Below are 56,627 nucleotides of genomic sequence, written 5' to 3'. Positions count from 1 at the left end.
ATGCCCGCTTTGGCCAGTTTCACCGTGGTGGTGAAGTCGTGACCCAGCGCCACTTTCAACAGTGCACCGGCTTCCGGGCTGTTGATGCGGGCCTGTACGGTCAGCTGATCCGGATTGGCCGCCTGCTTGGGCAGCACAAAATAGAGGCCGCCCTGACCGCTGAGCAGGGTACCTTCGTCGCTCGGCTTCTTGGCCCAGCCTTCGCTGGAGAGGAAGCGGCTCGGCTTGGTCAGATTGAGTTCGTTACCAGGCTGATAGGTCATGCTGGAGTTGTGTTCCCAGAAGCGGGTTTTGCCTTCCAGATAATAGAGTTTGTAGGCCAGGCTCACGTTGGGGTGAGCAGCCAGATAGAGGGTGTAAAGATAAAAACCGCTTAACGCCAGAATGGCAGTCAAAAAACCGAACTTTTTGTACGTCATATCACTCTCTATGCCTGACAGAATGGGTAGGCCGATGTCGCGCATATGCTAATCCAATTGCAAAAAAAGCATAGTGGATCACAAAAAAATATTTGGTCACATATTAACCCCTTTTTACCCCTGTTCCAAACGTTGCTGTTTCCCGGTTAAACAGGTCTGGCGGGGCGCAGGTTGCCAGTAGTGCTCCGGCAGGGCAATTGGCAAATAGAAGCGCTTTGCTGCGTCATTTTCTAGCGGATGCGATAGTCATCTGGCTTCTATCGCCATTTTGCAGGGGGCGATTTATGATGACTCACTTATTCGTCAAGGATGACATATGAAGTGGATCTCTTGCTGTCTGTTGCTTGGATTATGGGCGCCAATGGCATTGGCCAGGGCCCTGTGTCCCGAGCCTATTCAGGTCGGTTACGATAACTGGCCACCCTACCATTATTACGAAGCCGACTCACCGCAAGAGGTGCGCGGTTATGCCGCCGAGGTGCTGACGGCTGTGCTCACTTCCATGCACTGCAAGGTCAACTATGTGGAGCTGCCCTGGAAGCGGGTACTGCACGAGATGGAGCATGGCGAGATAGACATGGCGATGGAGGCGAATATCAATGATGAGCGCGCCCGTTATGCCTGGTTTTCCGACTCCTACAACCCGGGGCGCACCTTGCTGTGGATCCGCAAGGGCAGCCACTATCCCGAACAGGATCTGACGAGCTGGCTGGCCAGTGGTTACTCCCTCGGTGTCACCAAAGAGTACTTCTATGGTGATGAAGTGATGTCGCTGCTCGCTCGCTATGCCAAACAGGTGAGTGCGGTGAGCGACCAGCAAAATTTTGAGAAGCTGGCCCGCGGGCGGATCGACGGTTTCCTTGGTGACATGCTGGCTACCCCCAGCGCCCTTAACAAGGAGGGGATGAGCGGTCTGTTCACCAGCCATCCCATGGTGGTATCTGAATCGCCGAGCTTCTTTATGTTGGGCAAACGCAGTTTTTCGCCGCAGTTCTTGCAACAATTTAATCAGGCGTTGGCGCGGTTCAAGGAGACAGATGCGTATGACATTATCTGGCAGCGTTATGCCCCCGGGCGCTAGCAAAGTATTGGCCGTTCACGCATCATGAGCGGCCTGAGCATCGGGTCTGCTTGTCAGGCCTGACAGAGTGAACAAACCGTTTTGAGGTACCCATGGGGATGAAGTATTGGCTGGCCCTTGCCAATCTGGTGTGGCTGGGATGTTTGCCCGCTGGCGCGGTACATGCGACCGAAGCACAAGTTGTGGTGGCGGCCAGTGAAACCGGACACGACTGGTATCAGGGCAGTCAGGCCGAACAGGCCCGTGTCGAGCTGGAGCAGCAGTTGCAAGAGGCTGTGCTTGCCCAGCTGCATCCCGATTTTTTCACGTTGTGGAAGCGTTTGCAGGCCACCCCTGCAGACAAGCGTGGTGCCATCTATGACGACATTTTTACCAAGCTGAGCCGTTTCCAGCACGCCTGGCGGGGGATGGATCTGGTCTCGCGCGAGCAGATGAAGACCCTCAAGCTCGATTTGAACCGCCCTGTGGTGACCCAACCCAGCGATGATGACCTGCTCACCCAGGTGAAATCCCTGCGACCTCAGGTGGCGGAATACGAGGCGGTGCGGGCCAAAGTGCACAAACTGCTGGCGATGCCGATGGCCAGCAAGTGGCCAACCCTCGATATGCCGACCCTGCGTGCCGGAGAGAGCTCCGCCGAACTCGGCCAAATCCGCGCCATGCTCAACGAGCTGGGCGACAGCGCCCCGAGCCATGGTGATCAGATTTACGATGGTGATACCGAGCAGGCCATCAAGCAGTTCCAGCGTCGTCACGGTCTCACCGCGGACGGCATCATCGGCCGTCAAACCCGCTCCTGGCTCAATACCGGCCCGCAAGTGCGCGCCAGCCTGCTGCTGCGCAACCTGTGGCGTCGAGATCTGGTGGATCAACTCGCCGGGGGCCGCTACGTGTTGGTCAATATTCCCGACTACCGCCTGAGCGTGGTGGAGTCCGGCAACGAGGTATTCACCAGCCGGGTCATCGTCGGCAAGGAGCAGCGCGCCACTCCCATTCTGGCCAGCGAAATTCGCTCCATCGTGCTCAATCCCTCCTGGCATGTGCCGCGCTCCATCCTGAGCAAGGACATCCTGCCCAAGCTGGGTCGGGATCCCGCGTACCTGAGTCGCGAGCAGTTCGAGGTGATCGACAGTGAGGGCAATCCGGTGCAGTTCACCGAAGAGGGGTGGCATCAGGCGCTGGCCGCCGGTTTCCCCTATCGCCTGCGGCAAAAGCCGGGGGATCACAATGCCCTGGGGCGCTACAAGTTCTACCTGCCCAACAATGACGCCATCTATCTGCACTCCACCCCGCGCAAGGCGCTGTTCGAGCAGGGGGCGCGCGCCTTCAGTTCGGGCTGCATCCGGGTGGAACATGCGGACGATCTGGCCGAACTGTTGCTGGCAGATTCCCGCTATCAGCCGGACAAGGTGGCCAATATCCTCAAGGAGAGCCAGACCAAATGGTTGCCGCTCACCACGCCGATCCCGGTCTTTACCGTCTACTGGAGCAGCTGGATCGACGAAAATGGTCGCCAGCAACTGCGCAACGACATCTACGGATTTGATCGGGTCAGCTTCCAGAGCCGCCTGCTGTGATCCTTGCCACAGAGTGAAAAGCCCGGCCTGTGCCGGGCTTTTCTATGGGCGATTGAGGTTTGACAGGGCCCCCCGCCGGAGGGTAGTTTCAAGCGCCTGTATCACATTCAATCAGTGATCTTATTCAACTATTTTCGCTTGAATCTGCGATGGACGAACCCCTTATGCTGGAACAAGAGATAAGTCGACGTCGCCTGTTGTTGGGAGCCGGTTGCCTGCTGGGCAGCTCGCTGATCTCCTTCCCTGCACTGGCCAGCCGCAGTACCACCGGGCGTGAACTCAGTTTCTTCAATCTCAATACCGGCGAGCGGGTGCGCGCCAGCTATTGGGAGAACGGCCACTATCTGAGCGACGGGTTGGCCGAGCTCAACCACATCTTCCGCGATTACCGGCGCAACGAAGTGTTCAACATCGACAAGAAGTTGTTTGATCAGCTGTTTCTGTTGCAGCACAAGCTGGGTCGGCGCAGTGAAATCCAGCTGATCTCCGGCTATCGCGCCCCGGCCACCAATCGCCAAAAGCGCCACAAGAGCCGTGGCGTGGCCAAGCACAGCTACCACACCCTGGGACAGGCGGTGGATGTGCGGATCCCCGGCGTACAGCTGGCCCATCTGCGCAAGGCGGCGCTCCAGCTCAAGGTGGGTGGGGTTGGTTACTATCCTCGTGATAACTTCGTTCACCTCGATACCGGCCCGGTGCGCAGCTGGTAAAGGGGATGGCAAGCTGCCAAGCTCTTCCCACCAGAGAGGAGATAGCGATGAAAAAGATAGTGATTGGCGGCCTGATCGCCCTGTTGTTGACCGGTTGCAGCAAGCTCAACCGTGAAAATTACGACCAGTTGAAGATGGGGATGAGTTACGCCGAGGCCAGCACCATTCTGGGCAAGGCGGAGCGTTGTGATGATGCCTTGGGCACTACCAGCTGCCTCTGGGGCGGGGAAGGGAAGAACATCAAGATCCGCTTTATCGCCGACAAGGCAACCTTCTTCAGCTCGGAAGGGATTAACTGAGTCGTAGAACGTCCATGAAAAAAGCGCCGCTCGGACGCTTTTTTGTTGCTCGCAATCCAACCCGCCTCGCCAGAAGCTGGCGTACTCAGTGGGTCGCGTACTGGTAGTTGAAGGTGGGCAGACCCCACTTGAAGCGTACCGCCAGCAGCCGCAGTACAAAGCCGATCCCGATGGAACCGAACGCGGCCCAGTTGGTCGGCAAGCCCTGATCCAGCGCCAGACAGTAGAGGGCTGCGGTGATCAGCGAAATGGCTGCATAGAGCTCGCGACGAAATACCAGTGGAATGCGCTGGCAGAGCAGATCCCGCAGCACCCCGCCAAAGACCCCGGTCACTACCGCCATGATGCACGCAATACCGGCGCCGTGGCCCATATCCAGCGCTCGGGCCGCACCGAAGATGGAGAAGACCACCAGTCCCAGGGCATCAAGGGCCATGAACAGCTTGCCGAGATAGCGCATCATGGGGGCGGAGACCACACCCGCCATCGCGGCTGCGGCAACCAGCAGCACGTATTCCGGATGCTCAATCCAGAGCAGCGGATAGTGGCCCAGCAGCACATCGCGGATGGTGCCACCACCGATGGCCGTCGCCGAGGCGATGATCACCACACCAAACAGATCCATCCGTCGCCGACCCGCGGCCAGCGCGCCGGTCATCCCTTCGGCCACCAGGCCCACCAAGAAGAGTGCATGTAACATGAGATATCCCAGGGAACGAGAAAGGCCAGAATCCTACCAACTCGTGTCATATGGGACAAGCTATCGAATGTATGCATTAATTTAATTCATGCTAAATGCGAAAAAGGCACCGTTTCGGGTGCCTTTTTCTAATCAATGTTCAAGGGTTAGCGCCCCAGCTGCTCCTGCCGGTAGTGATCGACCCACATGGCGGTGGCACCACAGATGGCAACTGGCATCACGAAGAGGTTCACCACCGGAATGGCGGAGAAGAGGGTCACCAAAGCGCCGAAGCTCAGACACTTGCCACGGCGTTGCTTCAAGGCGTCACGCATGGTGATAAAGTCGATCTTGTGGTTGTCGAACGGATAATCCACATACTGGATCGCCATCATCCAGGCGCTGAACAGGAACCAGAGCACAGGCGCCAGGGTCTGGCCCACCACAGGGATCAGAAACAGGATGAGGCAGCCGATGGCCTTGGGCAGGTAATACTTCAGCTTGGTCCATTCGCGGCCGAAGGTACGTGGCACATCCTTGACGATATCCAGCATGCCGCTGTCATTGGCGGGCTGACCGGTGAGGATCTGCTCCACCTTCTCCGCCAGCAGGCCGTTGAAGGGGGCGGCTACCCAGTTGGCGACCGAGCTGAAGATAAAGGAGAAGACCACCAGGATAGTGATGAGGGCGATGGGCCACAGCAGGTAGTCCAGCCAGTCGAGCCAGGCGGGGATCTGCTGATGGAGCCAGGCGAACAGGCCGTCCAGTTGCAGCAACAGGGCATAGAAGGCCCCGGCAAACAGCACGAAGTTGACCAGCAGGGGGATCAGCACAAAAGTGCGGATGCCCGGTTGGCGAATAAGGGAAAAACCGCGCAGAAAGTAGTCTGCACCGCTGATTGAATCTTTGACCATATGGGGTGATTGGCTCATGTGAGCTCCATCTATGCATGGGAGAACTGCCAGCATATTACAAACAAGCCTTTGATTTGGTAAAGTCGCCGACTATTCCTTATTTCGTGCCGTGGCGACTGAAAATCGGGCATTGAATGGGGATGATGCCTGCATATTACAAACAAAGCCGGGTCTGGATTTGGTAAAGTCACCTGCCCGCATCCTCTTTATTTAGCCACTGATACAGGTCGCCATGCGTCTGAAACTGATCAAACTCGCCGGCTTCAAGTCGTTCGTCGAGCCGACCCGCATCGAACTGTCGGCAGACATGACCGCCGTGGTGGGCCCCAATGGCTGTGGCAAATCCAACGTCATCGACGCGGTGCGCTGGGTGCTGGGGGAGAGTTCCGCTCGCCATCTGCGCGGTGAGAACATGACCGATGTCATCTTCAACGGCTCTATCAATCGCAGTGCGCACGGGCGCGCCTCGGTCGAGCTGGTGTTCGACAATCCCCACAACCGGGTGCCCGGCGAGTTCGGTCGCTTTACCGAGATCTCGGTGCGCCGTGAAGTGCTGCGCGATGGCTCCAATCACTATCAGATCAACGGTCAGAAGTGCCGCCGCAAGGATGTGACCGACCTTTTCCTCGGCACCGGTCTTGGCCCCCGCAGCTACGCCATCATCGAGCAGGGCACCGTCAGCCGACTGGTGGAGTCACGTCCGGCCGATCTCAAGCTCTTTATGGAAGAGGCCGCCGGGGTCTCCCGCTACAAGGAGCGGCGCCGCGAGACCGAGCAGCGCATTCGCCATACTCAGGAGAATCTGGAGCGCCTCGGCGATATTCGCGGCGAGCTGGGTTCGCGCCTTGACCACCTCAAAGCCCAGGCCGAAACGGCCGAGCGCTACAAACAGCTCAAGAGTCGTTCGCGCGCAGCTCGCGCCGAGCTGATTGGCTCCGAGTTGTGGGCGCTGGAGACGCGCCTTGGCGAGGCTAAAACCGAACTGGCGCAGGCCGAGCAGGCGCTGGCGGCACTCGATGCCAAGCGCACCGCCGATGAGGGGCGCCACGTCACCCTGTCGGTCGCCAGACAAGAGGCGCAAGCCGAGCAGGCGAGCCGTCAGCAACAGATTTTTCTTGGTGGGCAAGCTATCGCCCGCCTCGAACAACAGCAACTGCACCAGAGTGAACTGGGGCGCGACTGGCAGGCCCGTGCAGAGGCGCTCGGTGAGCGGATCGCCACTCGCAAGGCGCAGCTGGCCAGCCAGCAGGATCAACTGACCGAAGGGGGATTGCGCGTCGAGCAGGAGAGCGCCCGGCTGGAGCAGTGTGAGCAGTTGCTCACCGAGCAGCAGGAGGCCCGCCAGCACGCCAGCGAGCAGCTGGAACAGGCCCGTCTGCGCCAGCAGCAGTGGCAGCAACAGTTGGCCGGGTTGCAGGGCCAGCTCAACCAGACCCGTACCCGGTTGGGTGGTTTGCAGGAGTTGCAAGCCAAGACCCGGCTGGCCCGCCTCAAGCTGGAAGATGAACGTGCTGGCCCCCTCGGTACAGAGGCCGATGACCTGCAACCGGCCCTCGATGCCCTGAGTGGTGAGCTGGAGCTGACGCGGGCGGCCAATGGTGAGCTGACCGAGCAGCTGGCGCAGGAGGTCGACGCCCATGAACAACTCAAGCAGCAGCATAGCCAGCAGTTGAGCCTGCAGCGGGAGTTGGAGGCGCGGCTGGCGACGCTGGATCAGATCCTCGGGGAGCAGATGGAAGGGGCGACCCTGGCGGATCGACTGCAGGTTGCCCCCGAGTGGGCACAGGCACTCGACAAGGTGCTGGGTCGCTGGCTCACCGCAACGCCGGCGGACGAGTGCAATCTGGCGCAAGAGGGGCTCTGGATTGGCCCGGCGCAACCGGCGGTTGCCGGTACCCTGGCGGCGCAACTGGGCGGCGAGCACATTCCCGCCTTCCTCAATGCCATCTGGCTGGTGGAGAGCCGGGAAGCCGCATTGGCCCGCCAACCAAGCCTTGCGGCCGGTGAGTCGGTACTGACTCCTGCTGGCGACTGGCTGGGGCCAAACTGGGCTGATTTGGGACAGGGTGCGGCGCTCGGCACCATGGCGCTGCTCGGTGAGCGTGAGCGGTTGCATACCGAGCAGGATAAGGTTGCCGCGGGGCAGGCACAGCTGAGTGAGCAACTTGTCTCAGCCGATGCCCGGCGCGCCCAGCTTGCCAGTGCGCAGGAGTTGTCGCAGCGAACCTTGCGCGAGCAAGAGCAGAAATGGCAACAACTGCGCGAAGCCTGGAGCCTGCAACAGGGTCAGCGGCAGGAGCGGTTGCTGCGGCTCGGTCAGCTTGGCGAAGAGCTGAGTCGGCTCGATCAGGTGCAGGCCGAAGAGGCAGAGCGACTGGCCAGCGCCCGTGAACAACTGGAACTCGATGAGGCACGCCTTGCCGAGTTGCAAGAGCAGGGGGAGCCGCTGACGCAAGGGGTGCAGGTCGCTCAGGATCAGCTGACCCGCTGCGAGCGGGCGGTTGACGAGGCCCGTGTGCGCCGCGAGCAGCAGCAAGTGGCCTGCCAGCGTTTGCAACTGGAGCTGGGCAATCTGCGCCAACTCATTACCCTGGGTGAAGAGGAGCTGGCGAGGCTCGGGCTGGAGCTGGCCGGGCTGAAAGGGCCGGATAGCGAGGCAGTGCCGGATCTGGCGCCCCTGCTGGCCGAGCAGCGCAATCTGGAGGCGCAGCAGCTCGCCTGCCATCAACGGCTTGCGGAGCTGGAGCGCCAGCTCGGTGAGCTGGAGCAGGCCAGAAGTGCCGATCACAAGCAGCTAGTGACGTTGCAGGAGAAGCTGGCAACCCTGCGCCTTGAGCGCGAACGTAACCTCACCCGTCGACAGGGGCTGCACGAGCAGTTCGAAGAGTTGGGGGTTCGACTGGTAGATCTCGATCTGGCGGTGTTGATCGCTGCTGATCGCAGCAAGCTGCGGCAGGAGATCCAGACGCTGGAGGCGCAAGTGGAGGCGCTCGGCGCCATCAACCTGGCGGCACTGGAGGAGTACGAAGAGGCGAAAACCCGGGCAACCTACCTCGAAAATCAGTGTCAGGATCTCGAGCAAGCGCTGGAAACCTTGAGCCAAGCCATTAAAAGAATTGATAAAGAGACACAAATACGGTTCCGGGACACTTTCGATAAGGTCAACGAAGATTTAAAATCCCTGTTTCCGAAAGTGTTCGGTGGGGGCAGTGCCTGGCTTGAGCTTACCTCCGATGATCTTTTGGAGGCCGGAGTGAGCATCATGGCGAGACCTCCGGGTAAGAAGAATGCTACCATTGCCCTGCTTTCCGGGGGGGAGAAGGCGTTAACCGCGCTTGCGCTGGTTTTTGCCATCTTCAGACTCAACCCAGCACCTTTTTGTCTGCTGGATGAGGTGGATGCACCGCTCGATGAAGTGAACGTCGGTCGCTTCTGTTCTCTTGTCAAAGAGATGTCGAGCACAGTACAGTTCGTTTACATCAGTCATAATAAGGTCTCCATGGAGATGGCTGAGCAGCTGGTTGGCGTCACGATGCAAGAGCCCGGGGTTTCTCGCATTGTGTCGGTCGATATCGGTGAAGCCGTCGCTTTGGCTGAGCAAAACTAGAAAGAGAAGCAGCTAATGCAGGAATTGCGTTACATCTTGGTTGCCCTGGGCGGTATTGCTATTGCGGCATTGCTCATTCACGGGTTGTGGAGCAACAAAAAGAATCGTCAGGCACCGATCAAAGAGAAACCGATTGGACGGATGGACTCCAAGTCGCGGGATCGTGATAACGACGCCTTCGACAGCGATGGCATCGGCCAGGTACGCGTGGTCAGTGGTGGTCGTCGTGCCGAGCCCAAGCTGCGCAGTGAAGAGAGCCGCCAGCCGGAACTCGGTCGTCGCCCTGCCGTCCCCGCCTTTGATGATGAAGATGACGAGGACGATCTGCCGCCGCCCGTAGTGCGCAAGCCTGCTGCCCGCCCGGTTCCGCCGCCTCCTGTCTATGAAGAGGAAACATTCGACGAACCGCTGCCCGAGGAGATCGACGAGGTGCCCGCCGCGCCGGTGCGCAAACCTGCTCAGGTCAATCGTCGTACCCCGGTCTACCGTTCCCGTCCCCAGCGCGAGCCCATGATGCAGTCGCTGGACGACGAGCCGCTGGTCGAGCCCGCTTACGCGACCGCCCCGACTTTTGGTGCCCGTGCAGAGACAGTCCGTACCGCCGACACCGTGCGTGCCGAACCGGTGCGTGCACCCGAGCCGGAATATCAGCCGCAGCCCCGTCATGTGGTTCCCGAGCCTGTTTATGAAGAGCCGGCCTATGTGGCACCTGCTCCTGTGGTGGAAGAGCCGCGCATGGCCCCCCAGCCGGTCGAGAAGATCTGGCAGGATGTCTATGTCATCAACCTGATGGGCCGTCCGGGTCACGACTTGCAAGGTGCAACCCTGCTCTCATCCCTGATGGCGCTGGGCTTCAAGTTTGGCGAGATGGATATTTTCCACCGTCACGAAGATCCTAACGGTAAGGGTGAGGTGCTCTTCTCCATGATCAACATGGTCAAGCCAGGCACCTTCAATCCGTACCGGATGGAACAGTTCACCACGCCGGGTGTCTCCTTGTTCATGCAACTGCCGCTGCGCAGCAATGCCGCGTTTGCCTTCGAGGACATGCTGCAGGCTGCCGATCAGCTGGCCAGCGATCTCGATGCCATGCTGACCGATATGGATCGCAGCCCGCTGAGCGACGAGACCATTGCCCGTTACCGTCACGAGCTGGCTGCCTACGAGGCCAGTCGCGACTAATACGCCATGCGGGTCGAGTGAAGAAAAAGTGCGGTACCCTGGTACCGCATTTTTGTTTCTACCCCGGCCGTATGTTCAATCACACTTCGAGACTTTTTCATGAGCGACACCCTCTCCCGCCACCGTCAATTGTGTGAACTGCTTACCGAATATGGTCACCAGTACTATGTGCTGGATAACCCTACAGTGCCGGATGCCGAATACGATCGCCTGATGCGCGAGTTGATTGCGCTGGAGGCCGAGCATCCCGAGCTGAAAACACCGGCGTCACCCAGCGTGCGGGTCGGCGGCCAGCCGCTGACCGCCTTCAAACAGGTGCGCCACGAGATCCCCATGCTCAGTCTGGACAACGTCTTTAGCAGCGAAGAGTTGCAGGCGTTCGAACAACGGATGAGCGATCGCCTCAAGCGTGACGTGCGTTTCACCTTCTGCTGCGAGCCCAAGCTCGACGGTCTGGCGGTGAGCCTGCTCTATGTAAATGGTCAGCTGGTGCAGGCGGCCACCCGGGGCGATGGCGCCACCGGTGAGGAGATCACCGAGAACGTGCGCACCATCAAGGCCATTCCGCTCGCGCTGCGTGGCACTGGCTGGCCAGAGCGGCTGGAGGTGCGTGGCGAAGTCTTTATGCCCAAGGCCGGTTTCGAGGCGATGAACGCCAAGGCGCTGGCAGCGGGCGAGAAGGTGTTCGTCAACCCGCGCAACGCCGCCGCCGGCAGCCTGCGTCAACTCGATTCACGCATCACCGCCAGCCGCCCCCTGAGCTTTTACGCTTACGGTGTCGGTGTTGGCGGCGAGCTGCTCGGTGACTCTCACTTTGGTCGCCTCAATCAGCTCAAGGAGTGGGGGCTGCCGCTTAGTCCCGAGGTGAAGCTCAAAGAGGGGGCCGCCGGTTGTCAGGCGTTCCACGACGACATTCTGGCCCGCCGTGGCGAGCTCCCTTACGAGATCGACGGCGTGGTCTACAAGGTGGATGCTATCGCTCTGCAAGAGGAGCTCGGCTTTGTGGCCCGCGCCCCGCGCTGGGCGACCGCCCACAAGTTCCCGGCACAGGAGGAGATGACCCTGCTTGAGAACGTCGAGTTTCAGGTCGGCCGCACCGGCGCCGTGACCCCGGTCGCCAAGCTTAAACCTGTGTTTGTCGGCGGCGTGACCGTCTCCAACGCCACCTTGCACAATGCTGACGAGATTGAGCGCCTCGGCGTGATGATTGGCGATACCGTGATCGTGCGCCGGGCAGGGGATGTGATCCCGCAGATCGTCGCCGTGGTGGAGGCGCAGCGCCCAAGCGATGCCCGCGCGATCCTCTTCCCGACCGAGTGTCCTGTCTGTGGTTCTGCGGTGGAGCGGCTGGAAGGGGAAGCGGTTGCCCGCTGCTCCGGCGGCCTGTTCTGCGAGGCGCAGCGCAAGGAGGCGATCAAGCACTTCGCCGCCCGTCGCGCCATGGATGTGGACGGCCTTGGCGACAAGATTGTCGAGCAGCTGGTAGACAAGGAGCTAGTGAAGACTCCCGCTGATCTCTTCAGCCTCAATGCCATCCAGCTGGCCGGTCTTGAGCGGATGGGGCAAAAATCGGCCCTCAATCTGGTAGCCGCCATCGATGCTGCGCGCAGTACCACCTTGCCGCGCTTCCTGTTTGCTCTGGGGATCCGCGAAGTAGGGGAGGCGACTGCGCTCAACCTTGCCAACCACTTCCTCACCCTGGATGCCCTGCGCGCAGCTTCGGTGGAGCAACTGCTCGAAGTGGCCGACGTGGGCGATGTTGTGGCCAAGCATGTCTACTACTTCTTGCGTCAGCCGCACAACGTGGAGGTGCTGGAAGCCTTGCTGGCTGCCGGCATCCACTGGCCGGCCATCGAGAAGAAAGAGGCCGCGGAGCAACCCTTTGCCGGCAAGACCTTCGTGCTGACCGGCACCCTGACCACCTTGTCGCGCAACGACGCCAAGGCGGCATTGCAGGCGCTGGGGGCCAAGGTGGCGGGTTCGGTATCTGCCAAGACCGATGTGCTGGTCGCGGGGGAAGCGGCCGGCTCCAAGCTGACCAAGGCGCAGGAGCTCGGCATTACCATCTGGACCGAAGAGGAGCTGCAACAGGCGTTGCAGGGCTGATAGCTCTCACCAAGCCTGCTAACCGCAGCACCTGATAAAAGAGAACCCGGCATGGCCGGGTTCTCTTTTTTTGTTTCGGCGGTCACTCACGCCAGAGGATCTTGTGGCGCCATTTGTCGGGTACTGTGAGTTGCCAGCGGGCCAGCTCGCTCTTGCTGAAGACATATTCGCCGCGCAGGGCCGCGCGCGGGGAGATGGTACGGGGCAGGGTGCCCGCCAGTATGGTGTTGATGAGGCTGGCTGCCTGTATCCCCTGATCGTGGCCGTCCAGCACCAGCCCGCCGATGGCCATCCCCTTGCCGACGGTAAACTCCCAGAAACAGAAGAGCGGCACCGGCGTGTTGGCGCTGGTCCACTCCAGAACCGTCTTTTCGCTCACATGCTTGCCATTGTCATCGACCAGCGTGTGGTAGAGGCCGAGGAAGATTGCCTGATAGCCGTTCTTCTTGGCGTTGAGCACTGCCTCCTGCCAGAGGCTGTAATCCCCCATCAGCTGGCTGTTGATCCTGGTCTGGCCGACCCGCAGCTCGGTCTGGGTCTTGAATTCATCCTCGATGGCAGTGAGGGCCACATTGCTGGAATCAAACAGCACCAGCGCCTTGTCGAGCCCCCCCATCATCTGACTTATTTCGCTGATGTTGCGTTTGAGCAGGGGGCGCTCCAGCACGCCGGTGATCTTGGGGTGGCCGACAAAGCCTTTGAGGCGCGGGTTCTCGTTCATGCCAAGAAATACCACTGGAGTGCCCAGCGAGGCGATCTCGTTGGCCAGATAGTTGATGGCGTTGTCATCCCCCAGTACCACCAGATCCGGTTTGCTCTTCAGATAAAAGGCGATGGCTTGCTGGGCTATTTCGTCGAACTTCTCCCGTGGATGGCGTTTGGTGTCCATATAGAAGTGAGTGATCTTGTGTTCCCCCTGCAAGCCATCGAGCAGCCCTTTGTTGTAGCTTTGGTCCCACAGGTATTCGGGATGGTAGCTGCTGATCACCAGAATGTTGGCGGCCCAGAGCGGCAGAGAGAGGGTGGATAGCAGTAGCAATAGCAGGGAGGTGCGCATGGGTTGTCCCTTGTCGAGGGGGAGAGAGTTCTTGTTCAGTATGGGCGGTTTTGGTTGGCGCTGTCATCTCGAAACCGGTGCGGCGGGGGGCGATTTTTTTCGGATGGGCGGATCGGACGCCAGCCCGCACCCTGCTTGAGGTTGGATTTGAATGGAGCTCTTTTCGGTTGGTCGTGAACTGTCCCGCTCGCTGAAAAACCTGTTCTGGATCAAGAAATGAGGCTTCGCTTTGGTGCCTAATAGACACCACATATAGGGACGCATTCGTTTTTAATCCCTATATGTTGTGTTATTAAGCTGTGTATAAGCTGTTCCCCTCCTATCTTCAGCCCAGGCTTGTCAAGCCTCGGCTGAATTTATTTGCGTCCAGGACGAGATGCCGGGAGGGGGGCCCAACAAGGGTGAGCCAGAGGCAAATGCCTGGCCTTTTAACGGGGAAAATTCATGAAACCGGTTGTGATCAAACGTGACGGATGTCGCGCACCATTCAATGCCCAGCTGATTGCAGAGGCGGTCAGCCGAGCGGCGGAAGCGGTCAATCAGGCCAATCCGGCACTCGCCTCCCGCATTGCCAATGCGGTGAGTCAGGAGCTGGAAGGGCGTGGTGAAGTTGATATCCACGAGATCCAGAACCGGGTCGAAAACCACCTGATGGCTTCCGACGACAAGGCCATCGCCCGTGCCTATATCGAATATCGCCACGACAGGGATCAGGCCCGCGAGGCGCGCGGCCGTCTGGCGCAGGAGATCCGCGGTCTGGTCGAGCAGACCAACGCCGCCCTGCTCAACGAGAATGCCAACAAAGACTCCAAAGTGATCCCGACCCAGCGCGACCTGCTGGCCGGTATCGTCGCCAAGCACTATGCCACCAGCCACATGCTGCCCCGTGATGTGGTTCAGGCTCATGAGAGCGGTGATCTGCACTTCCACGATCTCGACTACTCGCCTTTCTTCCCGATGTTCAACTGCATGTTGATCGATCTGAAAGGGATGCTGACCCACGGCTTCAAGATGGGCAATGCGGAGATCGATACCCCGAAATCCATCAGCACCGCCACTGCCGTGACCGCCCAGATCATCGCTCAGGTGGCGAGCCACATCTATGGCGGCACCACCATCAACCGCATCGACGAAGTGCTGGCACCCTATGTGACCATCAGCTGGCAGAAACACCGTGAAGTGGCCGAAGAGTGGGGCATTGCCGACGTAGAAGCCTACGCCATGGCTCGCACCGAGAAAGAGTGTTACGACGCCTTCCAGTCGCTGGAGTACGAAGTCAACACCCTGCACACCGCCAACGGTCAGACGCCGTTCGTCACCTTCGGCTTTGGCTTGGGGGACAGCTGGGAGTCGCGGATGATCCAGCGCGCCATCCTCAGCAACCGCATAGCCGGTCTTGGCAAGAACAAGAAGACCGCCGTGTTCCCGAAACTGGTGTTCGCCATCAAGGATGGCCTCAACCACAAGCAGGGCGATCCCAACTACGACATCAAGCAACTGGCGCTGGAGTGTGCCTCCAAGCGGATGTATCCGGACATCCTCAACTACGACCAGGTCGTGAAAGTGACCGGCTCCTTCAAGACCCCCATGGGTTGCCGCTCCTTCCTCGGTGCCTACGAGGAGAATGGCGAGCTGATCCACGAAGGTCGCAACAACCTGGGGGTGGTGAGCCTCAACCTGCCGCGCATTGCCCTGAAATCCCGTGACGAAGCGGATTTCTGGGATCGTCTCGATGCCTCCCTGCGGGTCGCCAAGAAGGCGCTGATGTACCGCATCACCCGTCTGGACGGGGTGAAAGCGCGGGTTGCTCCGATCCTCTATATGGAAGGGGCTTGCGGCGTACGCCTCAAGGCGGACGACAACGTCAGCGAGATCTTCAAGAACGGTCGTGCCTCCATTTCCCTCGGTTATATCGGGGTTCACGAGACCATCAACGCCCTGTTTGGTGACAACGTGCACCTGTTTGACAGCGCCGAGCTGCAACAGAAGGCCATCGCCATCATCGCCCGTCTCAGGGCGGCCATTGACGAGTGGAAAGAGGAGACTGGCTACGGCTTCAGCCTCTACTCCACCCCGAGCGAGAACCTCTGCACCCGTTTCTGCCGCATCGATGCCAAAGAGTTTGGCGTGGTATCCGGCGTGACCGACAAGGGTTACTACACCAACAGCTTCCACCTCGATGTGGAGAAGCAGGTCAACCCGTACGACAAGCTGGACTTCGAGGCTCCCTATCCGCCCATCGCCAGCGGCGGTTTCATCTGCTACGGCGAGTACCCCAACATCCAGCACAACCTGGAAGCGCTCGAAAACGTCTGGGATTACAGCTATGACAAGGTGCCCTACTACGGTACCAACACCCCCATCGACGAGTGCTACGACTGCGGTTTTACCGGCGAGTTCGAGTGTACCTCCAAGGGCTTCACCTGCCCGCGCTGCGGTAACCATGACCCCGCCAAGGTGTCGGTGACCCGCCGTGTCTGCGGCTACCTCGGCAGCCCGGATGCGCGCCCCTTCAATGCGGGCAAGCAGGAAGAGGTGAAGCGCCGCGTCAAACATATGTAAGCGCACAAGCGATGAAGAGCTGGCCCCTGACTCAAGGGGCCATTTTCATTGGAGGGCGGCAACCATGCCGCCTTCCCGTGAACGAGGCAGGAAACAAGCGATGCACTACCACCAATACTACCCGGTCGATGTGATTAACGGCCCCGGCACCCGTGCCACCCTGTTTGTCTCGGGCTGCGAGCACCAGTGCCCAGGTTGCTACAACCAGAGCACCTGGCGGCTCGATGGCGGCAAGCCGTTCGATGAGGCGATGAGCGATCGCGTCATTGCGGATCTCAACGACAGCCGCATCAAACGGCGAGGTCTGTCGCTCTCCGGCGGCGATCCGCTCCACCCGGCCAACGTGCCCCACGTGCTGGCGCTGGTGAAACGGGTACGCGCCGAGTGTCCGGGCAAGGATATCTGGTGCTGGACCGGTTATCTGCTCGGCGAACTGTCAGAGGCCCAGCGTGAGCTGGTGGCCTTGCTGGATGTGCTGGTGGATGGCAAGTTTGAAAAGGCGTTAGCAGACCCGGGCCTGCTCTGGCGTGGCAGCAGCAATCAGCAGATCCACGACCTCAACGCCTGGCGTGATGCGGGTGAGCGAATTCCCTGTCTGGTTTGCAGTTGAAGTCCGGGATGTTTATGGTTAGCCCATTCCAATCCTGACGACATTTTTGAAAAGGAGAGCCGAGATGAACAATCTGCTCAAGATCCTGCTGGCCATTTTCCTGCCCCCTGTGTGTGCGTTTATCCAGGTGGGCTTTAGCCTGCACTTTTTAATCAACATAGTGCTGACCCTGCTGGGCGGTCTGCCTGGCATGGTGCATGCGCTCTGGCTGGTGGTGAGCGACAAGCGCGGCTGATGCCAGCGGATGGTTAGTGAGCTTATTGATGATAAAAGGGCCAACCTCTCGGGGTTGGCCCTTTTGTTCATGTTCATACGAATACTTTTTCGTTAGGATGGGTGACTGACCAAAAGGGCGCGTGTTGAGCGGCCCGCAGTCCGGCAACAAGCACCGGCAAAGAACAAGGAGCGTTACATGAAGTGGAAAGTCGCAGTATGGTCAGGTCTGGCAGTGACACTGTTGCTGGGGTGCTCATCCCGTCAGGAGGTAGCGCAAGAGCGCGCTCCGATCGCTATCCCTCTCGAGCAGTTGTCCAGCTACTGGGTTCAGGAGAAGCAGTGGTCATGGCTTGGCAATGACGAGCCCGCCCTGCCGGCCAAACCGGTCAAGGGGTATGTGGAAGTTCGCTATCAAATTGACGCCAGCGGCACGCCGGTCAAGCCGGAAGTGGTGGCGGCCGAGCCCCCCGGCGAGCTGGAGCAGAGCGCGCTGGCGGCCCTCTCGCGGATCCGCTATAGCCCGGCAGAGGGCAACCCGGATGCCATTCCGGTCGAGGTGACCAACCGCTTCGAAATCGAGATCAACTGATCCCCCACCACTCTGATGCCAGAGAAAGAGAGACCCCGGCCAGGCCGGGGTCACGTTTATTGTTGTTTGCAGTCGTTGTAGGCGGTCTGCCACTCGCCATCCTGATCCCGCAGCTCGACAAAGCCCTCATCCCCCTTGTTCCACCAGACGGCCTCATGTTCGTCCGTATAGCGGGCGCCGGAGGCCGAAATGGCCTGGGGCAGGGTGTAATCCTTGCCGTCCGGCAGTGACAGCTTGATAAAGTTGAGGCTCTCGTCGGAGAGGGAGAAGTAGCGCACCTGCACCTTCTTGCCCTGCTCGCACTGGTAACTGACCGGTTCGCCACCGGTGACTGAGAGGGTATTGCCCTGATTGCAGCCAGCGAGCAGGCCGAGGGCCAGCGCACCAGCGGCCATCATATGTACCTTATTCATGATTACAGCTCCATTGGTGTCATACGGGCGTGAGCCTAACAGGTTGCCGTTATTGTGCAATCCGCACGGCCATTCGGTGCGTCGCTGGCTGTCCGGCATACCACGCGAGTATGAGAGGGTGCAATCAGGAAGGCATCGCCATCAGTAGAGGCCAAGTCTGGTTTCAAACTGGCGGATCAGCGTCTCATAGATGCCGTTGTTTTTGATCTTCTGCAGCCCCTGCTCGAACTGTTTGGCCAGCGCTTCCCCTTGCGGGTGGTGGCGGGAGAAGGCGAGCCAGAAGCCATCAGTGGAGAGCTTGCCAACCTTGACCACCTTGCCGGTCAGCTGCTTCTGCTGGATCTTGAGGTAGCCCGGCATGCCGTTCATCAGGATGTAGTCGACCCTGCCACGTACCAGCATCTCGAGGATCTGGGCATCGGATTTGGCCTGAAAGCGGGTGATCCTGGGGTTTTCCATAAAATCGGTAGGGTAGGTGTAGCCGAGGGTGATGCCCACCCGCTTGCCCTCCAGCGAGGTGAGCTTGAGATCCCGTTGCGGCTCGCTGGCGAGGGCGAAGATGGCAAGATCCTCCTCGAACATGGGGGTATCGTGCCAGTGGTACTGGTAGCGGTTCTCTTCGGTGATAGTGGCGTTGAAGCACCCCGCAAGTTTGCCGCTTTTCGCATCGTGCATGCAGCGGGCGAAGGGGAGGGTGCGAAAGACAATCTCGATCCCTTCGGCGGCGAACACCGCCTTGACCAGCTCAGGCGCCAGTCCGTGGGGCTGGTCATCCTCATTGTCCTTGTCGCGCTCGCAGTAGGGGGCCCAGTCATCTTCGGCGCCAATGACAAGCGGGGTGGCCCCGAGCGGGCTGGTAGCCAACAGTACCAGACAAACCAGCCATTTTTTTAACAACGCGACCATAGGTACACCTCATCGACAGCAGCCTTACAAGCATAGCCGTACTTCTGCGCTGAGCTGTGGTGGTGGGGGGATGACAAGGGAGGAACACGAGGGAGAAAAAAAACACCCCGGCAGGCGACGGGGCGAAAGAGAGCTCATCCATGGGCTGACAACAGTGCTTACAACAGGAAATCAATAACCGAAGCGGGTCGCCTCGAAGCGGTTGAGCAACCGGTGGACGAGGTAGCAGGCCAGCAGGGTGACCACGATGGCAAACAGTATGCTGCTCACCCGGTAGAGGGCGCTGAACACCAGATCGTTGCCCGGAGTGAGGTACTGGCCAAACAGGATGCCGAGGGTGGTGAGGGCGCCAAAGCCGACCCCGGAGCCGCCTGCCTCCTTGACGTGGGCATGGCTGAACAGCATGGCGCCGAGCCACAGTAACGGGGCGACCAGCAGCAGTTGCCCTGACCAGTCATAGAGCAGCAACTGGCCGAGCAAGCCGAAGGTGACACCCAGCAAGGTGCCCATCGCCCGTTTGCGGGCATAACTCAGCGCACCGTTCCAATGCATGGGGAACAGCACCAGCAGGGTTGTGGCCTGGGCAGACATGGAGTCGCGCAGGTCAAACACCTGAAATACCAGAAACGACAGGGTGGCCACCGTGGCACCCAGCAGGGCTTCATGGCGCATCCGGTGCGGCGCCTTGGGGGCCGAGGCGGGCTTGGGTCTGGCCTCCACATCCGGGATCAGCATGGTCATCAGGTAAGCGATCAGCACCGACAGCACGCTCGCCCAGATATTGTTGAGGATCAGGTCGTTGAGGTCGGTCTGCGGATAGCTGGCAAAGTGCAGCATGATGCTGAGGCTCAGCACCCCGTTGGCCCCGAACAGAAACAGGCTGCCCCGCGACATGGCGGCGAAACGGTAGAGAAACAGCAGAAAGGCGATGGGGGTCATCAGCGCCGGATGGCTGCCAAACAGCCCCCCCAGAAGCCCGACCTCCACCCCACAGACCACCGCCGCCGCGATCAGCTGGCGCGCGGCATGGCCATTCATCACCGGCACCATCCCCAGCAGCAGCACCGGCGTGACCGTATAGAAGACCCCGTAATTCCAGCCAAACAGCTTGCAGAGCAAAAAGCCCGTGGTGCAGCCAAAGGCGATGCGCAGGCACTGGCGCAGCTCGTTGCCGGTGAGGGGCCGATACCAGAGGTGAGCGGCAGCACCACCGGCGGGGTGTGCTGGGGCGGTATTGGCCGACGGGTGAGTGGCGTGGTTAGTAGACATAATGGAGCAGGCTGAGCAGGTGGATCTGGCCCCGTGCCAGCATGGCGGTCAGGGCATTGTCCGGCAGCAGTTGCACTGTGGCCCGGGCCCCGGCTGGCAGATGATCGGGGAGCTGCTCCAGCTCGAGGTGCAGCCGCATCCGCTGGGCATCCCGTACCCAGCGATCAGACTCCACCGGCGCGGCCAGTCGACCATTGGCATCAAATTGACCGGCACTCACTCCGGCATCCAGACTGCTTACCCGGGCAGGATAGAGCTGACCCGGCTCGCCATCGAAGGCGACCAGTGCGCGGGTTTGCTCGCCGACATGGCGCAGGCTCTTCTCCCGAAAATCGGCTATGACATCGACCTGTTCCGACACCAGCGCCAGCAGCGGGCTGCCCGCGCTGGCGATACTGCCCGGCTTGAGCTGCAGGTTGGTGATGGTGCCATCCTGATCCGCGTGGACCCGGCTGTAAGAGAGGGCCAGCTGCGCTTGCGCCAGCTTGTTGCGGGCCTGGCGCAGCAACAGATTGTCCTCACCGGTCACGCCACGACTGGCCTTGATCTGGGCCAGTTTGGCCTGACTGGCGCGCAGGTTGGCCTGGGCGCTGCGCAGGGCGCTGTCAGCCTCATCTTTTTGTTGCAGCGAAACCATGTGACGTTGGTAGAGCGCATCGATCCGCTCAGCCTCGCGCCACTTCTGGCTGGCCAGGGTCTCCTTGGCGTTGATCTCGGCAACGGCGGCGGTCAGGGCGGCATCCAGTTCACTGTTCTGCTGCTCTGCCTGCGCCAGCGCAAGGCGGGCTTGCTCCACTGCCAGTTCAAAAGGGGCCGGATCCAGCCTGAACAGCAGATCCCCCTTCTTGACCTGCTGGTTGTTGTGAACGGCGACCTCGATCACCTTGCCGCTCACCTGGGGGGCCAGCTTGGTGACCACCCGGGTCGCCATCGCCTGAGGGGTGAGGGGCATCAGCAGGTCGGCTATCAGAAAATAGGCAAACAAGGTGGCAAAGCCAGCCATGGACCATTTGATCCAGCGGGTAAATTGTTGATCCGGAGTCATCTTATTCTCTCTCTGTGTCGGTCTCGGGAGGGCTTGTATCGCCTCCGGCTTGTCGGTCGTGGTGTTGTTCAATTTTGCTGAGGGCGTTGGCCGAGATCCGCTGCACCGTGGCTTCAAACAGCTGAAGGGTCTGCTCGTCAATGCCCCCCAGAAGCTCCCGGCGGATATTCATGATGCGGTCGGCGATCTGATCGAGCAGGGTCTGGCCGGCCGGGGTCACACAGACGATGCGGGCCCGCTTGTCCTGACTGCAGCAGTGGCGCTCAATCAGACCCTGCTCTTCCAGCTGGCCCAGGGTGCGCATCAGGGAGGGGAGCTCTATCTCGAGGGCTTCGGCCAGGGTCTTCTGGCTGACATGGCTCCCCATGCGGGAGAGTTTCCACAGCGCGGTCCAGCGGGGATGGGTGAGGCCAAGGGGGGCCAGCTCCAGATCGGCGGCAGTACGCCATAGCCGGTGCATCCGCGCTATCTGCTCGGCGAGCGACAGCTCGCGCAACCTTTCCAGATCCGTCATCTTCTCATCCTCAATGTACTTAGCCTGCTAAGCATCATACTTGTTTAGCAGGCTAAGTAAATAGTGTGATGCGGATCATGTTTCTGGTCGGATCTTTCGCTGGTGCGAGTTAGCAGCATTCGAGCCCCTGATATTATTTTCGGGGCTGATCCACTCGAGGCTCTCTTGCCGATTCGGATATTACGCCGTGAATGGAGGATATCCGGTGGTTATTTTCATGAAATTTTCAGCTTCAGCGAGCAGCTCTTTTTTTATCCGCTAATATTGATGGGGTTATAAAACAAGGGGGAAACGGGTTGTGGATGGATATGACAGTGGATGTGTGTATCTGGCAATTGAAGCGCTGTTGAGTGATGGGGAATATGGTGCAGAGTCACACCATGGCGTGAATCGGGAAGGCGCTATCAGAAGTACCGATATCAGTCATGATTTTGACCCCGCCAATATTCCATTGCTGTTGGCAGAATAGACCTGACCGTGTGTGATCCTTGTGAGTTCAAGCCAGTGCTCTGGTATTCGCTGGCTTGACTCATCACTATTTCAATCTCCCCTTTTTGCATCTTTCTCCTCACCATTTTTCATCGTGCGTGCTTCCTGCACGCCGACTCAAACCCTGATGTGGCAAGTCGTGGCACTCGCGTCATGGTGATGACATGGCCCGCTGATTATCACTCAGAGGAGCTGTGACGATAAATGGTCGCAGAGCTTGTTATCTGGCTCTGTTATTTTCACGAAGAGGGGAGATCATCGCATCGTTATTACTGCTGATCATCCAAATATCCGCCATTATGGTCGCTAGTTTTATCACCCTGTTTCCTGACTTGGTCGGGTATCGGATGTCTGGTGTTCTATTGTGCTGCGCACGTTAGCGGCAACATGATGTTTAAGTTTTTAATGTTTTTATATGGCTTTGCAGTCTGGCTAACCGACAGGAGTGAGGGGGATCAATAAAGTAGCGGTCACAATCACACGCAGAGTACATAACAATGAAAAACCTCTCTCCCCTACAAACCACACAAGAAAAGGCCGCCTTTATGGGCGGCCAACAAATTGCCGGTATGCCGCTCTTTATATTTCTGGGGTTGGCAACCTGTGTTCTCTTTTCCGGCTGGAATGGCTCGCTGCCGCTGGGCATGGTCGGTGCGCTGGCGCTGATGTTCGTGCTGGGCACCCTACTGACCGAGCTGGGGGAGCGGCTCATGCCGATCCGTGAATATCTGGGGGGCGGCACCATCCTCGCCATCTTTGGCGGCGCCGCCCTGTTCGAATACCAGCTGCTGCCGGTGCAGGCGGGGCAGGTCATCACCAACTTCATGAAGGAGGGAGGCTTTCTCAACTTCTTTATCGCCAGTCTGGTGACCGGTTCTGTGTTCGGTATGAGCGGCGCTTTGCTGAAAAATGCCGCCATGCGCTACCTGCCGGTCATTCTTGGCGGCGTGACGCTGGCACTGCTGAGCGTGGGGCTGGTCGGTTCCCTGATGGGGTATGGCTTCAAGAATGCGGTGCTGCTGATCGGCCTGCCCATCATGGGCGGTGGCATGGGCGCCGGTGCGGTGCCGTTGGTGGAGATCCTCTCCGGCCCGATGCAGATGTCCAGTGCGGACCTATTGTCACGCATGGTACCGGCGGTGGTGATCGCCAATACCCTGGCCATTCTGGTGGGCTCCCTGCTGGCGCGGCTCGGTCGCCGTTATCCCTCCCTGACCGGCAACGGCAAGCTGATGGTTAAAGAGAGTAGCCAGAGCATTGCCGATGAGCAGGCCGAAGCGCCGACCCTGCAGAGTCTGGGTATGGGGCTTTTTATCAGCTCCAGCATGTTTGTGCTGGGTTCCCTGCTTGGCAACTTTATCCCCATGCACCCCTTCGCCCTGATGATTTTGGCCGTCGCCTTTATCAAGGTGAGCGGCCTGCTGCCGCGCCGTTATGAGCAGGCGGCGGCCGACTGGTATCAGTTTGTGGTGGGCAACCTCACTCCCTCCCTGCTGGTGGGGATCGGCGTCGCCTATACCAGTATTCCGGAGCTTATCAGCGCCTTCTCCATCAGCTACTTCGTGCTGGTCATGGTCACCGTGATCGGTGGCGCCCTCGGCGCGGCGCTGGTGGGCCGGATGATCGGTTTCTATCCCATCGAGGCGGCCATCACCGGCGGACTTTGTATGGCCAACATGGGCGGCACCGGCGACGTAGCCGTGCTCTCGGCGGCCCAGCGGATGAAGTTGATGCCCTTTGCCCAGATCTCCTCTCGCCTTGGCGGCGCCGTGATGCTGATCTTGGCCACCGCCCTTATCTCCCTGCTCGCCTGATACCGGATTGAGGAACAAACAAAATGAACGACATCATGATGGGCACCAGCCTGCCCTATGCCGAGCGCAAGCGTCAGGGCGTGCGGGGCCGCATGCCGCATAAGGAGGAGTCCCTCTCCCAGCAGCGGCGCCGGATCTACCGATTGGTCAGCGCCATGCAGAGTCCGTTTGACCAGCATCTGCTGCTGCGCCAGCTGCAGGAGGACAACCCTGTGCTGTTCTACGATCTGGTGCGCCACCACCTGCCGGAGCTGCTGCCAATCATCTACACCCCGGTGGTGGGGGAGGCGTGCCAGCGCCACAGCGATCTCTATCTGCGCAGCCACGGCCTCTACCTCTCCTGGCATGACAGGGACGATCTCGACGACATCCTCGAGTCGGTAGAGCAGGAGGTGGATGTGATCGTCATCTCCGACGGCGAGCGGGTGCTGGGGCTCGGTGATCTCGGTATCGGTGGTATGGGGATCTGTATCGGCAAGCTGGCGCTCTACTCCGCCGCTGGCGGCATCAACCCGGCGCGCACCCTGCCGCTCTGTGTCGATGTGGGCACCAACAACCCCGAGCTGCTGGAGGATGACTCCTACCTCGGCTGGCAATCCCCGCGTATCGACGGCGAGAGCTACTACCACTTCATGGACAAGGTGGTGGCCGCCATTCGCAAGCGCTGGCCGCAGGTGGTGCTGCAGTTTGAAGACTTTGCCGGCAAGCATGCCGCCAACCTGCTGACCCGTTATCGGGACGAGCTCTGCATGTTCAACGACGATATTCAGGGCACGGCGGCGGTCGCCTCCGCTTGCGTGCTGGCCGGGTTGCAGCAGGCGGGTACCGCCCTGTGCGATGCCCCGGTGCTGATCGTCGGCGCGGGTTCTGCCGGTTGCGGCATCGCCGCCATGCTGGCCCAGCTGGCGGGGAGTCACGACGGCGTCTGGCTGTTTGATCAGGACGGAGTGGTCTGCAGCGATCGTCCCAATTTGACCCACGCCCAACAGCCATTTGCCCGTGCCGTGGAGGAGGGGAGCAGTTCGCTGCTGGAGACCATCCGCCAGGTGCGCCCGGCGGTCTTGATTGGCGTGAGCGGTCAGGGTGGCCTCTTTACCTGCGAGATATTGCAGGCGATGGGGGAGGTGTGCGAGCAGCCGGTGATCCTGCCACTCTCCAACCCGACCCGCAGCGCCGAGGCTACCCCCGAGCAGGTGTGGGCCGCCACAGATGGCCGCGCCCTGCTGGCGACCGGTAGCCCGTTTGCGCCGGTGACGGTGGCGGGCGAGCGGCGGGTAGTCTCCCAGTGCAACAATGTCTATGTCTTCCCGGGGATTGGTCTCGGTGCCTGCGCCGTCAAGGCGCGCCGCATCAGCGATGGCATGTTGCTGGCCGCGGTGCGGGCTGTCGGCGCCTATCCGCTGGTGGCGGGTAGGCTGCTACCCCCCATCGAGCAGGTGGGAGAGGTGGCCCGCGCCGTCGCCAGAGCGGTGGCACTCTGTGCCCGCGAGGAAGGATTGGCCGATTTTGTCGGCGATCCGGCACCTTTGATTGACCAGACCTGGTGGCATCCGCACTATTGGGCAGCGTCCTGACGTTTTAAGGTATGTGCATGAAACTTCGCCACCAGTTGGTCACCCTCTCTCTTGGGCTTTCCCTGCTGCTGATCCTCATTCTGGGCAGCCTGCTGGCCCTCTTTATCCGTCATCTGCTGGAGAGCAATCTGCAGGATAAGGGGAGCGATCTGGCACGGGTCATGGCGGCGGACACCCGGGTGGTCGAGGCTCTGCGTCAGGGCAGTGATCCTACCCTGCGCGACTATGTGGAGGCGGTCTGCAACCGCACCGACGCCACCTATATGGTGGTGACCGATGAGCATGGTCGCCGCCTCAGCCACCCCAACCCCGAGCTGGTGGGGCAGAAGTTTCGCGGCGAGGATATCTGGCCCGCGCTGCAGGAGCGGCGCAGCTACTGCTCCAAGGATCGGGGCACCATGGGGCCAGCGATCCGCTGCTTCTCCCCGGTGGTTGGCGGGGATGGGCGCGTCATGGGGGCCGTGGTGGTGGGCTACCTGATGCAGCAGGTGGAGGGCATCTATATGGAGCGGGTGGCCCTGCTCATCTGCGCCATTGTGGCGGTGCTGGGGTGCGGCCTGCTGCTGGCGCTCTGGGTGCAATACCTGCTGCGCAAGACCCTGCTCGATCTGGAGCCGGAGGCGATCGTGCGCCGTTTCACCCTGCAGGATCTGGTGCTGGAGCACATCACCGAAGGGGTGATTGCCCTCGATGGCCGCGGCAATATCAACATGATCAACAGCACCGCCAGCTATCAGCTGCGGCTGCCGGTCACCGGGCGCCATGCCCTGCAGGGGCAGTCGCTGGCGGAGCTGGTGCCGCCCCTCGCCCCCTGTCTGGAGCAGGAGGGGGGCGAGGTGAGCTTTACCATTCAGGGAGAGTCCTTCGTCGGCCGCTGGCAGGCGGTGCAGGGCAAGGCGCCGGGGCGGTTGCTGATCTTCAGCCGTCCGGAGGTGGCCGCCAGTCTGGGGGTGCAGGTGACCCACCTGCGCCAGTATGCCGAGATGCTGCGGATGCAGAGCCACGAGTTCGCCAACAAGCTCAGCAGCCTCTCCGGCCTGTTGCAGCTGGGCCATGTGGATCAGGCGGTGGAGCTTATCCAGCAGGAGAACGAAGCGTGCCAGACCATGCTGCAGGAGCTGCTGCGGCTGATCGACAACAAGCCGGTGGCGGGGCTTATTCTCGGCAAGTTCAGCCGGGCCCGCGAGCTGGGGGTGACCCTGGAGCTCGATCCCGATTCGGCGCTGGCGGAGTATCCGGCCTCGGTCTCGGCCGATCTCATTACCCTCATTGGCAACCTGCTGGATAACGGTCTGCAGGCGGCCTGGCGCAACCGCCAGCAGCGGCCGCCCCGGGTGCTGCTCTCTCTGTGTGATGTGGGGCGGCGACTGGTGATCGAGGTGGAAGATAGCGGCGAGGGGGTCGACGAGGCGCTGGCCGATCACCTGTTCGATTACGGGGTGAGTCGCCAGAGCGGCGATCACGGAGTGGGTCTGTTCCTGGTCAAGGAGACAGTGGGTCGGCACGAGGGTGTGATAGAATGGCGGCGAACCGCCGAGCAGACCACCCTGTTTGGTATCTACTTGAATAAAAACCAATTAATGTGAGCCATGGACCCAATAATCACGCTTGTTATTGAAGATGACGATCGGATCGGTGCCATCTTGTCAGAGCTGGTGGCGGCGACACCCGGTTTCTCCCTGCTGGGGCGGGCCGGCACCCTGGCCCAGGCCGATGCCATGATGGCCGGTGTGGTGCCCCAACTGCTGCTGGTGGATGTCTCCCTGCCCGATGGCTCCGGCCTTGAGTGGGTGAGCCGCCTGCGTAGCCACAACCGCGAAGCCTACGTCATCATGGTGACTGCCTCGCGGGATGTGGAGACCATCCAGCAGGCCCTCAATCTGGGGGTTCATGACTACGTCATCAAACCATTGCGGCTGTTTCGCATTCAGCAGAGTCTGGACGAGATCCTACAACTGCACAGCCGTCTGTGCGAGCGGGGTCGGCTGGAGCAGGAAGATCTCGACAAGCTGCTGGGCAAGGGGGGGCGCTCCCAGATCAAGGAGATGCGTGTCACTCCCAAGGGGATCGACAGCATCACCCTGCGTCAGGTGCTGGATCTGCTGGCGGGCGAGCCGGAGAACGTCTTCTCCACCGACACGGTGGCGCTGCGACTCTCCCTCAGCCGCACCACGGCGCGCCGCTATCTGGAGTATCTGGAGTCGGAAGACCGGGTGGATGTGGATCTCAACTATGGTCAGCGGGGGCGGCCGGAGCGGCGCTACCGCTGGCGCCGGGCCGGTTGAGATGCTCACTGGCGTGCATTGTAGAAACAACAAGGGAGCCATGGGCTCCCTTGTTGTTTCCGGACAATGTTGGTTCTCAGGCGGCTTCCCGTTCTGCTACCGGCGCACGCCCCTTCAGCTGGGAGGCCATCACCCCGCCCAGGATCAGCCCGCCACCCAGCAGGTGGTAGCCATGGATCGGCTCGCCCAGACCGACGACTGCGATCAGCGCTGTACAGAGCGGCATCAGGTTCATAAAGACCGAGGTGCGCTCGGCGCCCATGCAGGCGAGGCCGCGCATCCAGCAGTAAGCCGCCAACAGGGAGGAGGCGAGCCCGGCGAAGAGCACCAGTCCCCACCCTTCGGCTGGCACCACCATCGAGTCGGCGCTGAGAGCGAGCGGCACCAGCAGCAGTACGGCCAGCAGGATTTGCATGTAGAGGTTGAGCCAGGGGCCAAACGGCAGGTGCCAGCGGCGGATCAGCAGGCCGTAGAGGGCATAGCTGGCGGAGCCCAGCAACATCATGCCATCCCCCGGGTTGATGCCGTTATGGAGCAGGGCCAGTGGTTCGCCCTTGCCAAGCAGCCAGAACACCCCGAACAGGGAGAGACTCATGCCGAGCAGTGCCTGTTTGCCGGGACGCTGGCCGAAGAAGAGCGCCCCTTGCAGCAGGGTGAGCAGTGGAATGAGGGAGCCGATCACCCCCATATTGGTGGCCGAAGTGCTGTGGGCGGCGTAATAGGCCAGACACTGGTAGAGCACCATACCGAGGGCCGCCAGCACCAGCAGCTTGCCGAGCCAGGGTCGAACCTCGCTACGGCGGCGCCAGAGGGTGGGCAGGCAGAAGGGGGTCAGCGCCAGGGCGGCAATCACCCAGCGATAGAAGGAGATAGCCGCGGGGTCGAGCACGCTGGCGGCCGCCTTGGACACCACGGTATTGGTAGCCCAGATCAGCACAGCCATCAGCGGAAAGAGAAGAGGGGAAAAGATTCGCATCAGAGGCTCCTTATTAACAGGGGGCCAAGTCTAACCTTGTCTTTATATTATCAAGTAGCGTAAAACAGACAGATGACCCAGCAGAAAAGACAACTCTTTCTGATGCACCTTATTCCGGCCCACACGGGCTGCGTCTGCCCGCAACTGATGGCTGCTTTTGACCTGTGCCGGAGACCGAGCCAACAGGGCGCTGTATCACGCCTGCTCCTCTCTCTCGCTGACAAGGGGCGCTAATGGCCACTCACCACTTTCAGCCGGTAGATGTCGTTCTGCCCGCTCCCAATCCGCTCTATTTCAGTTACCAGCAGATGCTGGCCGACAGCGCGACCGTGCTGCACTCCCACCCCTGGGGCCAGCTCAACATGATCAGCCTGGGGATCATGGAGATAGAGCTGGGGGATCAGCGACTGGTGGCCCCTGCCGACTACCTTATCTGGGTGCCGGCGGATCTCGACCACACCTCCTACAACGAGCAGACCCTCGACTATACCTCCATCTACGTCAGCCACGAGCTGGCGGCCAAGCTGCCGCCAGAGCCCAGATTGCTGCTGCTTACCCCACTTATTCGCGCCCTGCTGAGCGATTTTTGCGAACGACGGGTAAGCCATATGGCGGATGAGTGGGATCAGCGCCAGGCCGAGTTACTGGTGGAGCGACTGGCGCGCACCCGTTGTCAGGAGAGCTACCTGCCGATGAGTCAGGACAAGCTGCTGGCTCCCATGCTGGCGGCGTTGCACAGCGATCCTGCCGATCCCCGAACTCTGGCCCAGTGGGCCGGACAACTGCATACCACAGAGCGCACCCTGGCGCGGCGCTGCCTGCGGGAGTTGGGGATGAGTTTCGGTCAGTGGCGGGCCCGGCTGCGGCTTCTCAAAGCGCTGGCCTGGCTCAAGGGGGACATGCCCATTCAGGAGATCAGCTGGCGGCTCGGTTACGGCTCCACCTCGGCCTTTATCGCCATGTTCAACCGGGAGCTGGGCTGCTCCCCCCAGCGTTATCGCCTACAGTCAGCCCGATAACAAATTGCCGGACATGTCATCTGATGAAGCAAAACAAGGAGGGCGCCCGCAGGCGCCCTTTCTGATGACATCTGCTTGCGCTAGAAGAAGCCGAGCGGGTTGATGTCGTGACTTACCAGCAGGTTCTTGGTGTTCTGGTAGTGGTCCAGCATCATCTTGTGGGTCTCGCGGCCGATCCCCGACTTTTTGTAACCGCCAAAGGCGGCGTGTGCCGGGTAGGCGTGGTAGCAGTTGACCCAGACCCGGCCAGCCTGAATGCCACGCCCCATGCGCCAGGCCAGATTGCTGTCGCGGGTCCACAGGCCCGCACCCAACCCGTACTGGGTGTCGTTGGCAATGGCCAAAGCATCCGCCTCGTCCTTGAAGGTAGTGACCCCGAGTGCCGGCCCGAAGATCTCCTCCTGGAACACCCGCATCTTGTTCTGACCGGAGAAGATGGTGGGCTGGATGTAGAACCCCCCCTCCAGTCCACTCACCTTGGCCGGGCCGCCGCCGATCAGCATCTTGGCCCCTTCGCCGCGGCCGATCTCCATGTAGCCCAGGATCTTGTCGAACTGCTCGCGAGACGCCTGTGCCCCCACCTGAGTGGCGGTATCGAGGGGGTTGCCCTGCACTATGGTGCGGGCACGGGCCAGCACCCTGTCCATGAAGTCGTCATAGATGCTGGCCTGCACCAGCGCGCGGGAGGGACAGGTACACACTTCCCCCTGGTTGAAGAAGGTCATCAGCATCCCTTCTACCGCCTTGTCGATGTAGCTGCTCTCGTGCTGCATCACGTCGGCGAAGTAGATATTGGGGGACTTTCCCCCCAGCTCCACGGTGGAGGGGATCAGCTTGTCGGCTGCGCAGCGCAGGATATGGGCGCCCACTTCGGTCGAACCGGTAAAGGCGAGTTTCTGGATCCGGTTGCTGGTGGCCAGAGCCTGACCTGCCTCGGCGCCGAAGCCGTTGACCACGTTGACTACGCCGGCAGGCAGGATGTCCTTGATGAGATCCATCATCAGCATGATGGTGACCGGGGTCTGCTCGGCGGGCTTGAGCACGCTGCAGCAACCGGCCGCCAGCACAGGGGCAAGCTTCCAGGCGGCCATCAGCAGCGGGAAGTTCCACGGGATGATCTGGCCGACCACGCCGATGGGCTCCTTGAAGTGGTAGCTGACGGTGTTCTGATCCAGCTCGGCGGCCGAGCCCTCCTGAGCACGAATGCAGCCAGCGAAGTAGCGGAAGTGATCCACCACCAGCGGCAGGTCGGCGGCCAGGGTTTCACGCACCGCCTTGCCGTTCTCCCAGGTTTCGGCGATGGCGAGCCGTTCGATGTTCTGCTCGATGCGATCGGCGATGCGCAGCAGCAGGTTGCTGCGCTCGGTGACGCTGGTTTTGCTCCAGCTGGTGAACGCCTTGTGGGCGGCATCCAGCGCCAGCTCGATATCGGCGGCGTCGGAGCGAGCGACCTCGCAGAATACTTTGCCATCCACCGGCGAGATGTTTTCAAAGTAGCGGCCGGCGCGAGGAGCCACCCACTCACCACCGATGAAGTTGTCGTAACGGGACTTGAAGCTGACCAGGGCACCTGCCTGACCGGGAGCGGTATAAATCATCTCATCATCCTTTATGTGTGTGATCCTGACCGGACTGGCTGACAGACCGGTTGGCAGCTGATATCGCAAGGGGCGTGCCAAAGGGTCTGACCAGCAGGCAAAAGGTTACAAAAACGTTATCAAATGGGGTGTAGCGGCGTATCTTGGTTAACCAATGACCACGGCTATTGCGATAAAACTGTACCGTTTCTGGACAGTGGCCGAGACAGTCGTGCTGTTTGTGAACAGGAGGCGTGATGAGTGAGTCACTTCAACCCGGTCCCGGTCCGATCCAGCGTTCCTGGCTGCGCTGCCTGTATCAGGGGCTGAGCCGCCAGCAGAGCGCCGATCTGGACTTGCTGCCCCAGGGGGAGCTGTCGGCCCGTCAGGAGCAGCACAGGGGGCTGATCGCCTGCTTCCAGCGCTTTGTGCTGCCGCTGTTTGCCCAGTTGCTGGCGGGTCGCCCCTGTCGCCTGTTGTTGTGTGACGGTGAGGGGGCCATTCTGGCCGCCAGTGGTGATGAGGGGTTCGCCCGCCATGCCGAGCGTATCTTTTTGCGCAGTGGCGCCCGCTGGGGTGAGGCGAGCAAGGGCACCAACGCCATCGGTACTGCGCTGGCCGAGCAGAGTGAAGTGCAGGTGCTCGGCAATCAGCACTTCTTCGCCCAGCACAGCTTCCTCAGTTGCAGCGCTTGCCCGTTGCTCGGGCCGGATGGGCAATTGCTCGGGGGGCTCGATATCTCCACCGATGCGGCCCATCACGATGGCGACATGCTGGGCACGGTGCGGCTGCTGGCCATGACCCTCGAAAACGCGCTGTTGGCACGTCAGCCGGGATGGCTGGTGGATCTCGATCCCCAGAGCCTCTGGTCCGCTCGCCTGTTGCTGGGAGAGGAGGGGGAACTGCTCGGCGCCAACCGGGCAGGCCGGCTCTGGCTCGGCCAGCACCCTTTCGATGGCAGGCAACTGCTGCGCGAGGGGCGTGGCTTGCGGCTGTTGCCAGAAGCGGACGCGACACCTTCCCGCGCCGTCCTGCCGGGTCACTCAAGCTCGGTGCTACCTCCGCAGCAGGTGCCGCTCAAGATGCTGGAGCGCGGCATTTCGCTGCTTATCGAGGGGGAGACCGGCAGCGGCAAGGAGCATCTGGTGCGGGCCCTGCACCGAGCGTCGAGTCGGCGGGAGCAGCCACTGGTGTGCGTCAACTGCGGCGCGTTACCAGCAGATCTGGTGGAAGCCGAGCTGTTTGGCTATGTGGGCGGGGCCTTCAGCGGTGCCCGCAGCCAGGGCAGTCAGGGTTATCTGCGCGCAGCCCACGGCGGCATGCTGATGCTCGATGAAATTGGCGAACTGCCGCTGCAGGCTCAAACCCGACTGCTGCGGGTATTGCAGGAGCGCTGCGTGACGCCGGTTGGCAGTCACAAGCCGGAGGCGGTGGATTTCTGGCTGGTCAGTGCCAGCCACCGGGATCTGGCGGCCATGGTGCAGAGTGGCGCATTTCGCGAAGACCTCTATTACCGAATCTGCGGCTGGCGCCAGCAGCTGATGCCGCTGCGCCGTTGGCCTGCCGCTGAGCGTCTGGAGCTGATCCTGCGACTGTTGGCGGAGATGGACCCGACCCTGCGCCTGACCCGCGATGCGGAGCAACAGCTGCTGGCCCATCCGCTGCCCGGCAACGTGCGCCAGCTCAAGCAGGCACTGGAAGTGGCCTGTGTGCTGGCAGAGGGGTTGGGTTGGATAGAACCCGCCCACCTGCATCTGCCCAGTGTGGCCACAGAGCCCGGCGTCTTGCCGATGGGGGAGGCGACCAGCTTGCGTGAACAAACCCGGCGGCAGGTGCAGCAAACGCTAGCGGCATGCGGCGGCAACGTCAGCGAGGCCGCGCGCCAGCTGGGGATCAGCCGCACCACCCTCTACCGGACGCTGCGCGAAGCGCCTTGAGTGCTCACTCCCCCTCATCGGTCGTTTTCAAGACGCACATGACAACTGGAGCCCTGCCCATCCAGCCGATATGATGCGCCCTTGCCGGGGGCATTGCGCCCGTTGACTCATCCGTTGGGGATTTTCTGCCATGTTACAACACATAGGGGCGCTGACCCTGCTGGTGGCTGATTACGATCAGGCCATTCGCTTTTTTACCGAGGGACTTGGCTTTGTGCTCCTGGAAGACACCCGGCTCGACGAGCCGGGCAAACCGGGCAAGCGCTGGGTGCGGGTTGCCCCCAAAGGTGCCTCCGGTTCTGCACTGCTGCTGGCACAAGTGGCCAATGCGCAGCAGCAGGCCGCCATCGGCCAGCAGGGCGGTGGCCGGGTATTTCTGTTCCTCGAGACCACTGATTTCTGGGGGGATTACCAGCGTATGCAGGCGTACGGTGTTCATTTTTGTGAACAGCCCCGCGATGAACCATATGGCACCGTGGTGGTGTTTGAGGATATCAGCGGCAACCGGTGGGACTTGTTGCAACGTACTGCTGCCAACTGAATCTGAAAACGTTTATCATCCCGCCTGTCATAAAGTCATAAAAGTGTCACAGAAAATTCTAATAATTGGCGCACCCATCTTCACAGAGGAGAGAGAAGGGAATGGCTAAGCGAATTCTGGTGGTCGAGGACGAAGCACCGATCCGCGAAATGCTCTGCTTCGTGTTGGAGCAGAAGGGATATGAGACGATTGAAGCGGAAGATTACGCCGATGGACTGGCGAAGGTGCGCGAACCCTACCCCGAACTCATCGTGCTCGACTGGATGATGCCGGGCGGCAGTGGCATCCAGTTTATCAAGCAGCTCAAGCAGGATGAGGTGACGCGCCAGATCCCGGTGGTGATGCTCACCGCTCGCGGTGAAGAGGAGGACAAGGTGCGTGGTCTGGAGGCCGGTGCCGACGACTACATTACCAAGCCGTTCTCGCCCAAGGAGTTGACCGCTCGCCTCCATGCGGTGATGCGCCGCGTGTCGCCCACCTCGGTGGACGAGGTGATCGAGGTGCAGGGGCTGAAACTCGATCCTGTCTCCCACCGGGTCAGTGCCGAAGAGAAGGCGCTCGACATGGGGCCGACCGAATTCAAGCTGCTTCACTTCTTCATGACTCACCCCGAGCGGGTCTACAGCCGTGAACAGCTGCTCAATAATGTCTGGGGTACCAATGTGTACGTCGAGGACAGAACCGTGGATGTGCATATTCGTCGCCTGCGCAAGGCGATTGAAGATACAGGGCACGACAGATTGATCCAGACGGTGCGTGGAGCCGGATACCGCTTCTCAACCCGTCTCTAGAGGCAGTTATGTTGCAACCTTACGCCTGGCGGCGACAGTTGTGGCGAATGGCGTTTTTTTACGCCCCCTTCGCATTGGTTGGCTGGTTGATTGATCATCTTGCCCTCTGCCTGTTGGTGGCGGCCGTGTTGCATCTGGGCTGGCACTATCGCTTCCAGAAGCGGCTCTCTGACTGGTTGTGGCACGACCGTAGCCTGGTGCCCCCCAGCGGCAATGGCAGCTGGGAGTACATCTTCAACGGTATCTACAAGCTGCAGCAGCGTCACCGCGCCCGTCGCCGCGAGCTGGCGGGGCTGATCCGCCGCTTCCGGGAGGGGGCCGAGGCGCTGCCCGATGCCGCCGTGGTGTTTCGCACCGATGGCAGCATCCTCTGGTGCAACCGGCTGGCGGAGCAACTGCTCGGTTTTCGCTGGCCGGAGGATGCCGGCCAGCATATCGGCAACCTCATTCGCAATCCGGCCTTTAACGCCTATCTGGGCAAGGGAGCGTATGACGAGCCCCTCGAGATGCACTCCCCGGTCAACGAGGAGAAGTTTCTCGAGTTTCGGATCATGCCCTACGCCTCGGATCAGGCGATGCTGGTGGTGCGGGATGTCACCCGCTTGCGCAGTCTCGAGAAGACCCGCAAGCACTTTGTCTCCAACGTCTCCCACGAGCTCCGCACCCCGCTGACCGTGCTCAAGGGCTATCTGGAGATGACCGAGGAGCCGCCCCCGCCCGCCATGTGGGCCAAGGCGCATCGGGTGATGATGGAGCAGACCATCCGGATGGATAATCTGGTCAATCAGCTGCTCACCCTCTCCCGTATCGAGGCGGCTCCGACCGTGGATCTCTCCCATCTGGTGGACATGCCTGCCATGCTGGGGCTGCTGGAGCAGGAGGCGCGAGCTCTCTCGGGCGAACGGGCCCACCAGCTCGAATTTGTGGTGCAGCCCAATCTTCTGGTGCGCGGGGATCAGGAGCAGCTGCGCAGTGCTGTCTCCAACCTGGTCTACAACGCCATTCACTACACCCCGGCGGGGCGAAAAATTACCGTGGAGTGGCGCAAGCAGGGGGCGATGGCGCTGTTTGCCGTGAGCGATGAAGGGGAGGGGATTGCCCCCGAGCATCTGGCACGGCTGACCGAGCGGTTCTATCGGGTCGACAAGGCACGCTCGCGCCATACCGGCGGCTCAGGCTTGGGCCTTGCCATCGTCAAGCATGCCCTCAGTCATCACGACTGCCAGCTCGATATCGAGAGCCGGGTCGGCCTTGGCAGCCGCTTCAGCTTTCTCATCCCGAGCCGGATGGTGGTGATTAAATAGTCTTTTATGGCAATGAGTTAGCTGCAAAAAGAGGGCCTTTGAACGGGCCCTCTTTTCATTTGTTCAAATCTGTCGCCATGTCATTAAAGTGTCACATTAAATCCATAAATTTGTCACTGCCAGGTCAGATACTGGCGCCGTCTTAAGAACGGACCTTCTGTAACTTTGGAGAGATTGGATGAAACTCAACAAACTGGCTGGTGTAATCGGATTCACCGCAGCAACCCTGTTTTCTGTCAGCGCCCTGGCTGCCGGTGTGGATAAAGACCTGCCGGATTACACACCGACCAGCGGCATTTCGGGCAACCTGTCCTCTGTCGGCTCTGACACCCTGGCCAACATGATGACCCTGTGGGCCGAAGAATTTAAGCGCTTGTACCCCAACGTCAACGTGCAGATCCAGGCCGCCGGTTCTTCTACCGCCCCGACTGCCCTGACCGAAGGTGTTGCCCAGTTCGGCCCGATGAGCCGTGCCATGAAGGCCGGTGAAGAGGAAGCATTCGAGAAGCGTTACGGCTACAAGCCGACTGCCATCCGCGTTGCAGTCGATGCCCTGGCGGTGTTCGTCAACAAGGACAACCCCATCAAGGGGCTGACCATGCCGCAGATCGACGCCATCTTCTCCAGCACCCTCAAGTGCGGCGAAGCCAAGGCTGCCACCAAGTGGTCTGATCTGGGTCTGGACGGCAACTGGTCCTCTAAGGATCTGCAACTGTTCGGTCGCAACTCCGTATCCGGTACCTACGGTTACTTCAAGGAGCACGCCCTGTGTAACGGCGACTTCAAGAGCGGCGTGAACGAGCAGCCGGGTTCTGCCTCCGTGGTGCAGTCTGTCTCTGCCTCCCTGAACGGCATCGGCTACTCCGGTATCGGTTATGTCACCTCCGGCGTGCGTGCAGTACCGCTCTCCAAGGATGGCAAGACCTTCATCGAAGCGACCTCCGATAACGCCATCACCGGCAAGTATCCGCTGTCACGCTTCCTGTACGTTTACGTGAACAAGCATCCGAACAAGCCGCTCTCCCCGATGGAGCAAGAGTTCGTCAAGATGATGCTCTCCAAAGCAGGCCAGAACATCGTTGCCAAAGATGGCTACGTGCCGGTGCCGGCCAAGGTGGTACAGGCTGACCTGAAAAAGCTGGGTATCATGTAACTGGCTGCAGTCAGCATGCCCTGATAAAACGAGCCCCAAGCGGGCTCGTTTTGTTTTTGGCGACTGTCAGTTTTGTTAATAGCGCTGGATGGATATTTTTCCGCCAGCCGGGGGCTGGCTCCCTTGCTTAGCCGGGCGGCATTTCCGAGAATAGGGCAACGTTATGGCAAAGGATCCCTTCATGATTGCGTCCCTCACCAAGTTTGGCCTGGTAGCCCTCTGTAGTTCCCTGCTGGTCGCCTGCGCCCAGTCGCCGACCGGCCGCAGCCAGATGCTGCTCTACTCTCCCCAGCAGATGAACCAGCTGGGCGCCGACTCCTTCGAACAGATGAAAAAGCAGGAGAAGGTGAGCAAGGATGCCAAACTCAACGCCTATGTCTCCTGTGTCGCCAAGGCGGTGACCGCCCAGGTGCCGGCCAGCTATGGCATCACCAATTGGGAAGTGGTGGTGTTTGACTCCAAACAGGTCAACGCCTTCGCCCTGCCCGGCGGCAAGATTGGTGTCTACAGCGGTCTGCTCAAGGTGGCCAAGAATCAGGATCAGCTGGCGACCGTCATCGGTCACGAGCTGACTCACGTACTGGCCCAGCACTCCAACGAACGACTCTCGCGCAGCCAGCTGGCGGGGATTGGTCTGGCGGCTGCGGACATTGCCATGGGCACCAGCGAGTATCGCGGCGCCACCATGGCCGCCCTTGGCCTCGGGGTCGAGGTGGGGGTGATGTTGCCCTATGGCCGAACTCAGGAGAGCGAAGCGGATCGGCTCGGACTTGAGCTGATGGCGCGTGCCGGGTTCAATCCGGCCGAGGCAATCCCCCTGTGGCAAAACATGAGTGCCGCCGCCGGTGGCAACACGCCGCCGCAACTGCTCTCCACCCACCCGAGCAACGAGAACCGGATCGCCGAGTTGCAGGCGCAACAGGCGCAAGTGCTGCCGCTCTATGAGCAGGCCCGCGCCAACGGTCTGGTGCCCCAATGCAAGGCATAAGCCTGCGCATGGCGCGCAGCGACGATGCCGCCGCCATGACGGTGATGCAGCGAGCCAGTTGGCTCGCTGCCTATGGCCAGGTGCTTGGTGCCGACCTGCTGGAGCAGCTGGACGTTACCGCCCATCTGCAGATCTGGCAGAGCCGTCTGGCCGAGCCGGGCCCAAGGCCCATGCTGCTTTGTCTCGATGAGGTAGTGATAGGCCTGCTCTACTGGCAACCACAGCAGGAAGCGGAGCAGAGCAGCGCCCTGATCCGCGCTTTTTACCTCCATCCCGACCACTGGCGACAAGGCTATGGCAAACGGCTGTGGCAGGCGGTGGCGATGCAGATGCGCCGCGCCGGTTGCCATAGCGTCAAATTGTGGCTGCTCGATGGCAACCACATTGGCGAGGGGTTCTACCTGCGCCGCGGCTTTGTCTTTGATGGCGAAGAGCGCACCCTGATAAGCCTCGGGCAGCCCTGCCTGCAGCGACAAATGAGCCGTTTGCTCTGATCACTCTCCCGTTTTTCGCCTTTGGTCACTTTATTTTTTTTGCGAATTAATACAATGTCCCCCTTGAAACAGAGTTGGATAAACACGGGCTGACAAGGGAGTGCTGGCATGTATTACGGCTTTGATATCGGTGGCACCAAGATCGCCTTCGCGGTCTATGACGGTGCATTGAACCTCTGCCACGAGGAGCGCATGAGTACCCCGGGCAACGATTACGAGGGGCTGCAGCAGCTGATCCGCTCCCGGGTCGAGCAGGCGGATGCCCGCTTCGGCGCACGGGGCTCGGTCGGCATTGGTTTCCCCGGTGTCATCAACAGCCAGGATCACAGCATAGTGGCGGCCAATCTGCCCTCCATCAATGGTCGCCATCTGGGCGCAGATCTGGCCGAACTGCTGGAGCGGCCGGTCAAGGTAGATAACGACGCCAACTGCTTCCTCTGGTCCGAAGTGCATCAAGGGGCAGCCGACGGCGCAGGCAGTGCGCTCGGCGTCACCATCGGCACCGGTATCGGCGGCGCCGTCTATCTGGCGGGCAAGCTTATTCAGGGGCGCAACTGGCTGGCTGGTGAGATTGGTCACTACCCCTTGCCCGCGACCATGCTGATGAAGTACCCCGAGTTGCCCCGTCCCCGTTGCGGCTGCGGCCGTCTGGTCTGTTTTGAAACCTATGCCTCCGGCACCGGTCTGGAGCGTCTCTATCACCATTTCCATGGCCAGCGCGCCACGGGTCACCAGATTGTGGGGCGCTTCGAGGCCCATGAACCCCATGCGGTCGAGACGGTCGACTGCTGGCTGGAGATCATGGCCGCCGGGCTTGCCACCGCCATTTCGGTGATTGATCCCGAGGCGGTGGTGTTGGGGGGCGGCCTGAGCGGCCTGCCCGCCCTCTATGAACAGCTGCCGCTGCGTCTGCCCGGTCACTTGCTGCCTGGGGTCGCCCTGCCCGAGATCCGCCAGGCCCGCTTCGGTGGTGCCGGTGGTGTGCGCGGCGCAGCCTTGCTCAATCTATGAGATCAGATGTGGGGTCTGATCTCCCCGAAAAAGGAGTCCTCATGACCCGTCTTGAAATCTGTATCGACAACCTGGAATCCCTCTTCACCGCCCAGCAATCCGGGGCGGATCGCATCGAGCTCTGCTCTGCGCTGGGTCTCGGTGGTCTGACCCCCTCCTACGGTTTTATGCAGCAGGCGGCCCGCCATGCCACCGTGCCGGTTTATGCCATGATCCGCCCGCGCGCCGGGGATTTTTGCTTTAACGACGGCGAGTTCGAGATGATGCTGCAAGATATCGCGGCGGCAAGCGCTGCGGGGCTGCAAGGGGTGGTGGTCGGTCTGCTGGATGAGGAGGGGCGGGTGCCTGCCGCCAAGCTCAAACAGCTGGTGGATGCAGCAGGATCGTTGGGGGTCACCTTCCATCGCGCCATCGACCTCTCCTCCGACTGGCGTCTGGATCTGGAGACCATAGTCGCGGCCGGCTGCGAGCGTATTCTGAGCTCGGGCCACGCCGCAACCGCGCTGGCTGGGCTCGAGACCCTGCAGGAGATGCAGCAGGCGCTGGCGGGACGTGCCAGCCTGATGCCGGGCGCCGGGGTCAATGCCGACAACGCGCGTACCATCATCGAGTTCACTGGGGTGAGCGAAGTGCATATGTCCGGCATGGGCTGGCGCGGTGGCATGGTGCCGCACGGAGTGAATATGGGCACTTCGGATGATGGTCGGGTCAATATCACCGATGGCGCCAAGGTGGCTGCGGTCAGAGCCTTGCTGGATCGCGGTTAAGCAGATCGCCGCCGTTGGGCGGCGTTCATCCGCATCTTGTGTGAAGTTCCTCCCACTGACGGGGAAATCAGGGGCGCCCCCGGCAGCACCCCGGCCAAAAGTCTGATATTATCCCGCCTCTTTACTACATGGATCTGGAGCAACATCTCAATGTCCCAATACGACTCTATCGAACAGAAGGCCAGCTATGGCATCGGCCGCAACATGGGTGATCAGCTGGCGCAGCAAGCTTTCGCCGGTCTGGATATCCCGGCCCTGCAACAAGGTCTGGCAGATGCCCTGAATGGTCTGGAGTTCGCGGTCAGCCGTGACGATATCAATGATGCCTTCCAGGTCATCACTGCGCGTATGCAAGAAGAGCAGGAAGCCGCCGCCAAGGCCGCCGCTGCTGACGGCGAAGCCTTCCTGGCTGATAACGCCAAGCGCACTGAAGTGAAGGTGACCGACTCCGGTCTGCAGTACGAAGTGCTGGTAGAAGGCAACGGTGCCGTTCCGGTAGCCGGTCAGTCCGTGCGTGTGCACTACCACGGTACCTTCACCCACGGTGGCGTATTCGACAGCTCCGTCGCTCGCGGCCAGCCGGCTGAATTCCCGGTGACCGGCGTGATCGCTGGCTGGGTTGAAGCGCTGCAGCTGATGCCGGTTGGTTCCAAATGGAAGCTATACATCCCCCACGATCTGGCCTACGGTGCCCGTGGCGCGGGCTCCATCCCGCCTTACTCTGCACTGGTATTTGAAGTCGAGCTGCTGGACATCCTGTGATCCTGCTGGCTTGATGCAAACGGCGACCCTCGGGTCGCCGTTTGTTTTTGGGCTATGTGATAGACAGCATTTGTCGCGACCAGCGGGCTGGAGAGCAGAAAAGGGCTGCACTTTTGCGCCATTGACTGGTTTTTTCAGAAACGGGAACAGGCATACTGCGACTCATTAGAGAGGATAAGGAGAACCCGATGAGCAAGAAGATGAAGAAAGTAGCGGGGCTTGCGCTGTTGCTGCTGAGCATTCCGGCCAGTGCTGATGCCATGCGCTGCAAGAACGCCCTGATCACCGAGGGAGACACCACCGCCGAGATGCTGCTCAAGTGCGGTGAGCCGATGTTGCGTGAAGAGCTCAACCGCAACGAGGAGAACCAGTTTGGCAACATGGTGCAGGTCAAATATGGTGAACGCTGGACCTACAACTTCGGCAAGAACGAGTTCATGCGCTTTGTGACGGTGCGCAACGGCATCATTACCGATATCGAAAACGGCCCGCGCGGCCAGTAGCCGGCGGGCAAAGCATGGATGCACAACAGACAGTAGGGCAAGACCCTTTGACTCACATGTCCGGCAAGGGGTCGCGGTGACCAAGTTGTCTGACCGCCAGATTGATCTGGCGAGCCAGTCTTAGCCGCTGGCGGCAGGTCAGGCCATGGAGGCTGATCCTGCCCGCGTTGAATTCAAATGTCCCCAGCGACTCGATGGCAAAATAGCCTCGATGAAAGCTCTTGATGTAGCGAGCGATCTGCCGTGGGGATAACTGCTTGAATACCTTCATCACACGGTTCCCTGATTGCCTGGACAGGGCACACTATGGTGTCGGTCGATGACACTGATATGACGGTTTATAAAGATTTGCATGAATCCTTATTTTGCCAGTGAGCTCGGCAAATTGACGTCATCATCGAAAAAGTTGTGCCATGGCAAACCACTGCACCGATATACTGCGGGCTTGAATGGAACAAACGAAAGGGCCTGTGCGTGGAATGGGTTGATGTGGTGGACGAGGATAACCGGGTGATTGGCGTGGCCGAGCGAGCCAAGGTGCGGCGGGAGAATCTCTGCCATCGCGCCAGCTATATTCTGGTGCTCGACGACGCGGATCGGATCCTGGTGCAGCGACGCACCCTCAGCAAGGATTTCTGCCCCGGCATGCTGGATGCCTGCGCTGGTGGCGTGGTCACCACCGGTGAGGAGATGGAGCGCTCCGCCCGGCGCGAGCTGGCCGAAGAGCTGGGGATTATGGATGTTCCTCTGCAGGGCTTTGGCAGCTTTTATGCGGAAGGGGAGGGCTACCGGGTCTGGGGCGGCCTCTTCAGTTGCCGTTATCAGGGGCCGCTGCAGTTGCAGGCCGAAGAGGTGAGCGCGGTGCACTGGATGAGCCTGGCCGAGATTGCCGAGCGCGCCAGCGAATTTACCCCCGACTCCCTGCTCGCCATCGCCACCTGGCAGGCGAGACGCTGACCAACTTCATATATCCTCTTCTCCAGAGACAAGACGGGCAGCCTGATGGCTGCCCGTCTGCCTTTGTGCATTTAGTTGGTCTGCTACACCAGCTTGAGGCGTCGGTTGGTGCGCCCGCAAGCGCTCGGTTTGGCGAGCCAGTGCCCTTGCCAGTCGGTGGCGAGGCGCAGCAGCGGATATTCCAGATCGAGCCGGGTCACCACCAGCTGGCCCGTTTCATCTCCACTCACGGGATTGCCGCTGGCGGGATCGATGATTTCGACGATGCAGCTCTCGTTGACGATAAAGCCCTGACCGGGCTGACTCTCGTAGGCCACCACCCCCACATCCTGCCACACCAGACAGTTGAGGGCCGCAATGCCGTGAATGGCGCGCAGTGGCGCGGTTTCAGGATGGGTTGCTTCGCACAATAGGGCGCGGCGCAGCGAGTCGCTCGGGATCTCCGCCGCTTCGGCCGCTTCCAGCAGGTCGAGCAGGGTCACCAGCGGGCCGACATAGCCGGTGGGTTGATAGCGCAACAGAGCCTCCAGCTGGCGCTGGGTATCGTGGGGCCCGCAAGGCACCACTGGAGCCCCAAGTTGGCGGGCGCCGTTATCGAAGATAAAGGCGGTGGGGCCAGCGTGATAGTCGTGGCCGTTGAGCATCACTTCCCCTGCCTTGAAACCGGCGGCAAACAGCGCCCGGGCGGCGCCCCACCAGTCTGCCCCGGCATATTCGGGGATTGCCAGCTGGCCCAGACAGGAGAAGACCCGCAGCGCCTGACTGGCGGGGCGGCCGGTGAGACCGGCAAAGGGGGGATGAGCCTGCTGGGCGGCAAAGAGTTCTTTGCTGTCGAGCAGTGGCAGGGTGGCCAGCTCTGCCAGATCCTCGATGCGGCACTGGCGATAGGCGCTGGAGTAACCGGCGCAATATTGACTGACATGGGTAAGCTGATGATTGAGCTGGTCCAGTTGCTGCTGTTCGCGCATGGCGGGGGGACGAATTTCCAGACCATCGTAATAGTGTTGCATGGGGCCTCCTGGCGCCGTGAAACCAGCTCAAGAGTAGTCTGCCCAAGGGGAAAATGCCTGCCGCTATCCATGGTCAGGCTCAGAGCCGCTGTTAGGCGGCATCGTCACTCTGGGATAAACTGGCGACTTCCCATCACGACTCAGGACGAGAAATCATGATTGCTGTAGGACAACCCCTGCCTGCGGGCGAATTTACCTTTATCACCGCCGAGGGCAAGCAGCTGCGGGATAGCCAGACGCTGTTCGCCGGTAAAAAAGTGGTGCTGTTTGCAGTGCCTGGTGCCTTTACTCCCACCTGCTCCAATGCTCATCTGCCCGGCTATGTGGTGCTGGCCGATCAGTTTATGGCCAAAGGGGTGGATGCCATCTGCTGTCTGTCGGTCAACGACGCCTTCGTGATGCGAGCCTGGCAGACGGCCCAGAATGCCGAGGCGATCACCATGCTGGCGGATGGCGATGGCAGCTGGACCTGGGCGCTGGGTCTGGCCAAGGATACCGGCGCCTTTGGCGGCATCCGCGCCCAGCGCTTTGCGTTGATCGCCAACGATGGAGTGGTCGAGCAGCTGTTTGTTGAGGAGCCGGGCAAGTTCGAGGTCTCCGATGCCGCGAGCCTGCTGGCTGCACTGTGAAATGTTAATCAAGGTTTGATTTCCCCTTGAAATGGGAGGTGGCACAGCTACACTGGCGCCACTTTCCCATGGTGCCTGCCCGTTCGGGCTGGCGCTTCGTTGCAGATAACAAGAGATGAAGATCCTATGACCCTGGCTTTTGTTGCCCTGATTGCCGGACTGGCGCTGCTGGTCTGGAGTGCAGACAAGTTTGTCGACGGTGCCGCCGCCACTGCCCGTTATGCGGGGATGCCGCCGCTGCTGATCGGCATGGTGATCATCGGTTTTGGTACCTCGGCCCCGGAGATGGTGGTCTCGGCACTGGCGGCGTCCCAGGGCAATCCCGGGTTGGCGCTTGGTAATGCCTATGGCTCCAACATCACCAATATCGCGCTGATCCTGGGTCTGACGGCACTGATCAGCCCTATCGCGGTGGCCTCTCAGGTAGTACGCAAGGAGATCCCTATTCTGCTCGGTATTACCCTGCTCTCCGGCGCACTGCTGATCGATGGTCATCTGGGCCGGATGGATGCGGTCATTCTGGGGGCCGTCTTCGTTGCCCTGATGGGCTGGTCCATCTGGGCTGGCATGAATGGCAAGGGAGATGCGCTGGATACCGAGACCGCCGAGGATATCGAGAGCGAGGGGATGTCCCTCAAGAGCGCCATCTTCTGGCTGGTAGTCGGGCTGGTGCTGCTGATTGGCGCTTCCCGCCTGTTGGTCTGGGGGGCGGTAACCATCGCTCAGGCGCTTGGTATCAGCGATCTGGTGATTGGTCTCACCATAGTCGCGGTGGGAACCTCCCTGCCGGAGCTGGCCTCGTCGCTGATCGCCATTCGCAAGAACGAGCATGATCTGGCCCTTGGCAACGTGCTCGGCTCCAACCTGTTCAACACCCTGGCGGTGGTGGGGATTGCGGCGGGCATCCACCCGCTCGATGTGGCGCCGGAGGTGCTCACCCGTGACTGGAGCATCATGATGGGGCTGACCCTGCTGCTGCTGGTGATGTGTCTGGGCCGCAAGGGGCAGGGCCGTATCAACCGGTTGGAGGGGGGCGTGCTGCTCACCTGCTTCGTCGCCTACACCGGCTGGCTGCTGACCAGTCAGTTTATCTGATAGGGGTTGGTGAAATGAGAGAGGGGGAAGCTCAAGCTTCCCCCTCTTGTTTTTGCCCAGTGAACCTGTTGGCGAGCGGTGTGCTCAGGCTACTGCCACCAGCTTCTGCCCTTTCTGGCTGCTGTCCAGAATGAGGATGCTGGCCTTGGGGAAGAAGTTGAAGGTGGAGGCGGAGGCCCAGGTGTAGGCGCCCATCACCTTGCCAACCACCAACTCGCCGATAGCCAGGTCCGGCAGCATGATGCCATCGCGGATCACATCCACGCTGTCGCAGGTGGGGCCGGAGAGCACCGAGTTGTGCTGCTCGCCACTGGCATAAGGCGTGCTCACCGGATAGGTGACGTGGTCATAGAGCTGGCCGTTGTAGCTGCCGTAGAGGCCGTCATCCAGGTAGTACCAGATCTTGTCGCCGCGGTGGGCCTTGCCCATTACGCTGGATACCGAAGTCATAGCCGGTGCGCTGATAAAGCGGCCCGGTTCGGCAATCTTCTGCACGGTAGCGGGCAACTTGGCCAGCGCTTCGCGGATCGGGGCGCAGAAGCCGTCGATATCGAACTCGCCCCCTTCATAATCCACCGGGAAACCGCCGCCGATATCCAGCACCCAGGGCTTGAGCCCGAGCGCCCAGGCCTGCTCCATGATCTCGCGGCAGGCGTCGATGGCCTGCACATGGCGACGGGCATGAGGCACCTGGGAGCCGACGTGGAACGACAGCCCCATCACCTTGATCCCCTTGGCGTGGGCCAGTTGCAACAGCGGCAGCGCCTGCTCCGGAGTGCAGCCGAACTTCTTGGAGAGATCGACCTTGGTCTCGGGGTTGGGGAAGCTGACCCGCAGCAGCAGTTTCACTTCGTCCTTGTAGGGAATGAACTTCTCCAGCTCCAGCGGGTTGTCGTAGACAAACACGGTGCAGCCGAACTCCAGCGCGTAACGGATATCGCTGTCGCGCTTGATGGGATGGGTATGAATGCAACGTCCCGGGCGAACCCCCTGACTGCGCACCAGATCCACTTCGCCATTGGTGGCCAGATCGAAACAGGCCCCCTCTTCCTTCAAGACAGAGACCACCGCCTCATGGGGCAGGGGTTTGAGTGCATAGTGCAATCGTACATCGGGCAGGGCGGCGGCCAGGGCCCGATATTGTTTGCGGACGGCTGCCTTGTCGAGCAGCAGCAGGGGGGAGCCGAATTGTTCAACCAGCTGACGGTAATCTTGTGCGACCACATCTTTTGCAACCAGGGCGTCGTTCATTCTCTTTTGAAAGTCCTTAGGGGGCGTGATATGCCCAAGCCATATGCGATTGAACCGGCGACGGCCGGGTCAGGCGAGCGGTCCGGTGGGACCAACCGAACACAGTGCATAAATTGACGACAAAGTGCTTGGTTATGCAGCGGATTATCTGCTTATTGATTCTGTGTGCAAGCATTTTGATTGGATATGTCGGCAAGATTTTCTTGGCGAAACGAGAGGGATCACTGTTCTCTATCCGCTATTTTCCCGTTTGGGCCACATTTGATCCGTGAGAGCCTAACTTGTTGATAGTTAACTAACATTTAACATTCTTGCCGCGGTTCTGGCGGTCACTAAAAAAATATAAATGGGGGCGGCCAAGTGCGAGACAGCTCACATTTTTTGGATTAACATGCCGACTTCCTAATCCAAACTAGTTCGGATGAAGGTAGCAGGAGAGCGATGGGCAACCATCCACCGAAGAAGTGAATCTTTCAGGTACCGGGCAACCGGTGTGGACTGCTACTGGACGATACTCTGGAGAGACCCGTTAAATCGGGCGCCGAAGGAGCAAGGCACCATGACTACCCGCAAGGGCAGGTTGGCGCCGGAAACTCTCAGGCAAAAGGACAGAGGGGATGGGATGGTTGTACCTGGGCTTGGCCCGCATCCGATCGCCTCTGGCCGGTCGCGACACCTATGGGAAGATCATCCTTCTCCTCCTTAATTTCTGTTTCTTAAGGAGGATGCATGTCATCAATTCAATCGGCGTTAACCGCCATCGATAGCTTTATCTGGGGGCCACCCCTGCTGATCCTGCTGGTCGGGACCGGTATCTATCTCACCCTGCGTCTGGGTCTGCTTCAGGTGGTGCGCTTGCCGCTCGCTCTGCGGCTGGTCTTTGGTCGCGATCAGGGGCAGGGCAAGCAGGGGGATGTCTCCAGCTTCGGCGCCCTCTGTACCGCTCTCTCTGCCACCATCGGTACCGGCAACATCGTAGGGGTGGCTACCGCCATCAAGCTCGGCGGCCCCGGTGCCCTGTTCTGGATGTGGATGGCGGCGCTGTTCGGCATGGCCACCAAGTACGCCGAGTGTCTGCTGGCGGTCAAATACCGCGAGCAGGATGCCAACGGCCAGATGGCGGGTGGCCCCATGTACTATCTGGAGAAGGGGCTCGGCTCCAAGCCGCTGGCCAAGTTGTTTGCCCTGTTCGGCATCGGCGTGGCTTTCTTCGGGATCGGTACCTTCCCGCAGGTCAATGCCATCTCCGACGCCATGAGCCTCTCCTTCTCGGTGCCCCGTGAAGCGACCGCCGTGGTGCTGACCCTGATCGTGGCGCTGGTGACCCTGGGAGGGATCAAGTCCATCTCCAGCGTGTCGAGCAAGGTGGTGCCCTTCATGGCCATCTTCTACATCGTCGCCTGTCTGGGTGTGCTGGTGAACAACGCCAGCGCCCTGCCCGATGCCGTCATGCTGGTGATCGAGAGTGCCTTCACCGGCCATGCGGCGACCGGCGGCTTCGTTGGGGCCAGCATCATGTTGGCCATTCAGTCCGGGGTAGCGCGCGGGGTCTTCTCCAACGAGTCAGGGTTGGGCTCGGCACCCATCGCAGCGGCGGCGGCCAAGACCGATTCCTGCGTGGAGCAGGGGCTGGTCTCCATGACAGGTACCTTCATCGACACCATCATCATCTGCACCATGACCGGCCTGACCCTGGTGGTGACCGGCGTGTGGAGCGGCGATGCAAGCGGCGCGGCCATGACCAGTCTGGCTTTTGCCCAGGGGCTGGATGCCCATGTCGGCCAGTATCTGGTGAGCATCGGCCTGCTGTTCTTCGCCTTTACCACCATCCTTGGCTGGAACTACTACGGCGAGCGCTGCACCGAATACCTGTTCGGGGTTAAGGCAATCAAGCCCTATCGTCTGGTCTATCTGGCGCTGGTGGCGAGCGGTGCTTTCCTCCATCTGGACATGATTTGGCTGCTGGCCGATATCGTTAACGGCCTGATGGCGGTGCCCAACCTCATCGGCCTGATTGGCCTGCGCCATGTGGTGATCGCCGAGACCCGCGCCTACTTTAGCCGGGATCTGGATAGCGAAGCCGAGCCGGAGCCGCAGACGGCCTGAACGCCTCAGCCCGTTTCACGCTCCCCTTGAAAAGAACAAGCCACGACTCCGGTCGTGGCTTTTTGTGCGCCGTGTCTCTGGATGGGGACTTTCCCTCTCCCTTCGGGATAAGGTCAGAATGAGGGGGATAGCCCCTCGCTCAGCAGGCTATCCAGACGAGCTCGCACCTTATCCACCAGTGCCTGATCGCTACCGCGCCAATCGATGCAGCTTGCCAGCGTAATGGAGGTTCCCGCCATAAAACGCAGCTCGCCGCCCGCCAGCTCGTAGAAGCGGCTCGCCATTCTGGTTCCCTCATCCACATCACCCGCCACCAGCAGCATGGCTTGTGCCAGCACGGCGCCCTGGTGATCCTGTCCCGGCGCCAGCCAGCGCTGGGCAGTGCCGGTGATCTTGCGTCCCCCGATCACCAGATTGTACTGACCATCGCAAAAGGATCCGGGCACAAAGTCATAGCTTCCCTCAAGTCCGTACTCCGCCAATAGGGTCAGCAGCGGGGCCCCCAGCAGCCGGTAGTAGTGGGCGAGATCTGTGGTGGTACGGGGCAGCAGCAGAGATAGGTTGAGGATCCCCGCCCCGTGGGGCACGGCGGTGCCGCCGCTGTCGCGCACATGTACCGGCCAGCCTTCAGCTGCAAGTTGCTGGCAGGCGGCTTCGTAATGGGGGAGGCGGGTATCCTTGCGGGTGACAATCAGGCATTGGGGCGCCTGCCACAGGTGAGCGCGGGGTTGTCCGTCATGGGCACAGTCGCGCAACCAGTGCTGCTCTTGCGCCAGTATCTGTGCGGGTGAAGCGGTATTGGGGAGGGGGGAGAGCAGGCGATAGGGCATGGCGGCATCCTCAAAAAAGGCTGCCCAGCACACTACCCGTGGCGACTGGCAAGGTAAAGCCCCGCAGTGCGGGGCTGTTTGCTATCGGTAGACGGTGTCTCAGGAGTGGCGCGCTTCGCGCTTGGGCAGCAGCAGGTTGAGCACGATGGCGGTAATGCCACCGGTGGCGACGCCGTAGGAGAGTACGCTCTTGGCCAGCTCCGGCAGGTGTTGCAGCACTTCCGGCACCTGTGCGACCCCCAGCCCCATGGCCAGCGACACCGCCAGGATCATCAGGGCGCGGCGATCCAGCTCCTCGCGGGCAATGATGCGCACGCCAGCGGCGGCGATGGTGCCAAACATGACGATGGTCGCTCCGCCCAGCACGGGCTCGGGGATCTGCTGTACCAGGCTGGCGACCGCCGGGAACAGGCCAAGCAGGGCCAGCATGGCGGCGATAAAGAGACCGACGTGACGGCTGGCGACGCCGGTCAGCTGAATGACGCCGTTATTCTGGGCGAAGGTGGACATGGGGAAGGTGGAGAACACCGCCGCCAGCATGGAGTTGGCACCATCGGCCAGCACGCCGCCTTTGATCCGCTCCATATAGACAGGCCCTTCCAGTGGCTCGCCGGAGATATCCGAGGTGGCGGTCATGTCGCCGATCGCTTCGAGCGCCGTCACCACGAAGATGATGGCGAGCGGCACGAACAGTTGCCAGTCAAAGCCGAGGCCGTAGTGGAGCGGAATGGGCACCATCACCAGCGGGCCGTCGAAGGTGGGGGCGCTCACTTTGCCCAGCAACAGCGCCACGGCATAGCCCGCCAGCATGGCGATCATGATGGCGGAGAGGCGCAACCAGGGGTTGCGACTGCGTTGCAGCAACACGATAAGGCCGAGCACCAGCAGGGAGAGGAAGAGGTTGGTGTGACTGGCGAAGCTGCCATCAGAGAGGGCTGCATAGCCGCCGCCCATGCTGATCAGGCCCACCTTGATCAGGGTCAGGCCGATCAGCAGCACCACTATGCCGGTCACCAGTGGGGTGATGATCCGTTTCACCAGATGGAGGAAGCGGCTCATCACCACTATGGTGAGTGCGGCAACCATCATGGTGCCAAACAATGTGCCCAACAGATCCTCGGTGGGCATGGCCGCCTGTTTGAGGGCGAGACCGGAGGCGATGATGGGGCCGAGGAAGTTGAAGCTGGTGCCCTGTACCGAGAGCAGGCCGGAACCGATGGGGCCGAAGCGGCGGGTTTGAATGAAGGAGGCGATGCCGGACATGACCAGCGACATGGAGACGATATAACGGGTGTCGGCGGCAGGGAGGCCGAGGGCATTGGCGATAATCAGGGGCGGGGTAATGATGGCGACAAACATGGCGAGCATATGCTGCAGGGCGGCGAACAGCGTCTGGGGCAGAGGCGGGACATCCTCTATGCCATAGACCAGTTCGCTATGGGCTCGCCTGGGTGGATGTGCCTCTCGATTGGCGCGTGTGACAGCAGCCTGTTCCATAAGTACCTCGAATTGTGTGGGGAGGGGGAGAAAATTGGGCGCTATTGTAGTGATTGAAATGAGGCTGACCAGCGCTAATTATGCAAAAAAAGGTTTATTTTTTGATGGGTTGAAACGTTTGCGCACTGCGATTATCATCTGTCGGTTTGTGTGACCGACCTCTCCTTTTTATTCTCCCCGCTAATGACATTTTTACCACTTTGTAGGTGTAGAATGAGCCCTCAGTATTCATCGTGGAGACTCTGGATGCTCAAGTTGTCAGAGTTCTGGAGTGCGAGGGTTCACTCCGAAGATTTTACTCGTACTCGCATGGGCTTTATGACGGTGCGGTTGCGCCTGCTGACCTGCTTGCTGATGCTTGGATTGCCCGCCTGGGCCGTGGTGGATTGGTTGACTTTGCCTGCCGTTCATTTCGAGCAGCTGTTTCAGGCCAGGATCTTCTGCACCCTGGCGCTCTCGCCACTTATTCCGCTCTCGTACCTCATCCACTTCAAGCGGGAACGGATGAAGCTGGCCCTTGGCTACCTGATGGCCGTGATGATGCTCTTCTCTCTCTTCTGCCTGAACAGCTTTGGCGCCGGACAGGAGTTGCAGGCGGGCTATGCGGCCTTTCCTTATCTGCTGATCACCCTGTTTGCCATCTTCCCCATCCCCCTCTCCCTCGGCTTGCAACTGGCAGGCGTGGTGCTGGTGACCATGTTGCTGGGCCACTGGCTGCTGGTGGGACAGAGCATCTGGAGTCAGGCCACCCTGAATCAGGTGTGGGTGCTCGGCATGTTTACCATGGCCAGTTGCTGGGTGCAGTGCGGTCAGCTCAACATGCTGCTGCGGCTCTATCGGGAATCGACCACCGATGAGCTGACCGGCATGATGAACCGCCGTCTGCTGATGAAGCAGCTGGAGCAGGCCAGAATCCGGCTGCAACTCAAGAAGAAGCCCTTTGCGGTGATGCTGCTGGATCTCGATCGCTTTAAGCGGATCAACGATATCTACGGCCATCTGGCGGGGGATGCGGTGCTCAAGGAGGTGGCGACCACCCTGGGGGAGCAGCTGGAGCCTGACATGGTGCTGGGGCGTTATGGCGGCGAAGAGTTTGCCATCCTGATGCACAACTGCGCCGATCCGGCACTGGCGAGCAAAATGGCCGAGCGGCTGCGCATTGCCGTCGAGGCGCGGCTGGTGAAGAGCCCCACCTCGGACGAATTGCTGGAGGTGACGGTGAGTATCGGGATTGCCATGGCTCGTGCCGATGACACCATCGATATTCTGATCAACCGTGCCGACGAGTGTCTCTATCAGGCCAAGATGGCGGGACGCAACTGCGTGGTGGTCGAGGGGCAGGACTGCGGAAAAACAGATGCCGCCTGAGGGCGGCATCCTGTTGGCAATGAGCTGGCGAGATCAGGCCAGCTTGTACTTGCCGGAGAGCTGCTGGGCCAGCAGCTTGAACATGTTGAAGACTGCCATGGTCTTGCCGGTCGGGGTGCCATCTTCGGCCAGGAAATACTCCCCCTTGAACACCAGAATATCCCCCTTCTGCTCCACCGAATCGGCGCGCATACCGTGGATGAAGTCTTCATGCTCTTTGATGATCTTGTTGGCCATCTCAAGCAGGGCCGTCTCGGTGATCAGCTCTTTCTGTGGTTGCATGCTCGTCTCCTTAAACGACTACTGGACAGGGAAATCGTGGATCCCTGCCTCTGATTGAAGAGGCGCCCAGCATACTGCAAACAGGGTTTTTCTGTCATTGATATGACCCCGATTTGTGGCTGTTTATCCGATCACCAGATTCTTCAACCAGCAGCGTTGGCGAATACGGCGCTGCACCAGCAACACCTTGCTGAGCTCCTCCAGCAAGACCACCGCCACCACCCAGGAGAGGGGCCAGCCGAGCAGCGTGACCGCCACCCAGGCGAGCGGGATGCCGATGCACCACATGCCGACGATGTCGATAAAGATGGTGTAGTTCACATCGCCGCCAGAGCGCAGCACTCCGATGATCCCCACCATGTTGAACACCTTGAGCAGCATCCCGAGGCACATGATGCCGAGCACCTGTCCCGCTTCCGTCATCAGCTCGGGGGGCAGGTTGCCGACCCACTGCAACAGGTTGGCTTGCAGCAGCCAGACGATGATCCCCACCAGTAGCGCGCCAATCGGTGCCAGCAGCAGGAACAGCTGGGAGTGCTGCCAGGCGACCTCGTACTCCTCGGCCCCGAGCCGGTGGCCGAGCAGGGTGGAGCAGGCCACCGCCAGTCCGAAGAAGAGGGAGATGAGGATGCTCTCCAGGGTGCCGAGGGTGGTCATGATGGCTAGCGAGTCAGTGCCAAGATGGGCATAGAGAAAGCCGTAAATTAGCATGCCGAAGGCCCATAGGCCGTCATGGAACAGCAGCGGCAGGGCGATCAGGGTAAAGCGCACCACCTCCTTGCGCTTGAAGGCGGCTAGCCAGTCTGGTGCGCGCGGGATCAGGCGTGCCTCATAATGCTTTACGTAGAGCAGCAGCAGGGCTGTCTGCAGCAGCCGGGAAATGGTGGTGCCCCAGGCCGAGCCGGCGACGCCCATCGCCTCGAAGCCGAAGTGGCCAAAGATGAGTGCGTAGTTGAGGATGACGTTGGCGATGATGGCGATAATGCCGATCCGGGTCGGCGCGGCGGCATTGCCGACCGATCGCAGGGCCGATTCCAGCGGCACCACCACGGCGGTGCAGAGGATGGTGGCGCCGGTGATCATCAAGAATTGATCCGCCAGTGCCCGCAGTGCCGGATCCTGACTGGCAAAGCCCAGCACGCTACCCGGCGATAGCACATAGATGAAGGCAAAGGGCAGGGTGACCAGCAGGGCGCCCACTATTGCCAGCGCAAGAGAGCGGCGCACCCCGGCCATCTCCCCGCGCCCGAAGTATTGTGCTGCCAATACCGAGACCCCGCCCGCGAGGCCCGCTATCACCAGCAGATTGAAGAAGAAGACCCGGTTACCCAAGCCGACCGCCGCCACAGCCGTGGTGCCAAGCTGGCTCACCATCATGATATCGATGAGGCCGAGCAGGGAGAACATCATGGATTGCAGCGAGACAGGCAGGGCCAGCCGCCACAATCGGGTCATGAACTCGCGATCGGTGGTTTGTTTTAAAATCGCTTGCCAATAATTCATAGTTGTTAACCGGGTATGAGAAAAGCAAGGTTTGTCAGGGGTATGATAGGGGCTTATGAGGCTCTTCTCACTGTGAGTAGCTCTCGGTTTTCTTGTGTAAAACTATCCTTTTGAGGTGTTATGCCATTTGCCAGCGAGTGTCTGGAGATAGCGCCAGCCTGTGAAGAGCAGATGCTGGGACGTGAAGGGCTGCCCCTGCTCGGCGAGGCGGGGATCTTCCTGACCGGCCTCTCCCGGGTGCGGGATCACTACCTCATCCGCCGCAATCGCCCCGAGTTTCACATTCTGATGGTGAGTCACGATGAGGGGGGCGCGCTGCTCACCGACGAGGGGGAGCAAGCCATTCCGGCCGGATCGCTGATTTTCCTGCCGGCCGCCGTGCCCGGTGGTCTCAAACTGATTGGCGAAAGCTGGCAGATCAGCTGGATTTTGCTCGATGACGTGCCGCGCTGGCAGCACCTACATCGCCTTGGTCACCGTATCTGGCAAGGGGATGGCGGCGATCAGCTCTACCATCTGCTCAGCCTGATGCAGGGGGAGGGGGTTCGCTCTTCGCTGCAACCTCAACTGCTCAGCCTGTTGCTGGCGCTGTTGGAGCGCACCCTGCAAGGGGAGGTACGCGGTACCCCTGAACTCAGGTTGCAGGCACTGTTTCGCCGGGTGGAGGCGCGCCTGGACGAACCCTGGAGTGTCGCCCTGCTGGCCCGACAGATGGCTTGCTCTGTACCCCATCTGCACCGGCTCTGTCAGCAAGCGTTCGGTATGGGGCCGATGGCGAGGGTGACCGAGCTCAGAATGAACAAGGCGCGCCAGCTGCTGCTCTATACCAACTGGCCACTTGGCGAGCTGGCGGCCCGGGTCGGTTACAGCGATGGGGCCAACTTTGCCAACCGCTTTCGTCGTCTGACTGGTCAGACCCCCGGCGCCTTTCGTCGACTGGGTCGCAAACCTTTTGCAACGGATGTGCAAACTCTTTGAAATTAATGAGACAAGCCCCTAGGATCGGCGGGTCCCTGCGTCTAGCTAACCGTTTAGGTACCAAGATCCATGTTTGAAGATAATAACCAGAAACGTCCTCTCTACATTCCCTACGCCGGTCCCGCCCTGCTGGAGACCCCCTTGCTCAACAAGGGCAGCGCCTTCACCAGCGAAGAGCGCAGCAACTTCAACCTCGAAGGTCTGTTACCCCAGAATATCGAGACCATCGAAGAGCAGGCCGAGCGCGCCTATCGCCAGTTCATGGCGTTTGGCAACGACATGGACAAGCACATCTATCTGCGCAACATCCAGGATACCAACGAGACACTGTTCTACCGTCTGCTGCACAACCACCTGACCGAGATGTTGCCCATCATCTACACCCCGACCGTCGGCAAGGCGTGCGAGGAGTTTTCCAACATCTATCGTCGCGCCCGTGGCCTGTTTATCTCCTATCCGGACAAGGACAGGATCGATGACATGCTGCAAAACGCCACCAAGCAGAACGTCAAGGTGATCGTGGTGACCGATGGCGAGCGGATCCTGGGTCTGGGTGACCAAGGTATCGGCGGCATGGGCATTCCCATCGGCAAGCTCTCCCTCTACACCGCCTGTGGTGGCATTTCGCCCGCCTACTGCCTGCCGGTGGTGCTGGATGTCGGCACCAACAACCAGCAACTGCTGAATGACCCCTTCTATATGGGATGGCGCAATCCGCGTATCTCGGGGGATGAGTACGCCGAGTTTGTCGATGCCTTCATTCAGGCGGTCAAGCGCCGCTGGCCCGATATCCTGCTGCAGTTTGAGGATTTCGCCCAGAACAACGCCATGCCACTGCTCAACCGCTACAAGAACGAGCTCTGCTGCTTCAACGACGATATTCAGGGCACCGCGGCGGTGACGCTGGGCAGCCTGATCGCCGCCTGCAAGGCCTCTGGCGCCAAGCTCTCCGAGAAGCGGGTTGCCTTCCTCGGTGCGGGCAGTGCCGGTTGCGGTATCGCCGAGCAGATCGTGGCACAGATGAAGGCCGAGGGGCTGACCGATGCCCAGGCCCGCAGCCGGGTATTTATGGTGGACCGCTTCGGTCTTATCACCGACAAGATCCCCAACCAGCTCGACTTCCAGCGCCGTCTCTCCCAGCCGGTGGAGCGCATCGCTGACTGGCCGGTGGGGGACAATATCTCCCTGCTGGAGGTGATGGAGCACGGCCGCCCGGACATCCTGATCGGGGTATCCGGTCAGCCGGGGCTGTTCACCGAAGAGGTGGTCAAGACCATGCACAAGCACTGTGCCCGTCCCATCATCTTCCCGCTCTCCAACCCCACCTCCCGGGTCGAGGCGACGCCGGCAGACCTCATCCGCTGGACCGACGGTCAGGCGC

General features: G+C 60.6%; 52 protein-coding genes and 1 riboswitch (2 of these 53 only partly in view). Of the genes, 34 read left to right on the top strand and 18 right to left on the bottom strand.

The features are described from left to right. Positions 1-419, bottom strand: the 5' portion of a protein-coding gene (locus WBR25_RS15250; RefSeq protein WP_041202288.1) for a hypothetical protein. The gene continues 127 nt to the left of window position 1, outside the view; only the first 419 of its 546 coding nucleotides appear in the window; its start codon is at positions 417-419; its stop codon lies off the left edge, out of view. 316 nt (positions 420-735) lie between these two features. On the opposite strand from WBR25_RS15250, the gene WBR25_RS15245 reads away from it, so the two are divergent. The 4 genes from WBR25_RS15245 to WBR25_RS15230 all read left to right on the top strand — a co-directional run bounded on the left by WBR25_RS15245 (position 736) and on the right by WBR25_RS15230 (position 4,086). Continuing rightward, a complete protein-coding gene (locus WBR25_RS15245) occupies positions 736-1,500 on the top strand; it encodes a substrate-binding periplasmic protein (RefSeq protein ID WP_069526272.1) in 765 nt (254 codons plus the stop codon). 92 nt (positions 1,501-1,592) lie between these two features. Continuing rightward, complete coding sequence (locus tag WBR25_RS15240; protein WP_005358830.1) at positions 1,593-3,077, top strand: L,D-transpeptidase family protein; 1,485 nt, start codon at positions 1,593-1,595, stop codon at positions 3,075-3,077. A 164-nt stretch (positions 3,078-3,241) separates the two neighbouring features. Then, positions 3,242-3,787 (top strand): peptidoglycan L,D-endopeptidase MepK, encoded by a 546-nt coding sequence (mepK, locus tag WBR25_RS15235; protein WP_005338458.1) that lies wholly within the window; start codon positions 3,242-3,244, stop codon positions 3,785-3,787. A gap of 47 nt (positions 3,788-3,834) precedes the next feature. Next, on the top strand, positions 3,835-4,086 hold the full coding sequence (locus tag WBR25_RS15230; protein ID WP_005338457.1) for a lipoprotein: 252 nt from the start codon (positions 3,835-3,837) through the stop codon (positions 4,084-4,086). Positions 4,087-4,171: 85 nt separating this feature from the next. Here WBR25_RS15230 and WBR25_RS15225 read toward each other — a convergent pair whose 3' ends face one another. Then, positions 4,172-4,786 carry a trimeric intracellular cation channel family protein gene (locus WBR25_RS15225; protein WP_179903337.1) on the bottom strand — a complete coding sequence of 205 codons (615 nt, stop codon included), beginning with the start codon at positions 4,784-4,786 and terminating at the stop codon, positions 4,172-4,174. Positions 4,787-4,932: 146 nt separating this feature from the next. Next, positions 4,933-5,697, bottom strand: coding sequence for a sulfate transporter CysZ (gene cysZ / locus WBR25_RS15220; RefSeq protein ID WP_005338455.1), 765 nt, complete (start codon positions 5,695-5,697; stop codon positions 4,933-4,935). A 214-nt stretch (positions 5,698-5,911) separates the two neighbouring features. Between cysZ and WBR25_RS15215 the strand changes: the two genes are divergently transcribed. From WBR25_RS15215 to ligA, 3 genes are all read left to right on the top strand, one after another. Then, a complete protein-coding gene (locus WBR25_RS15215; protein ID WP_479748521.1) occupies positions 5,912-9,286 on the top strand; it encodes an AAA family ATPase in 3,375 nt (1,124 codons plus the stop codon). 15 nt (positions 9,287-9,301) lie between these two features. Then, a complete protein-coding gene (zipA, locus tag WBR25_RS15210) occupies positions 9,302-10,468 on the top strand; it encodes a cell division protein ZipA (RefSeq protein WP_479748520.1) in 1,167 nt (388 codons plus the stop codon). A 99-nt stretch (positions 10,469-10,567) separates the two neighbouring features. Then, positions 10,568-12,574, top strand: coding sequence for an NAD-dependent DNA ligase LigA (ligA, locus tag WBR25_RS15205; protein ID WP_479748518.1), 2,007 nt, complete (start codon positions 10,568-10,570; stop codon positions 12,572-12,574). Between the two features lie 82 nt (positions 12,575-12,656). On the opposite strand, the gene WBR25_RS15200 is transcribed toward ligA, so the two are convergent. Continuing rightward, a complete protein-coding gene (locus WBR25_RS15200) occupies positions 12,657-13,631 on the bottom strand; it encodes an ABC transporter substrate-binding protein (protein ID WP_005338444.1) in 975 nt (324 codons plus the stop codon). A gap of 444 nt (positions 13,632-14,075) precedes the next feature. Here WBR25_RS15200 and nrdD point away from each other — a divergent pair, with 444 nt between their 5' ends. The 4 genes from nrdD (at position 14,076) to WBR25_RS15180 (ending at position 17,608) form a co-directional block, all read left to right on the top strand. Then, entirely contained in the window at positions 14,076-16,193 is a 2,118-nt protein-coding gene (gene nrdD, locus WBR25_RS15195; RefSeq protein WP_479748516.1) for an anaerobic ribonucleoside-triphosphate reductase, read from the top strand. Between the two features lie 100 nt (positions 16,194-16,293). Then, positions 16,294-16,803 carry an anaerobic ribonucleoside-triphosphate reductase-activating protein gene (gene nrdG, locus WBR25_RS15190; RefSeq protein WP_157161204.1) on the top strand — a complete coding sequence of 170 codons (510 nt, stop codon included), beginning with the start codon at positions 16,294-16,296 and terminating at the stop codon, positions 16,801-16,803. 64 nt (positions 16,804-16,867) lie between these two features. Beyond that, the gene (locus WBR25_RS15185) at positions 16,868-17,038 is read left to right on the top strand and encodes a YqaE/Pmp3 family membrane protein (protein ID WP_005343870.1); all 171 of its coding nucleotides are present in this window, start codon (positions 16,868-16,870) and stop codon (positions 17,036-17,038) included. Positions 17,039-17,215: 177 nt separating this feature from the next. Next, complete coding sequence (locus tag WBR25_RS15180; RefSeq protein WP_479748515.1) at positions 17,216-17,608, top strand: TonB family protein; 393 nt, start codon at positions 17,216-17,218, stop codon at positions 17,606-17,608. Between the two features lie 56 nt (positions 17,609-17,664). Here WBR25_RS15180 and WBR25_RS15175 read toward each other — a convergent pair whose 3' ends face one another. From WBR25_RS15175 to WBR25_RS15155, 5 genes are all read right to left on the bottom strand, one after another. After that, the gene (locus tag WBR25_RS15175; RefSeq protein WP_005338437.1) at positions 17,665-18,021 is read right to left on the bottom strand and encodes an MliC family protein; all 357 of its coding nucleotides are present in this window, start codon (positions 18,019-18,021) and stop codon (positions 17,665-17,667) included. A 141-nt stretch (positions 18,022-18,162) separates the two neighbouring features. Next, positions 18,163-18,927 carry a substrate-binding periplasmic protein gene (locus WBR25_RS15170; protein WP_371178194.1) on the bottom strand — a complete coding sequence of 255 codons (765 nt, stop codon included), beginning with the start codon at positions 18,925-18,927 and terminating at the stop codon, positions 18,163-18,165. 171 nt (positions 18,928-19,098) lie between these two features. Further along, positions 19,099-20,196: a DUF2955 domain-containing protein gene (locus WBR25_RS15165; RefSeq protein WP_213390061.1), complete on the bottom strand. Its 1,098-nt coding sequence runs from the start codon at positions 20,194-20,196 to the stop codon at positions 19,099-19,101. Next, positions 20,186-21,241: an HlyD family secretion protein gene (locus WBR25_RS15160; protein WP_043818894.1), complete on the bottom strand. Its 1,056-nt coding sequence runs from the start codon at positions 21,239-21,241 to the stop codon at positions 20,186-20,188. The genes WBR25_RS15165 and WBR25_RS15160 overlap by 11 nt, the downstream gene beginning before the upstream one ends. A 1-nt stretch (position 21,242) precedes the next feature. After that, positions 21,243-21,755 carry a MarR family transcriptional regulator gene (locus WBR25_RS15155; RefSeq protein WP_064337040.1) on the bottom strand — a complete coding sequence of 171 codons (513 nt, stop codon included), beginning with the start codon at positions 21,753-21,755 and terminating at the stop codon, positions 21,243-21,245. A 986-nt stretch (positions 21,756-22,741) separates the two neighbouring features. On the opposite strand from WBR25_RS15155, the gene WBR25_RS15150 reads away from it, so the two are divergent. Genes WBR25_RS15150 through WBR25_RS15135 form a run of 4 tightly spaced genes read left to right on the top strand, consistent with a single transcriptional unit; the run spans position 22,742 to position 27,917 of the window. Next, positions 22,742-24,058: a 2-hydroxycarboxylate transporter family protein gene (locus tag WBR25_RS15150; protein WP_479748513.1), complete on the top strand. Its 1,317-nt coding sequence runs from the start codon at positions 22,742-22,744 to the stop codon at positions 24,056-24,058. Positions 24,059-24,081: 23 nt separating this feature from the next. Then, positions 24,082-25,632 carry an NAD-dependent malic enzyme gene (locus tag WBR25_RS15145; protein WP_100654283.1) on the top strand — a complete coding sequence of 517 codons (1,551 nt, stop codon included), beginning with the start codon at positions 24,082-24,084 and terminating at the stop codon, positions 25,630-25,632. A 17-nt stretch (positions 25,633-25,649) separates the two neighbouring features. After that, entirely contained in the window at positions 25,650-27,218 is a 1,569-nt protein-coding gene (locus WBR25_RS15140; protein WP_479748511.1) for an ATP-binding protein, read from the top strand. A gap of 3 nt (positions 27,219-27,221) precedes the next feature. After that, the gene (locus tag WBR25_RS15135; RefSeq protein WP_005338420.1) at positions 27,222-27,917 is read left to right on the top strand and encodes a response regulator; all 696 of its coding nucleotides are present in this window, start codon (positions 27,222-27,224) and stop codon (positions 27,915-27,917) included. 76 nt (positions 27,918-27,993) lie between these two features. Here the strand turns inward: WBR25_RS15135 and WBR25_RS15130 are convergent, their stop codons facing one another. Further along, complete coding sequence (locus WBR25_RS15130) at positions 27,994-28,893, bottom strand: DMT family transporter (protein WP_118854185.1); 900 nt, start codon at positions 28,891-28,893, stop codon at positions 27,994-27,996. 233 nt (positions 28,894-29,126) lie between these two features. Between WBR25_RS15130 and WBR25_RS15125 the strand changes: the two genes are divergently transcribed. Next, positions 29,127-29,912: a helix-turn-helix transcriptional regulator gene (locus WBR25_RS15125; protein ID WP_064338498.1), complete on the top strand. Its 786-nt coding sequence runs from the start codon at positions 29,127-29,129 to the stop codon at positions 29,910-29,912. 80 nt (positions 29,913-29,992) lie between these two features. Here the strand turns inward: WBR25_RS15125 and exaC are convergent, their stop codons facing one another. Next, positions 29,993-31,510, bottom strand: a complete 1,518-nt coding sequence (gene exaC / locus WBR25_RS15120; RefSeq protein WP_005358870.1) for an acetaldehyde dehydrogenase ExaC — start codon at positions 31,508-31,510, stop codon at positions 29,993-29,995. A gap of 236 nt (positions 31,511-31,746) precedes the next feature. Here exaC and WBR25_RS15115 point away from each other — a divergent pair, with 236 nt between their 5' ends. The 11 genes from WBR25_RS15115 (at position 31,747) to WBR25_RS15065 (ending at position 41,740) form a co-directional block, all read left to right on the top strand. Continuing rightward, a complete protein-coding gene (locus tag WBR25_RS15115) occupies positions 31,747-33,426 on the top strand; it encodes a sigma-54-dependent Fis family transcriptional regulator (protein ID WP_479748508.1) in 1,680 nt (559 codons plus the stop codon). 130 nt (positions 33,427-33,556) lie between these two features. Beyond that, the gene (locus tag WBR25_RS15110; RefSeq protein WP_479748506.1) at positions 33,557-33,967 is read left to right on the top strand and encodes a VOC family protein; all 411 of its coding nucleotides are present in this window, start codon (positions 33,557-33,559) and stop codon (positions 33,965-33,967) included. A 101-nt stretch (positions 33,968-34,068) separates the two neighbouring features. Then, complete coding sequence (phoB, locus tag WBR25_RS15105) at positions 34,069-34,758, top strand: phosphate regulon transcriptional regulator PhoB (RefSeq protein WP_479748504.1); 690 nt, start codon at positions 34,069-34,071, stop codon at positions 34,756-34,758. Positions 34,759-34,766: 8 nt separating this feature from the next. Further along, on the top strand, positions 34,767-36,062 hold the full coding sequence (gene phoR / locus WBR25_RS15100) for a phosphate regulon sensor histidine kinase PhoR (RefSeq protein ID WP_005338413.1): 1,296 nt from the start codon (positions 34,767-34,769) through the stop codon (positions 36,060-36,062). Between the two features lie 178 nt (positions 36,063-36,240). Beyond that, on the top strand, positions 36,241-37,215 hold the full coding sequence (locus tag WBR25_RS15095; protein ID WP_005338411.1) for a PstS family phosphate ABC transporter substrate-binding protein: 975 nt from the start codon (positions 36,241-36,243) through the stop codon (positions 37,213-37,215). Between the two features lie 181 nt (positions 37,216-37,396). Then, on the top strand, positions 37,397-38,203 hold the full coding sequence (locus tag WBR25_RS15090; RefSeq protein ID WP_005358873.1) for a M48 family metallopeptidase: 807 nt from the start codon (positions 37,397-37,399) through the stop codon (positions 38,201-38,203). Then, on the top strand, positions 38,191-38,697 hold the full coding sequence (locus WBR25_RS15085) for a GNAT family N-acetyltransferase (protein WP_216951833.1): 507 nt from the start codon (positions 38,191-38,193) through the stop codon (positions 38,695-38,697). The genes WBR25_RS15090 and WBR25_RS15085 overlap by 13 nt, the downstream gene beginning before the upstream one ends. Positions 38,698-38,805: 108 nt before the next feature. Then, the gene (locus tag WBR25_RS15080; protein ID WP_421209563.1) at positions 38,806-39,708 is read left to right on the top strand and encodes an ROK family protein; all 903 of its coding nucleotides are present in this window, start codon (positions 38,806-38,808) and stop codon (positions 39,706-39,708) included. A 41-nt stretch (positions 39,709-39,749) separates the two neighbouring features. Next, positions 39,750-40,475: a copper homeostasis protein CutC gene (locus tag WBR25_RS15075; RefSeq protein ID WP_479748501.1), complete on the top strand. Its 726-nt coding sequence runs from the start codon at positions 39,750-39,752 to the stop codon at positions 40,473-40,475. Positions 40,476-40,625: 150 nt separating this feature from the next. Next, the gene (gene bamJ / locus WBR25_RS15070) at positions 40,626-41,237 is read left to right on the top strand and encodes a BamJ family beta-barrel-assembly machinery protein (RefSeq protein ID WP_479748499.1); all 612 of its coding nucleotides are present in this window, start codon (positions 40,626-40,628) and stop codon (positions 41,235-41,237) included. A gap of 188 nt (positions 41,238-41,425) precedes the next feature. Beyond that, positions 41,426-41,740 (top strand): DUF2845 domain-containing protein, encoded by a 315-nt coding sequence (locus WBR25_RS15065; protein WP_005338404.1) that lies wholly within the window; start codon positions 41,426-41,428, stop codon positions 41,738-41,740. Positions 41,741-41,792: 52 nt separating this feature from the next. On the opposite strand, the gene WBR25_RS15060 is transcribed toward WBR25_RS15065, so the two are convergent. Beyond that, positions 41,793-42,011, bottom strand: coding sequence for a DUF1107 family protein (locus tag WBR25_RS15060; RefSeq protein WP_005338403.1), 219 nt, complete (start codon positions 42,009-42,011; stop codon positions 41,793-41,795). Positions 42,012-42,214: 203 nt separating this feature from the next. On the opposite strand from WBR25_RS15060, the gene yfcD reads away from it, so the two are divergent. Beyond that, positions 42,215-42,697, top strand: a complete 483-nt coding sequence (gene yfcD / locus WBR25_RS15055; protein WP_047435956.1) for an NUDIX hydrolase YfcD — start codon at positions 42,215-42,217, stop codon at positions 42,695-42,697. Between the two features lie 83 nt (positions 42,698-42,780). On the opposite strand, the gene WBR25_RS15050 is transcribed toward yfcD, so the two are convergent. Continuing rightward, entirely contained in the window at positions 42,781-43,707 is a 927-nt protein-coding gene (locus tag WBR25_RS15050; protein ID WP_479748496.1) for a phenylacetate--CoA ligase family protein, read from the bottom strand. Positions 43,708-43,862: 155 nt separating this feature from the next. Between WBR25_RS15050 and WBR25_RS15045 the strand changes: the two genes are divergently transcribed. Both WBR25_RS15045 and WBR25_RS15040 read left to right on the top strand, forming a co-directional pair. After that, a complete protein-coding gene (locus WBR25_RS15045) occupies positions 43,863-44,336 on the top strand; it encodes a redoxin family protein (protein ID WP_479748494.1) in 474 nt (157 codons plus the stop codon). 126 nt (positions 44,337-44,462) lie between these two features. Further along, positions 44,463-45,431 (top strand): calcium/sodium antiporter, encoded by a 969-nt coding sequence (locus tag WBR25_RS15040; protein ID WP_005343920.1) that lies wholly within the window; start codon positions 44,463-44,465, stop codon positions 45,429-45,431. A gap of 84 nt (positions 45,432-45,515) precedes the next feature. On the opposite strand, the gene WBR25_RS15035 is transcribed toward WBR25_RS15040, so the two are convergent. Then, positions 45,516-46,682 carry a type III PLP-dependent enzyme gene (locus WBR25_RS15035; protein WP_058056704.1) on the bottom strand — a complete coding sequence of 389 codons (1,167 nt, stop codon included), beginning with the start codon at positions 46,680-46,682 and terminating at the stop codon, positions 45,516-45,518. A 506-nt stretch (positions 46,683-47,188) separates the two neighbouring features. Beyond that, positions 47,189-47,304, top strand: a riboswitch (glycine riboswitch). A gap of 107 nt (positions 47,305-47,411) precedes the next feature. Between WBR25_RS15035 and WBR25_RS15030 the strand changes: the two genes are divergently transcribed. Then, positions 47,412-48,788 (top strand): alanine/glycine:cation symporter family protein, encoded by a 1,377-nt coding sequence (locus WBR25_RS15030; protein WP_005338391.1) that lies wholly within the window; start codon positions 47,412-47,414, stop codon positions 48,786-48,788. Between the two features lie 113 nt (positions 48,789-48,901). Here the strand turns inward: WBR25_RS15030 and WBR25_RS15025 are convergent, their stop codons facing one another. Together WBR25_RS15025 and WBR25_RS15020 are read right to left on the bottom strand one after the other, a co-directional pair. Then, on the bottom strand, positions 48,902-49,618 hold the full coding sequence (locus WBR25_RS15025) for a lipoyl protein ligase domain-containing protein (protein ID WP_479748490.1): 717 nt from the start codon (positions 49,616-49,618) through the stop codon (positions 48,902-48,904). Positions 49,619-49,717: 99 nt separating this feature from the next. Beyond that, positions 49,718-51,115: a nucleobase:cation symporter-2 family protein gene (locus tag WBR25_RS15020; RefSeq protein ID WP_040066712.1), complete on the bottom strand. Its 1,398-nt coding sequence runs from the start codon at positions 51,113-51,115 to the stop codon at positions 49,718-49,720. 246 nt (positions 51,116-51,361) lie between these two features. On the opposite strand from WBR25_RS15020, the gene WBR25_RS15015 reads away from it, so the two are divergent. Beyond that, positions 51,362-52,483, top strand: a complete 1,122-nt coding sequence (locus tag WBR25_RS15015; RefSeq protein WP_479748488.1) for a GGDEF domain-containing protein — start codon at positions 51,362-51,364, stop codon at positions 52,481-52,483. Positions 52,484-52,516: 33 nt separating this feature from the next. Here the strand turns inward: WBR25_RS15015 and WBR25_RS15010 are convergent, their stop codons facing one another. Next, positions 52,517-52,765: a YciN family protein gene (locus WBR25_RS15010; protein WP_005338382.1), complete on the bottom strand. Its 249-nt coding sequence runs from the start codon at positions 52,763-52,765 to the stop codon at positions 52,517-52,519. A gap of 123 nt (positions 52,766-52,888) precedes the next feature. Continuing rightward, positions 52,889-54,268: an MATE family efflux transporter gene (locus WBR25_RS15005; RefSeq protein ID WP_479748487.1), complete on the bottom strand. Its 1,380-nt coding sequence runs from the start codon at positions 54,266-54,268 to the stop codon at positions 52,889-52,891. A 120-nt stretch (positions 54,269-54,388) separates the two neighbouring features. On the opposite strand from WBR25_RS15005, the gene WBR25_RS15000 reads away from it, so the two are divergent. Both WBR25_RS15000 and WBR25_RS14995 read left to right on the top strand, forming a co-directional pair. Continuing rightward, complete coding sequence (locus tag WBR25_RS15000) at positions 54,389-55,246, top strand: helix-turn-helix transcriptional regulator (protein WP_005338380.1); 858 nt, start codon at positions 54,389-54,391, stop codon at positions 55,244-55,246. A gap of 69 nt (positions 55,247-55,315) precedes the next feature. Beyond that, positions 55,316-56,627, top strand: partial view of an NAD-dependent malic enzyme gene (locus WBR25_RS14995; protein WP_005338379.1) — the 5' portion only. Its footprint extends 383 nt past the window's final position; 1,312 of the gene's 1,695 nt are visible here — the first part of the coding sequence; it begins with the start codon at positions 55,316-55,318; the stop codon falls past the right edge of the window.

Source organism: Aeromonas sp. MTB, assembly GCF_056632455.1.
The sequence above is the reverse complement of the archived record's forward strand: the minus strand, read 5'-3'. Positions and strand labels throughout refer to the sequence as shown.

Bases quoted from the DNA above. Each gene is read 5' to 3' on its own strand.
- WBR25_RS15075 (WP_479748501.1), top strand. From the start codon at position 39,750: ATGACCCGTCTTGAAATCTGTATCGACAACCTGGAATCCCTCTTCACC.
- WBR25_RS15090 (WP_005358873.1), top strand. From the start codon at position 37,397: ATGATTGCGTCCCTCACCAAGTTTGGCCTGGTAGCCCTCTGTAGTTCC.
- WBR25_RS15025 (WP_479748490.1), bottom strand. From the start codon at position 49,618: ATGCCCTATCGCCTGCTCTCCCCCCTCCCCAATACCGCTTCACCCGCA.
- nrdD (WP_479748516.1), top strand. From the start codon at position 14,076: ATGAAACCGGTTGTGATCAAACGTGACGGATGTCGCGCACCATTCAAT.
- WBR25_RS15065 (WP_005338404.1), top strand. From the start codon at position 41,426: ATGAGCAAGAAGATGAAGAAAGTAGCGGGGCTTGCGCTGTTGCTGCTG.
- WBR25_RS15125 (WP_064338498.1), top strand. From the start codon at position 29,127: ATGGCCACTCACCACTTTCAGCCGGTAGATGTCGTTCTGCCCGCTCCC.
- nrdG (WP_157161204.1), top strand. From the start codon at position 16,294: ATGCACTACCACCAATACTACCCGGTCGATGTGATTAACGGCCCCGGC.
- WBR25_RS15020 (WP_040066712.1), bottom strand. From the start codon at position 51,115: ATGGAACAGGCTGCTGTCACACGCGCCAATCGAGAGGCACATCCACCC.
- WBR25_RS15035 (WP_058056704.1), bottom strand. From the start codon at position 46,682: ATGAACGACGCCCTGGTTGCAAAAGATGTGGTCGCACAAGATTACCGT.
- WBR25_RS15085 (WP_216951833.1), top strand. From the start codon at position 38,191: ATGCAAGGCATAAGCCTGCGCATGGCGCGCAGCGACGATGCCGCCGCC.
- WBR25_RS15110 (WP_479748506.1), top strand. From the start codon at position 33,557: ATGTTACAACACATAGGGGCGCTGACCCTGCTGGTGGCTGATTACGAT.
- WBR25_RS15165 (WP_213390061.1), bottom strand. From the start codon at position 20,196: ATGTCTACTAACCACGCCACTCACCCGTCGGCCAATACCGCCCCAGCA.
- ligA (WP_479748518.1), top strand. From the start codon at position 10,568: ATGAGCGACACCCTCTCCCGCCACCGTCAATTGTGTGAACTGCTTACC.
- WBR25_RS15180 (WP_479748515.1), top strand. From the start codon at position 17,216: ATGAAGTGGAAAGTCGCAGTATGGTCAGGTCTGGCAGTGACACTGTTG.
- phoB (WP_479748504.1), top strand. From the start codon at position 34,069: ATGGCTAAGCGAATTCTGGTGGTCGAGGACGAAGCACCGATCCGCGAA.
- WBR25_RS15095 (WP_005338411.1), top strand. From the start codon at position 36,241: ATGAAACTCAACAAACTGGCTGGTGTAATCGGATTCACCGCAGCAACC.
- WBR25_RS15000 (WP_005338380.1), top strand. From the start codon at position 54,389: ATGCCATTTGCCAGCGAGTGTCTGGAGATAGCGCCAGCCTGTGAAGAG.
- WBR25_RS15170 (WP_371178194.1), bottom strand. From the start codon at position 18,927: ATGGTCGCGTTGTTAAAAAAATGGCTGGTTTGTCTGGTACTGTTGGCT.
- phoR (WP_005338413.1), top strand. From the start codon at position 34,767: ATGTTGCAACCTTACGCCTGGCGGCGACAGTTGTGGCGAATGGCGTTT.
- WBR25_RS15005 (WP_479748487.1), bottom strand. From the start codon at position 54,268: ATGAATTATTGGCAAGCGATTTTAAAACAAACCACCGATCGCGAGTTC.
- exaC (WP_005358870.1), bottom strand. From the start codon at position 31,510: ATGATTTATACCGCTCCCGGTCAGGCAGGTGCCCTGGTCAGCTTCAAG.
- WBR25_RS15040 (WP_005343920.1), top strand. From the start codon at position 44,463: ATGACCCTGGCTTTTGTTGCCCTGATTGCCGGACTGGCGCTGCTGGTC.
- zipA (WP_479748520.1), top strand. From the start codon at position 9,302: ATGCAGGAATTGCGTTACATCTTGGTTGCCCTGGGCGGTATTGCTATT.
- bamJ (WP_479748499.1), top strand. From the start codon at position 40,626: ATGTCCCAATACGACTCTATCGAACAGAAGGCCAGCTATGGCATCGGC.
- WBR25_RS15135 (WP_005338420.1), top strand. From the start codon at position 27,222: ATGGACCCAATAATCACGCTTGTTATTGAAGATGACGATCGGATCGGT.
- mepK (WP_005338458.1), top strand. From the start codon at position 3,242: ATGCTGGAACAAGAGATAAGTCGACGTCGCCTGTTGTTGGGAGCCGGT.
- WBR25_RS15050 (WP_479748496.1), bottom strand. From the start codon at position 43,707: ATGCAACACTATTACGATGGTCTGGAAATTCGTCCCCCCGCCATGCGC.
- WBR25_RS15150 (WP_479748513.1), top strand. From the start codon at position 22,742: ATGAAAAACCTCTCTCCCCTACAAACCACACAAGAAAAGGCCGCCTTT.
- WBR25_RS15225 (WP_179903337.1), bottom strand. From the start codon at position 4,786: ATGTTACATGCACTCTTCTTGGTGGGCCTGGTGGCCGAAGGGATGACC.
- WBR25_RS15080 (WP_421209563.1), top strand. From the start codon at position 38,806: ATGTATTACGGCTTTGATATCGGTGGCACCAAGATCGCCTTCGCGGTC.
- WBR25_RS15010 (WP_005338382.1), bottom strand. From the start codon at position 52,765: ATGCAACCACAGAAAGAGCTGATCACCGAGACGGCCCTGCTTGAGATG.
- WBR25_RS15175 (WP_005338437.1), bottom strand. From the start codon at position 18,021: ATGAATAAGGTACATATGATGGCCGCTGGTGCGCTGGCCCTCGGCCTG.
- WBR25_RS15155 (WP_064337040.1), bottom strand. From the start codon at position 21,755: ATGACGGATCTGGAAAGGTTGCGCGAGCTGTCGCTCGCCGAGCAGATA.
- WBR25_RS15140 (WP_479748511.1), top strand. From the start codon at position 25,650: ATGAAACTTCGCCACCAGTTGGTCACCCTCTCTCTTGGGCTTTCCCTG.
- WBR25_RS15015 (WP_479748488.1), top strand. From the start codon at position 51,362: ATGCTCAAGTTGTCAGAGTTCTGGAGTGCGAGGGTTCACTCCGAAGAT.
- WBR25_RS15130 (WP_118854185.1), bottom strand. From the start codon at position 28,893: ATGCGAATCTTTTCCCCTCTTCTCTTTCCGCTGATGGCTGTGCTGATC.
- WBR25_RS15045 (WP_479748494.1), top strand. From the start codon at position 43,863: ATGATTGCTGTAGGACAACCCCTGCCTGCGGGCGAATTTACCTTTATC.
- cysZ (WP_005338455.1), bottom strand. From the start codon at position 5,697: ATGAGCCAATCACCCCATATGGTCAAAGATTCAATCAGCGGTGCAGAC.
- WBR25_RS15115 (WP_479748508.1), top strand. From the start codon at position 31,747: ATGAGTGAGTCACTTCAACCCGGTCCCGGTCCGATCCAGCGTTCCTGG.
- WBR25_RS15245 (WP_069526272.1), top strand. From the start codon at position 736: ATGAAGTGGATCTCTTGCTGTCTGTTGCTTGGATTATGGGCGCCAATG.
- WBR25_RS15160 (WP_043818894.1), bottom strand. From the start codon at position 21,241: ATGACTCCGGATCAACAATTTACCCGCTGGATCAAATGGTCCATGGCT.
- WBR25_RS15230 (WP_005338457.1), top strand. From the start codon at position 3,835: ATGAAAAAGATAGTGATTGGCGGCCTGATCGCCCTGTTGTTGACCGGT.
- WBR25_RS15030 (WP_005338391.1), top strand. From the start codon at position 47,412: ATGTCATCAATTCAATCGGCGTTAACCGCCATCGATAGCTTTATCTGG.
- WBR25_RS15215 (WP_479748521.1), top strand. From the start codon at position 5,912: ATGCGTCTGAAACTGATCAAACTCGCCGGCTTCAAGTCGTTCGTCGAG.
- WBR25_RS15060 (WP_005338403.1), bottom strand. From the start codon at position 42,011: ATGAAGGTATTCAAGCAGTTATCCCCACGGCAGATCGCTCGCTACATC.
- WBR25_RS15240 (WP_005358830.1), top strand. From the start codon at position 1,593: ATGGGGATGAAGTATTGGCTGGCCCTTGCCAATCTGGTGTGGCTGGGA.
- WBR25_RS15200 (WP_005338444.1), bottom strand. From the start codon at position 13,631: ATGCGCACCTCCCTGCTATTGCTACTGCTATCCACCCTCTCTCTGCCG.
- WBR25_RS15145 (WP_100654283.1), top strand. From the start codon at position 24,082: ATGAACGACATCATGATGGGCACCAGCCTGCCCTATGCCGAGCGCAAG.
- WBR25_RS15185 (WP_005343870.1), top strand. From the start codon at position 16,868: ATGAACAATCTGCTCAAGATCCTGCTGGCCATTTTCCTGCCCCCTGTG.